At 71.4% G+C, this 52,763-nt stretch carries 59 protein-coding genes and 1 riboswitch (2 of these 60 running past the window's edge); of the genes, 22 read left to right on the top strand and 37 right to left on the bottom strand.

Going from position 1 to position 52,763, the window contains the following annotated elements:
• The 3 genes from ychF to ACK4TT_RS09420 all read left to right on the top strand — a co-directional run.
• Positions 1-106 carry the final stretch of a redox-regulated ATPase YchF gene (gene ychF / locus ACK4TT_RS09430; RefSeq protein WP_410212889.1) on the top strand. It extends 992 nt beyond the left edge of the window, so 106 of the gene's 1,098 nt are visible here — the last part of the coding sequence; its start codon lies beyond the left edge, outside the window; the stop codon is at positions 104-106.
• A gap of 70 nt (positions 107-176) precedes the next feature.
• On the top strand, positions 177-848 hold the full coding sequence (locus ACK4TT_RS09425; protein WP_409635471.1) for a dienelactone hydrolase family protein: 672 nt from the start codon (positions 177-179) through the stop codon (positions 846-848).
• A gap of 14 nt (positions 849-862) precedes the next feature.
• On the top strand, positions 863-1,543 hold the full coding sequence (locus ACK4TT_RS09420; RefSeq protein ID WP_409635474.1) for a dienelactone hydrolase family protein: 681 nt from the start codon (positions 863-865) through the stop codon (positions 1,541-1,543).
• A 45-nt stretch (positions 1,544-1,588) separates the two neighbouring features.
• On the opposite strand, the gene ACK4TT_RS09415 is transcribed toward ACK4TT_RS09420, so the two are convergent.
• Positions 1,589-2,056 carry a hypothetical protein gene (locus tag ACK4TT_RS09415; protein WP_409635477.1) on the bottom strand — a complete coding sequence of 156 codons (468 nt, stop codon included), beginning with the start codon at positions 2,054-2,056 and terminating at the stop codon, positions 1,589-1,591.
• 69 nt (positions 2,057-2,125) lie between these two features.
• On the opposite strand from ACK4TT_RS09415, the gene ACK4TT_RS09410 reads away from it, so the two are divergent.
• Positions 2,126-2,944, top strand: a complete 819-nt coding sequence (locus ACK4TT_RS09410; RefSeq protein WP_410212899.1) for an aspartyl protease family protein — start codon at positions 2,126-2,128, stop codon at positions 2,942-2,944.
• On the opposite strand, the gene ACK4TT_RS09405 is transcribed toward ACK4TT_RS09410, so the two are convergent.
• From ACK4TT_RS09405 to petA, 4 genes are all read right to left on the bottom strand, one after another.
• On the bottom strand, positions 2,922-3,845 hold the full coding sequence (locus ACK4TT_RS09405; RefSeq protein WP_410212888.1) for a CPBP family intramembrane glutamic endopeptidase: 924 nt from the start codon (positions 3,843-3,845) through the stop codon (positions 2,922-2,924). The two genes, ACK4TT_RS09410 and ACK4TT_RS09405, sit on opposite strands and share 23 nt — an antisense overlap.
• Positions 3,846-3,999: 154 nt before the next feature.
• Positions 4,000-4,845, bottom strand: a complete 846-nt coding sequence (locus ACK4TT_RS09400) for a cytochrome c1 (protein ID WP_410212887.1) — start codon at positions 4,843-4,845, stop codon at positions 4,000-4,002.
• 8 nt (positions 4,846-4,853) lie between these two features.
• A complete protein-coding gene (locus ACK4TT_RS09395) occupies positions 4,854-6,137 on the bottom strand; it encodes a cytochrome b (RefSeq protein WP_409635489.1) in 1,284 nt (427 codons plus the stop codon).
• A 5-nt stretch (positions 6,138-6,142) separates the two neighbouring features.
• A complete protein-coding gene (gene petA / locus ACK4TT_RS09390) occupies positions 6,143-6,697 on the bottom strand; it encodes a ubiquinol-cytochrome c reductase iron-sulfur subunit (protein ID WP_409635492.1) in 555 nt (184 codons plus the stop codon).
• A gap of 206 nt (positions 6,698-6,903) precedes the next feature.
• Between petA and ACK4TT_RS09385 the strand changes: the two genes are divergently transcribed.
• Positions 6,904-7,368, top strand: a complete 465-nt coding sequence (locus ACK4TT_RS09385) for a tRNA (cytidine(34)-2'-O)-methyltransferase (protein WP_409635495.1) — start codon at positions 6,904-6,906, stop codon at positions 7,366-7,368.
• Positions 7,369-7,378: 10 nt separating this feature from the next.
• Complete coding sequence (gene hemF, locus ACK4TT_RS09380) at positions 7,379-8,266, top strand: oxygen-dependent coproporphyrinogen oxidase (protein WP_409635498.1); 888 nt, start codon at positions 7,379-7,381, stop codon at positions 8,264-8,266.
• A gap of 164 nt (positions 8,267-8,430) precedes the next feature.
• Here hemF and ACK4TT_RS09375 read toward each other — a convergent pair whose 3' ends face one another.
• From ACK4TT_RS09375 to ACK4TT_RS09350, 6 genes are read right to left on the bottom strand one after another with little or no spacing between them, the layout of a single operon-like run.
• Entirely contained in the window at positions 8,431-9,138 is a 708-nt protein-coding gene (locus ACK4TT_RS09375) for a glutamine amidotransferase-related protein (RefSeq protein ID WP_410212886.1), read from the bottom strand.
• Positions 9,135-10,385, bottom strand: a complete 1,251-nt coding sequence (locus ACK4TT_RS09370) for a CCA tRNA nucleotidyltransferase (RefSeq protein ID WP_410212885.1) — start codon at positions 10,383-10,385, stop codon at positions 9,135-9,137. The genes ACK4TT_RS09375 and ACK4TT_RS09370 overlap by 4 nt, the downstream gene beginning before the upstream one ends.
• The gene (locus ACK4TT_RS09365; protein WP_409635507.1) at positions 10,382-10,612 is read right to left on the bottom strand and encodes a hypothetical protein; all 231 of its coding nucleotides are present in this window, start codon (positions 10,610-10,612) and stop codon (positions 10,382-10,384) included. Before ACK4TT_RS09365 ends, ACK4TT_RS09370 begins: the two co-directional genes overlap by 4 nt.
• Before the next feature lie 25 nt (positions 10,613-10,637).
• A complete protein-coding gene (locus ACK4TT_RS09360) occupies positions 10,638-11,288 on the bottom strand; it encodes a CoA pyrophosphatase (RefSeq protein WP_409635555.1) in 651 nt (216 codons plus the stop codon).
• Positions 11,289-11,293: 5 nt separating this feature from the next.
• The gene (locus ACK4TT_RS09355) at positions 11,294-11,878 is read right to left on the bottom strand and encodes a DUF1285 domain-containing protein (RefSeq protein ID WP_409635510.1); all 585 of its coding nucleotides are present in this window, start codon (positions 11,876-11,878) and stop codon (positions 11,294-11,296) included.
• Positions 11,879-11,909: 31 nt separating this feature from the next.
• Positions 11,910-12,419 (bottom strand): GNAT family N-acetyltransferase, encoded by a 510-nt coding sequence (locus tag ACK4TT_RS09350; RefSeq protein WP_409635513.1) that lies wholly within the window; start codon positions 12,417-12,419, stop codon positions 11,910-11,912.
• Positions 12,420-12,638: 219 nt separating this feature from the next.
• Here ACK4TT_RS09350 and ACK4TT_RS09345 point away from each other — a divergent pair, with 219 nt between their 5' ends.
• Entirely contained in the window at positions 12,639-13,892 is a 1,254-nt protein-coding gene (locus tag ACK4TT_RS09345) for an MFS transporter (RefSeq protein WP_410212884.1), read from the top strand.
• A gap of 2 nt (positions 13,893-13,894) precedes the next feature.
• Here ACK4TT_RS09345 and ACK4TT_RS09340 read toward each other — a convergent pair whose 3' ends face one another.
• From ACK4TT_RS09340 to ACK4TT_RS09320, 5 genes are all read right to left on the bottom strand, one after another.
• On the bottom strand, positions 13,895-14,509 hold the full coding sequence (locus ACK4TT_RS09340; RefSeq protein WP_409635519.1) for a GNAT family N-acetyltransferase: 615 nt from the start codon (positions 14,507-14,509) through the stop codon (positions 13,895-13,897).
• Positions 14,506-14,988 (bottom strand): N-acetyltransferase family protein, encoded by a 483-nt coding sequence (locus tag ACK4TT_RS09335; protein WP_409635522.1) that lies wholly within the window; start codon positions 14,986-14,988, stop codon positions 14,506-14,508. Before ACK4TT_RS09335 ends, ACK4TT_RS09340 begins: the two co-directional genes overlap by 4 nt.
• Positions 14,985-15,869, bottom strand: coding sequence for an SDR family oxidoreductase (locus ACK4TT_RS09330; protein ID WP_409635525.1), 885 nt, complete (start codon positions 15,867-15,869; stop codon positions 14,985-14,987). Before ACK4TT_RS09330 ends, ACK4TT_RS09335 begins: the two co-directional genes overlap by 4 nt.
• 27 nt (positions 15,870-15,896) lie before the next feature.
• On the bottom strand, positions 15,897-16,964 hold the full coding sequence (locus ACK4TT_RS09325; RefSeq protein WP_410212883.1) for an MBL fold metallo-hydrolase: 1,068 nt from the start codon (positions 16,962-16,964) through the stop codon (positions 15,897-15,899).
• Between the two features lie 78 nt (positions 16,965-17,042).
• Positions 17,043-17,489, bottom strand: coding sequence for a MarR family winged helix-turn-helix transcriptional regulator (locus tag ACK4TT_RS09320; protein ID WP_409635531.1), 447 nt, complete (start codon positions 17,487-17,489; stop codon positions 17,043-17,045).
• A gap of 89 nt (positions 17,490-17,578) precedes the next feature.
• Here ACK4TT_RS09320 and ACK4TT_RS09315 point away from each other — a divergent pair, with 89 nt between their 5' ends.
• Positions 17,579-17,710 (top strand): hypothetical protein, encoded by a 132-nt coding sequence (locus ACK4TT_RS09315; protein WP_410212882.1) that lies wholly within the window; start codon positions 17,579-17,581, stop codon positions 17,708-17,710.
• Position 17,711: 1 nt separating this feature from the next.
• Here the strand turns inward: ACK4TT_RS09315 and cydX are convergent, their stop codons facing one another.
• Genes cydX through ACK4TT_RS09300 form a run of 3 tightly spaced genes read right to left on the bottom strand, consistent with a single transcriptional unit; the run spans position 17,712 to position 20,573 of the window.
• Complete coding sequence (gene cydX / locus ACK4TT_RS09310) at positions 17,712-17,831, bottom strand: cytochrome bd-I oxidase subunit CydX (protein ID WP_409635534.1); 120 nt, start codon at positions 17,829-17,831, stop codon at positions 17,712-17,714.
• Between the two features lie 15 nt (positions 17,832-17,846).
• Entirely contained in the window at positions 17,847-18,995 is a 1,149-nt protein-coding gene (gene cydB / locus ACK4TT_RS09305; protein WP_409635537.1) for a cytochrome d ubiquinol oxidase subunit II, read from the bottom strand.
• A 12-nt stretch (positions 18,996-19,007) separates the two neighbouring features.
• Positions 19,008-20,573 (bottom strand): cytochrome ubiquinol oxidase subunit I, encoded by a 1,566-nt coding sequence (locus ACK4TT_RS09300; protein WP_410212881.1) that lies wholly within the window; start codon positions 20,571-20,573, stop codon positions 19,008-19,010.
• 95 nt (positions 20,574-20,668) lie between these two features.
• Here ACK4TT_RS09300 and ACK4TT_RS09295 point away from each other — a divergent pair, with 95 nt between their 5' ends.
• A complete protein-coding gene (locus tag ACK4TT_RS09295; RefSeq protein WP_409635543.1) occupies positions 20,669-22,294 on the top strand; it encodes an ATP-binding cassette domain-containing protein in 1,626 nt (541 codons plus the stop codon).
• On the top strand, positions 22,291-23,877 hold the full coding sequence (locus tag ACK4TT_RS09290) for an ATP-binding cassette domain-containing protein (protein ID WP_410212880.1): 1,587 nt from the start codon (positions 22,291-22,293) through the stop codon (positions 23,875-23,877). Before ACK4TT_RS09295 ends, ACK4TT_RS09290 begins: the two co-directional genes overlap by 4 nt.
• Here ACK4TT_RS09290 and ACK4TT_RS09285 read toward each other — a convergent pair.
• The 3 genes from ACK4TT_RS09285 to thrB all read right to left on the bottom strand — a co-directional run bounded on the left by ACK4TT_RS09285 (position 23,874) and on the right by thrB (position 27,220).
• Complete coding sequence (locus ACK4TT_RS09285) at positions 23,874-25,706, bottom strand: DUF885 domain-containing protein (RefSeq protein WP_410212879.1); 1,833 nt, start codon at positions 25,704-25,706, stop codon at positions 23,874-23,876. The two genes, ACK4TT_RS09290 and ACK4TT_RS09285, sit on opposite strands and share 4 nt — an antisense overlap.
• A 99-nt stretch (positions 25,707-25,805) precedes the next feature.
• A complete protein-coding gene (gene rnhA / locus ACK4TT_RS09280; RefSeq protein WP_409639410.1) occupies positions 25,806-26,258 on the bottom strand; it encodes a ribonuclease HI in 453 nt (150 codons plus the stop codon).
• The gene (thrB, locus tag ACK4TT_RS09275) at positions 26,255-27,220 is read right to left on the bottom strand and encodes a homoserine kinase (RefSeq protein ID WP_409639611.1); all 966 of its coding nucleotides are present in this window, start codon (positions 27,218-27,220) and stop codon (positions 26,255-26,257) included. Before thrB ends, rnhA begins: the two co-directional genes overlap by 4 nt.
• A 94-nt stretch (positions 27,221-27,314) precedes the next feature.
• Here thrB and ACK4TT_RS09270 point away from each other — a divergent pair, with 94 nt between their 5' ends.
• Positions 27,315-27,536, top strand: a complete 222-nt coding sequence (locus ACK4TT_RS09270; RefSeq protein WP_409639412.1) for a hypothetical protein — start codon at positions 27,315-27,317, stop codon at positions 27,534-27,536.
• Positions 27,537-27,878: 342 nt separating this feature from the next.
• Positions 27,879-29,174 carry a cation:proton antiporter gene (locus tag ACK4TT_RS09265; protein ID WP_409639415.1) on the top strand — a complete coding sequence of 432 codons (1,296 nt, stop codon included), beginning with the start codon at positions 27,879-27,881 and terminating at the stop codon, positions 29,172-29,174.
• A 4-nt stretch (positions 29,175-29,178) separates the two neighbouring features.
• Here the strand turns inward: ACK4TT_RS09265 and argS are convergent, their stop codons facing one another.
• Positions 29,179-30,972: an arginine--tRNA ligase gene (gene argS, locus ACK4TT_RS09260; RefSeq protein ID WP_410212878.1), complete on the bottom strand. Its 1,794-nt coding sequence runs from the start codon at positions 30,970-30,972 to the stop codon at positions 29,179-29,181.
• Complete coding sequence (locus ACK4TT_RS09255; RefSeq protein WP_409639422.1) at positions 30,969-31,661, bottom strand: Tat pathway signal sequence domain protein; 693 nt, start codon at positions 31,659-31,661, stop codon at positions 30,969-30,971. Before ACK4TT_RS09255 ends, argS begins: the two co-directional genes overlap by 4 nt.
• Before the next feature lie 351 nt (positions 31,662-32,012).
• Here ACK4TT_RS09255 and ispH point away from each other — a divergent pair, with 351 nt between their 5' ends.
• Positions 32,013-32,960, top strand: a complete 948-nt coding sequence (gene ispH, locus ACK4TT_RS09250) for a 4-hydroxy-3-methylbut-2-enyl diphosphate reductase (RefSeq protein WP_409639425.1) — start codon at positions 32,013-32,015, stop codon at positions 32,958-32,960.
• A 102-nt stretch (positions 32,961-33,062) separates the two neighbouring features.
• Here ispH and ACK4TT_RS09245 read toward each other — a convergent pair whose 3' ends face one another.
• Both ACK4TT_RS09245 and ACK4TT_RS09240 read right to left on the bottom strand, forming a co-directional pair.
• The gene (locus ACK4TT_RS09245; RefSeq protein ID WP_409639428.1) at positions 33,063-33,845 is read right to left on the bottom strand and encodes a hypothetical protein; all 783 of its coding nucleotides are present in this window, start codon (positions 33,843-33,845) and stop codon (positions 33,063-33,065) included.
• A gap of 318 nt (positions 33,846-34,163) precedes the next feature.
• Positions 34,164-34,385: a BrnA antitoxin family protein gene (locus ACK4TT_RS09240; RefSeq protein WP_409639431.1), complete on the bottom strand. Its 222-nt coding sequence runs from the start codon at positions 34,383-34,385 to the stop codon at positions 34,164-34,166.
• Between the two features lie 206 nt (positions 34,386-34,591).
• On the opposite strand from ACK4TT_RS09240, the gene ACK4TT_RS09235 reads away from it, so the two are divergent.
• From ACK4TT_RS09235 to ACK4TT_RS09225, 3 genes are read left to right on the top strand one after another with little or no spacing between them, the layout of a single operon-like run.
• Complete coding sequence (locus ACK4TT_RS09235) at positions 34,592-35,338, top strand: DUF5131 family protein (protein ID WP_409639434.1); 747 nt, start codon at positions 34,592-34,594, stop codon at positions 35,336-35,338.
• Positions 35,335-36,252, top strand: a complete 918-nt coding sequence (tcmP, locus tag ACK4TT_RS09230; RefSeq protein ID WP_410212877.1) for a three-Cys-motif partner protein TcmP — start codon at positions 35,335-35,337, stop codon at positions 36,250-36,252. Before ACK4TT_RS09235 ends, tcmP begins: the two co-directional genes overlap by 4 nt.
• Positions 36,253-36,263: 11 nt before the next feature.
• Positions 36,264-36,761: a hypothetical protein gene (locus ACK4TT_RS09225; protein ID WP_409639440.1), complete on the top strand. Its 498-nt coding sequence runs from the start codon at positions 36,264-36,266 to the stop codon at positions 36,759-36,761.
• Here ACK4TT_RS09225 and ACK4TT_RS09220 read toward each other — a convergent pair.
• Complete coding sequence (locus ACK4TT_RS09220) at positions 36,695-37,042, bottom strand: DUF2200 domain-containing protein (protein ID WP_409639443.1); 348 nt, start codon at positions 37,040-37,042, stop codon at positions 36,695-36,697. The two genes, ACK4TT_RS09225 and ACK4TT_RS09220, sit on opposite strands and share 67 nt — an antisense overlap.
• Positions 37,043-37,275: 233 nt before the next feature.
• Positions 37,276-37,367: riboswitch (glycine riboswitch) on the top strand.
• Between the two features lie 173 nt (positions 37,368-37,540).
• Here ACK4TT_RS09220 and gcvT point away from each other — a divergent pair.
• The 5 genes from gcvT to ACK4TT_RS09195 all read left to right on the top strand — a co-directional run bounded on the left by gcvT (position 37,541) and on the right by ACK4TT_RS09195 (position 42,768).
• Positions 37,541-38,692 (top strand): glycine cleavage system aminomethyltransferase GcvT, encoded by a 1,152-nt coding sequence (gene gcvT, locus ACK4TT_RS09215; protein ID WP_409639446.1) that lies wholly within the window; start codon positions 37,541-37,543, stop codon positions 38,690-38,692.
• A 156-nt stretch (positions 38,693-38,848) separates the two neighbouring features.
• Positions 38,849-39,214: a glycine cleavage system protein GcvH gene (gene gcvH, locus ACK4TT_RS09210; protein WP_409639449.1), complete on the top strand. Its 366-nt coding sequence runs from the start codon at positions 38,849-38,851 to the stop codon at positions 39,212-39,214.
• 134 nt (positions 39,215-39,348) lie between these two features.
• Entirely contained in the window at positions 39,349-40,692 is a 1,344-nt protein-coding gene (gcvPA, locus tag ACK4TT_RS09205) for an aminomethyl-transferring glycine dehydrogenase subunit GcvPA (RefSeq protein WP_409639452.1), read from the top strand.
• Positions 40,689-42,239: an aminomethyl-transferring glycine dehydrogenase subunit GcvPB gene (gene gcvPB / locus ACK4TT_RS09200; protein ID WP_410212876.1), complete on the top strand. Its 1,551-nt coding sequence runs from the start codon at positions 40,689-40,691 to the stop codon at positions 42,237-42,239. The genes gcvPA and gcvPB overlap by 4 nt, the downstream gene beginning before the upstream one ends.
• Before the next feature lie 121 nt (positions 42,240-42,360).
• Positions 42,361-42,768 (top strand): PGPGW domain-containing protein, encoded by a 408-nt coding sequence (locus tag ACK4TT_RS09195; RefSeq protein WP_409639614.1) that lies wholly within the window; start codon positions 42,361-42,363, stop codon positions 42,766-42,768.
• A 7-nt stretch (positions 42,769-42,775) separates the two neighbouring features.
• On the opposite strand, the gene ACK4TT_RS09190 is transcribed toward ACK4TT_RS09195, so the two are convergent.
• From ACK4TT_RS09190 to ACK4TT_RS09150, 9 genes are all read right to left on the bottom strand, one after another.
• Entirely contained in the window at positions 42,776-43,291 is a 516-nt protein-coding gene (locus tag ACK4TT_RS09190; protein ID WP_409639459.1) for an ATP F0F1 synthase subunit B, read from the bottom strand.
• A gap of 3 nt (positions 43,292-43,294) precedes the next feature.
• Positions 43,295-43,894, bottom strand: coding sequence for a hypothetical protein (locus tag ACK4TT_RS09185; RefSeq protein ID WP_410212875.1), 600 nt, complete (start codon positions 43,892-43,894; stop codon positions 43,295-43,297).
• Positions 43,895-43,971: 77 nt separating this feature from the next.
• Entirely contained in the window at positions 43,972-44,196 is a 225-nt protein-coding gene (locus ACK4TT_RS09180) for a F0F1 ATP synthase subunit C (RefSeq protein WP_395670649.1), read from the bottom strand.
• A 38-nt stretch (positions 44,197-44,234) separates the two neighbouring features.
• Complete coding sequence (locus tag ACK4TT_RS09175) at positions 44,235-45,020, bottom strand: F0F1 ATP synthase subunit A (protein ID WP_410212874.1); 786 nt, start codon at positions 45,018-45,020, stop codon at positions 44,235-44,237.
• 5 nt (positions 45,021-45,025) lie between these two features.
• Positions 45,026-45,385, bottom strand: coding sequence for an AtpZ/AtpI family protein (locus ACK4TT_RS09170; RefSeq protein WP_410212873.1), 360 nt, complete (start codon positions 45,383-45,385; stop codon positions 45,026-45,028).
• A 182-nt stretch (positions 45,386-45,567) separates the two neighbouring features.
• Positions 45,568-49,011 carry an AAA family ATPase gene (locus ACK4TT_RS09165; RefSeq protein WP_410212872.1) on the bottom strand — a complete coding sequence of 1,148 codons (3,444 nt, stop codon included), beginning with the start codon at positions 49,009-49,011 and terminating at the stop codon, positions 45,568-45,570.
• A 5-nt stretch (positions 49,012-49,016) separates the two neighbouring features.
• The gene (locus tag ACK4TT_RS09160) at positions 49,017-49,637 is read right to left on the bottom strand and encodes a DsbA family protein (protein WP_409639474.1); all 621 of its coding nucleotides are present in this window, start codon (positions 49,635-49,637) and stop codon (positions 49,017-49,019) included.
• Between the two features lie 2 nt (positions 49,638-49,639).
• The gene (locus tag ACK4TT_RS09155; RefSeq protein ID WP_409639477.1) at positions 49,640-50,260 is read right to left on the bottom strand and encodes a DsbA family protein; all 621 of its coding nucleotides are present in this window, start codon (positions 50,258-50,260) and stop codon (positions 49,640-49,642) included.
• 118 nt (positions 50,261-50,378) lie between these two features.
• The gene (locus ACK4TT_RS09150) at positions 50,379-50,924 is read right to left on the bottom strand and encodes a DUF721 domain-containing protein (protein ID WP_409639480.1); all 546 of its coding nucleotides are present in this window, start codon (positions 50,922-50,924) and stop codon (positions 50,379-50,381) included.
• 46 nt (positions 50,925-50,970) lie between these two features.
• Here ACK4TT_RS09150 and mutY point away from each other — a divergent pair, with 46 nt between their 5' ends.
• Positions 50,971-52,008: an A/G-specific adenine glycosylase gene (mutY, locus tag ACK4TT_RS09145; RefSeq protein ID WP_410212871.1), complete on the top strand. Its 1,038-nt coding sequence runs from the start codon at positions 50,971-50,973 to the stop codon at positions 52,006-52,008.
• Here the strand turns inward: mutY and ACK4TT_RS09140 are convergent.
• Positions 52,005-52,763, bottom strand: partial view of a site-specific DNA-methyltransferase gene (locus ACK4TT_RS09140; RefSeq protein WP_409639486.1) — the 3' portion only. It continues 321 nt past the right edge of the window; only the last 759 of its 1,080 coding nucleotides appear in the window; the start codon falls outside the window, past its right edge; the stop codon is at positions 52,005-52,007. The genes mutY and ACK4TT_RS09140 overlap by 4 nt on opposite strands.

Here is a 52,763-nt window from a genome sequence, read left to right as displayed (position 1 = left end):
TCTGGGCGGCGAGGCCGGCGCGCGCGACGCCGGCAAGCTACGCTCGGAAGGCAAGGATTATGTCGTCAGGGACGGCGACGTGATGAACTTCCGGTTCAACGTCTAGCGAGCCCGTAGGCGAAAGTGCGAACGGTTTCGCCGCTCGACGGGCTAGCCAAATAGGGAAAGAGGCGAAGATGGCCGAGACGATCACGCTTACGGGCGCCGACGGGTTCGCGTTCACCGCCTACCACGAGCCGGCCTTCACCCCCCGCAAGGGCGGGGTCATCGTCCTGCAGGAGATTTTCGGCATCGACCGGCACGTCCGGGCCGACGTCGAGCGCTGGGCCAAGATGGGCTACGAGGCGATCGCGCCCGCCCTCTTCGACCGGCTGCAGCGCGACTTCCACGCCGAGCACGACGAGGCGGGCATCCAGGCGGGGCTGGAGAAGGCCCGCGCCACGCCGCTCCCCCAGGCCCTGGCCGACATCGCCGCGGCCCGGGACTTCCTGAAGCAGCATGGCGAGAAGGTCTGCGTGGTGGGCTACTGCTACGGCGGCTCGCTGGCCTGGCTGGCCGCCGCCCGCCTCGACGGCCTCTCGGCCGCCTCCAGCTACTACGGCAGCCTGGTGAAGCAGTTCGCCGCCGAGCCGCTGAAGTGCCCGACCATCGTCCACCTGGGCCGCACCGACCCCGGCATCCCCGCCGACGAGGTCGAGGCCGCCGTCCGCGCCCACCACCCGGACGTCCCCGTCCACATCTACGAAGGCGCCGGCCACGGCTTCAACAATGAGAGCCCCGAGCGCTACAACGCCGAGGCCGCCGACCTCGCCCGCCACCGCACGCTGGAACTCTTCGACCGGGTCTGAGGGAGCGCCTGGGCATGGGCGGGACGATCACCCTGAAGAGCCGCTTCGACGGCTTCGAGCTCTCCGCCTACCGCGCGACGCCGGACGACGCCCGGCGCGGCGGCCTCCTGCTGATCCAGGAGATCTTCGGGGTCACCGAGCACATCCGCGAGCTCTGTGACGGCTTCGCCGCCGACGGCTACGAGGTGATCGCGCCCAGCTTCTACGACCGGCTCGAGCCGGGCTTCCAGGCCGACTACAGCCAGGAGGCCATCCAGAAGGGCGTGCGGTACTCGCAGGCGACACCCTGGGACCAGGTGGCCGGCGACGCCCAGGCGGCCCTGGACGCCCTGGAAGGCCCGCGCTTCGTCGCCGGCTACTGCTGGGGCGGGGCGGCGACCTGGCTCGTGGCCTGCCGCTGCGAAGGCGTGGCCGCCGCGTCGGCCTTCTACGGCCGACGGATCAGCGAGCTGGTGGACGAGACGCCGCGCTGTCCCATCATCCTGCACTTCGGCAAGACCGACGCCTCGATCCCGATGGAGAAGGTGGAAGAGATCCGCCAGGCCCACCCGGACCTGCCGATCTATCTCTACGACGCCGGCCACGGCTTCGTGTCGGACCGCCGGGCCGACTATCACGCCGACTCCGCGCGCCTGGCCCGCCTGCGCACCCTCCAGCTCTTCGCCCGCAACGGCGGCGGCAAGGGCGAGGTCTGAGCCACCTCCCCCGCGGAGCTGCGGTAGGGGGAGGCGCGATCGAGCCTACAGCTCGATCTCGCGCCTGACCTCCGGGTGGCGCTCCAGCACCCGCACCAGGGCCGCCTGGGCGGCCAGGATGCCGATGCCGGCCGCATACCCCGAGAACACCCCGGCCGGATAGCGGCCCCCGTGGGCCGCGCCGGCGACCTGCCAGTACATGAAGAGCGCCGCGCCCAGCAGCAGGGCCACGCCCCCGACCACCGATCCCGCCGTCTGGCCGAAGCCCGCCCTGAAGCTCATCCAGACATAGCGCGCCAGCGGCCGCCGGACCGGCCCCGCCAGCAGCGGCAGGCCCAGGGACAGCAGGAAGAAGATTCCCGGCCACACGAGCGTCCGCTGGGCGATCAGCTCGCGGCCGCCCGGCAGCCGGTCGAAGGCGTGCAGCACCGCGCCCGCGTAGATCAGCAGCGCGGCCGCCACGGTCATGTCCTGCATGCGCCGGAAGTTGCGCCAGGCGGGGGTGTGAGCCATCGCCGGACTCTAGGCGGCCTTCCGCGGCGCGCGTAGGGCGTACCGACCCGCAAGGCGCTATGGTTGGCCGTGGCGCGAACGAGACTCACCTTCCTGGCGGCCCTCGCGGCCTTCCTGACGGCGAGCGGGCCCGCGCGCGCGGGCGAGGCCCGCTGCTGGTTCGAGGGCGGCGTGGTGGTCGTCCCGGCCGAGGTGGCGGGGATCGCCGGGGACTTCATCCTGGACACCGGCGCGCCCCGCACCCTGCTGCACGAGACCAGGGCCCAGGCCGAGGGGATCGAGGCGGCCGAGCTCTCGGGCGCCGTCCGCCTCGCCGGCCTCGCCCTGCCCGGCCGGCCCCTGGGCGTCGCCGACCTGGACGTGCGCACCTGGAACCTGCCCACGGCGGTCGTGGGGGTGATCGGGGCCGATGTCCTGCGCGACTTCGTGGTGGACGTGGGCTTCCGCCCCTGCCGCGTGCGGCTGTCGCGGCCGGGGGAAGCGCCCCGCTTCCGCGCCGCCCGCGTCCTGCCGCTGGCCTGGGACGGCGGGCGGCCAACGGCGCAGGCCAAGGTCTCCGACGGCCAACGAACCCTCAGCGGCGCCTTCGTGATCGCGACCGGAGCCAACGTCGCCGTGCGCCTGGCCGACGACCTGGCCTCGGTCCCGACGCCCCGGCCCCTCCAGGGGTCCGGTGCGGACGAGCTCTATCCGAACGGCCGGTGGCTGGCGGAACTCGGCAGCCTGCGCTTCGCCGGCCGCACCGAGCGGCGCCTGGGCGCCGGCCTCATGCCGCCCGAGGGCGATGCGGCCGGCGTCATCGGCGGCCCGGCGCTGGCGCGCTTCCGCCTGCGCTTCGACTTCCCTGCCGGGCGCCTCGACGTCGCTAGCGCGCCCAGGTCCCGATGAACTCGGGCAGGTTGGGCAGGATGTCCACGGTCGCGTGCAGCAACACGACCAGGAGCAGGCTGCGCGTGCGGGCCCAGAGCGTTCCGAACAGCAGGGCGATGGGCGACAGGCTGGCCACGGTGAAGGCCGCCACCTGGAGCGGATCGGTGGAATAGCCATCCGTCCCCGGCTCGCCGCGCAGGAACAGGCCCGGCGCGTGGGCCAGGGCGAAGATCAGGGCCCCGATCACCACCGCGCCCGCCTCGCTGCGCAGCACGGCCGAGAGCCGCGTCTGCAGGACGGCCCGGTACAGGAACTCCTCGCAGAGCCCGGCTTCCAGGGCCAGCCAGACGAAGGCCGCCGGCGCCGCCCAGGCGAGCAGGCCCGCCGTCGGATGCAGGGCGGAGAGCTCCTTCAGGGAGGGGCTCACCACGGCCAGCAGGCCCAGCAGGATCACGCCCAGCGCGATGAGCGGCGGCCAGAAGCCCGCCCGGCCGGCGTGGGCCGCGAACAGCGGCCGCACCGGCGCCCTGAGCGCCAGCAGCAGCAGGACGGGCAGGCCCACGTGGACGGCGAGCTTGAGGCCCAGGACAAGGCTTTCCTGGCCGGGCCCGGCCGGCAGCGCCTGACGCGCCCAGCCCATGCCATAGCCCAGGAAGCCCACGGCGTAGACCGCCAGGAAGCCGAGCACCGCCCAGAACTCGAGGACCGGACGCGGCACGGGGACCGGCGGCGGCTTGGCCCGCCGGGTCAGCAGCACGGCGAGGCCCGACAGGGCCAGGCCGAACACCCCCATGGAAATCAGCGGGAAGCTCCAGTCGGCGCCCTTGACCGCGAGATAGGCGGTCGCGGCCGCCCAGCAGGCGGCGTAGGCGGCGATGAGCGCGGCGGTGCGGCCGCGCGGAACGGTGATGGTCGGCATGTGTCCCCCCAGGACGTGTGCGCGGGAGGGTTAGGCGCGGGACGCCGGGCGGCCAACTTAAGTCTGTGTCATGACCAAGATGTCATCCGGACCAAACGAAAAGGCCCCGGATCGCTCCGGGGCCTTTCCTGGTCTTCGCGGTCGCCTCGGGCCCTCAGTGGGCCACGTTGCGCCAGATCCGGCGGTAGCTGAACCACAGCAGGATCGAGAACAGGAACAGGTAGATCATGGCGCCGAAGCCGAACTGCTTGCGCTCCATCATCTTGGGCTCGGAAGCCCACGTCAGGAACGCCACCACGTCCTTGGCCTGCTGGTCGATCGTCGACTTCGTGCCGTCGTCGAAGGTCACCTTGTCGGGCGCCAGCGGCGGCGGCATGGCCAGGGTGCCGCCCTGCGGCACGCTGTGGTGGTCCCCGCTCCAGTAGGCGGTCAGGTCGCCCGGGAAATAGGGGTTGTAGTAGGCGCCGGCCGGGACGGTGAGACCCGCGGGCGGGTTCACGTAGCCGGTCAGCAGCGAATAGATGTACCGCGGCCCGCCTTCGCGCGCCTTGGTGATCACCGACAGGTCCGGCGGCAGGGCGCCGCCGTTCGAGCCCCGGGCCGCCGCCTCGTTCGGGAACGGCGAGGGGAACTTGTCGGCCGGGATGGCCGGACGCTGGATGGCGTCGCCCGTCTCGGAATCGATGTCCGGCACCTGGATGTCGGCGGCCAGGGCCTTAACGTACGGGTTGTCGTTCGGGTTCGGGTACTTCGGGTCGTAGAACGGACCGCCCTTCTCGCCCAGCGTACGGAGGTACACGAGGTTCATCGAGTGGCAGGCCGCGCAGACCTCCCGGTAGACCTTGTAGCCCCGCTGGAGCTGGGCCTGGTCGAACTTGCCGAACGGCCCCTCGAAACCCCAGGTGATCGCCTTGGGCTCCTTGGGGTGAGTGGCCGAGAGGGCCGGGCCTGCGATGAAGGCGAGCCCCAGCGCCGCGAGCGAGATACCTTTGCGCAGCATCTTCAGGCTCAGTCCTTCTTCTCGTGCGACAGGACCGGCGCGGAGATCGATTCCGGCACCGGAAGCGGCTTCTCGGTCAGCCCCAGGAGCGGCAGCACGACCAGGAAGTAGGCGAAGTAGTAGAGCGCGGCCACGCGGCTCAGCCACACGAACGAGTTCAGGTCCGCGTCCAGCAGCTTGAAGGTCGAGCCGATCGGGATCACCGGATCGTCGGGGAGCCGGCCGCCGCAGACGCCCAGCACCAGGCAGGCCAGCACGAAGATGAAGAAGTAGAGCCGCGCCGTCGGACGGTAGCGCATGGAGCGCACCTTCGAGGTGTCGAGCCAGGGCAGCACGAACAGCACGCCGATGGCGCCGAACATGGCCAGCACGCCGCCCAGCTTGTCCGGGACCGCCCGCAGGATCGCGTAGAACGGCAGGAAGTACCATTCGGGCACGATGTGGGCCGGGGTCACCAGCGGGTTGGCCGGGATGTAGTTGTCGGCGTGGCCCAGGATGTTCGGGTTGTAGAACACGAAGCTGGCGAACAGCAGCAGGAAGACGCTGATCGCGAAGCCGTCCTTCACCGTGTAGTACGGGTGGAAGGGAACGGTGTCCTCCGCCGACTTCACGTTGACGCCGGTCGGGTTGTTGTTGCCCGGGACGTGCAGCGCCCAGATGTGCAGGCCCACGAGGCCGGCGATCACGAAGGGCAGCAGGTAGTGCAGCGAGAAGAAGCGGTTCAGCGTCGGGTTGTCGACGGCGAAGCCGCCCCACAGCCAGGTGGTGATGCTCTCGCCCACGACCGGCAGCGCGCCGAGGAGGTTGGTGATCACCACCGCGCCGTGGAAGCTCATCTGGCCCCAGGGCAGCACGTAGCCCATGAAGGCCGTGGCCATCATGACGAGGTAGATCAGGCAGCCGATGATCCACAGCACCTCGCGGGGCGCCTTGTAGGACCCGTAGTAGAGGTTGCGGAGCATGTGGATGTAGACGGCCACGAAGAACATCGAGGCGCCGTTGGCGTGCATGTAGCGGATCAGCCAACCGTAGTTGACGTCGCGCATGATGCGCTCGACCGAGGCGAAGGCGTGGTCGACGTGGGGCACGTAGTGCATCACCAGCACGATGCCGGTGACGAGCTGGATGCCCAGCATCAGCGCCAGGATGCCGCCGAAGGTCCACCAGTAGTTCAGGTTCTTCGGGGTCGGGAAGGCGACCACGCTGTCGTAGGCCAGCCGGATGATCGGCAGGCGCATGTCCATCCAGCGCTCGAAGCCGGTTTTCGGCTCGTAAGTGGAGTGTCCGCTCATCGATATCAGCCGATCTTGACCTTGGTGTCGGAAAGGAAGGCCCAATCCGGAACGACGAGGTTCTTCGGCGCGGGACCCTTACGGATGCGGCCGGAGGTGTCGTAGTGGGAGCCGTGGCAGGGGCAGAACCAGCCGCCGTAGTCGCCGCCGCCGAAGGTGGGCACGCAGCCCAGGTGCGTGCAGGTGCCGATCAGCACGAGCCACTGGGGCTTGCCGGGCTTGTGCCGCTCCTCGTCCTTCTGCGGGTCGCGCAGGGCGGCGTTGTCGTCCTTGATCGCCGCGGCGATCTCGGCCGGCGTCCGGTTGCGCACGAAGAGCGGCTTGCCGCGCCACTTCAGCACCACCTGCTGGCCCTCGGCGACCTTGGTCAGGTCGAACTCGATGGAGGCCAGGGCCAGGGTGTCGCCGGACGGGTTCATCTGGTCGATCAGCGGCCAGGCGAGAGCGCCGGCCGCGCCCACGGCGGCCGCGCCGGCCGCGATGTGAATGAAGTCGCGACGGTTCGGGTCTTCACCCGAGGCGTGCGGATCGGGATTTGCGCCCACGACGGTGTCGGCCACCTTTAAGCTACCCTTCCATGGAGGCCCCCCGAGGATGCTGGAGGACCTGAAGCTTTCGGACCCGGCCAGACGCCTGGCTTGGGGCCGGTCTCGGAACAGGTCGCGGGCAGGACCTACGCCACGGGGAGCTTTGCGATCGCCGCGAAGGTCCGTCCGTGATTCGTGTCTTGGCGCCCCGACCAATCCCGATGGCGGATCGCCTTAGAATGCGTTTGGCCCTTTTTCAACCGGACATTCCGCAAAACCTCGGCGCGGCCATCCGCCTGGGAGCCTGCCTGGGCGTGCCTCTGGACGTGATCGAGCCCTGCGGCTTCCCCCTGGACGACCGCTCGATCCGCCGCGCGGCCATGGACTACGCCGCCCGCGCCGAGGTGCGCCGGCACGCCGGATGGGGCGGATTCCTCTCGCAAAACCGCGGCCGGATCGTGCTCTTCACCACCCGCGGCGCGGCGCCGTTCCTGGACTTCGCCTTCCGCCCCGACGACGTGCTGCTGTTCGGCCGCGAGAGCGCGGGCGTCCCCGACGAGGTCCACGACGCCGCAGGCGCCCGTCTGTACATTCCCCTTGCGGAAGGCGCCCGCTCGCTGAACGTCGTGGTCGCCGCCGCCATGGCGCTGACCGAGGCGCTCCGGCGGACGAACGGCTTTCCAACCCCGCCCGGAAGCGGGTAGCAGACCGGTCATGGCCGAGACATCCACCCTTCCGCCCGAGATCCTCATCCGCCGCGACCGCGCAAAGGCCTGGTTCGAGAGCCTGCAGACGCGCATCTGCGCCGAGCTGGAGCGCCTGGAGGACGAGGCGCCGGCCGAGCTCTACCCCGACGCGCCCGGCCGCTTCGACATGCGCCCCTGGACGCGGGAGACCGGCGTCGGCGGCGGGATCGGCGGCCACCTGAAGGGGCGGCTGTTCGAGAAGGCGGGCATCCACACCTCGGCCGCCACCGCCCGCTTCTCTCCCGAGATGGCGGCTCAGATGCCCGGCGCCGACCAGGACCCGTCCTACGTCTCGGCCAGCATCAGCCTGATCGTCCATCCGGTGAGCCCGCGCGTGCCCACCGTGCACATGAACACCCGCTTCCTCTCGACCGCCGAGAGCTGGTTCGGCGGCGGCGCCGACCTGACCCCCATGCTGGACGAGCAGCGCAGCCAGGACGCCGATGACGCGAAGCTGTTCCACGCCGCCATGCAGGCCGCCTGCGACGCCTTCGATCCCGAGTGGCATCCCCGCTACAAGGCCTGGTGCGACGAGTACTTCTTCCTGCCGCACCGGGGCGAGCCGCGCGGCGTCGGCGGCATCTTCTACGACCGCCACAACACCGGCGACTTCGAGAAGGACTTCGCTTTCACCCAGGCCGTCGGCGAAGCGTTCCTGGACGTCTATCCCAAGATCGTCCGCCACCGGATGAACGAGCCCTGGACCGAGGCCGACCGGACGGAGCAGCTCGTCCGCCGCGGCCGCTACGTCGAGTTCAACCTGCTCTACGACCGGGGCACCATGTTCGGCCTCAAGGCCGGCGGCAACGTCGAGACCATCCTGTCCTCCATGCCGCCCCTGGTCGCCTGGCCGTGACGCCTTCCCTCCCTTGATGGGGAGGGACAGGCCGCGTCAGCGGCCAGGGTGGGGAAGTCGCGACCGGGCGCAGCGTTCAGGGACTGGCGGGCCATCTTTGGCTCATCGCCCCATGAGTTGCTTCCCCACCCTCGCTCGCCTCGCGGCGAGCGTTTCCCTCCCCATCAAGGGAGGGAAGACCCCTTCAGGAACGCCCCGATCCACCGGCCGACCCGCGCCCGGTCATCCGGCCCGCCATAGGTGGCGATCGCCGCGTCGGCCTGTTCGTCGGTGTAGCGGCTGCCCCGGCGGGCCTCGATCAGCGCCTTGGCGTAGTCCGGCTCGAACTCGGGGTGGAGCTGGATCGAGATGGCCGGCTGGTCCCGGTAGGCCAGCGCGCCGAACGGCGTGAAGTCGCTGGCCGCGATCACCTCGGCGCCGGGCGGCAGGGCGACGACCTGGTCCTGGTGCGAGGCCGGCAGGCGGATGGCCGAAGCGCCGTCCATCCACGGCTCGCGGGACAGCACCCGGTAGTCGTGCTCGCCGATCCCCCAGCCCTTGTCCGACTTCACCACCTGGCCGCCGAACGCCTGGGCCATGGCCTGGTGGCCGAAGCAGACGCCGACCAGCTTCGCCCGGCCCCTGGCCGCCCGCAGGAACGCCATCAGGTCGGCGATCCACGGCTCCGGATCATAGACCCCGCGGGCCGAGCCGGTGACGACGTAGGCGTCGCACGCCTCGGGGCTCTCGGGCCATTCGCCCTCGTCGGCCGCATAGACGGCCCAGTCGTAGGCGTCGGCGCCCAGCAGCGCCTTGAACATGTCGGGATAGGTTCCGAACCGCTCGATCGCCGGCATCGGCGGCCGGCCGGTCTTGAGCACCCCGAGTTTCAATAGGCCAGCCCCTGGACCACGGCCTTCAGCTTCTCGATGGCGCTGAGCTTGTCGTCGAGGAAGTCGTGGTCGATCCACCAGTCCTCCACCTCGCGCAGCACCTGGCCGACCATCGGCCCCTTGGGCGCGCCGGCCTTGATGACGTCGTCGCCGCTCAGCGGGAAGGCCGGCGGACTCCAGCCCTCGGCGAGCGCGATCAGCCCCCGCCACTGGGCCGCCGTGGCGCCTTCCGGCGCGCGGGCCCATGCGAGCTTGGCCCGGTCGCGCACCACCGCCTGGCCGGCGCGATAGACCGCCCGGCGGATCTCGCGGGGGCTCATCCAGCTCTTCAGCACGGGCGTGGGCGCCAGCGCCGCGCAGATGCGGGCCCGGTCGGCGTTGGACAGCCTCAGCCGTTCCGCCAGCTTGGCCGCGGCGACCTGGTCGTCGGGCAACAGGGCCGCCAGACGCAGCACCGCGTCGGTCTCGAAGAGCTGCTCGCTCTCGATGGCCACCAGGCCCGCGAACCGCGCCAGGTCCGGCGCCGTCCCCAGGATAAGGGGCAGCACGCCGGTCCGCGCCATCAGCGTCACGGACGCTCGCGGGTCGTCCGCCGCCAGCAGCTTCAGGAGCTCCTTCGAGATCCGTTCGGCGGCCAGGCTCTCGATATTGTCCTTCAGAGCCGCGCAGGCGGCGACGGCGGCGGCGTCCGGCTCACCCTTCCCGTACCAGGCCTGGAAGCGGAAGAACCGCAGGATGCGCAGATAGTCCTCGCGCAGCCGCTGTTCCGGCTCGCCCACGAAGACGATGCGGCCCGCCCTCGCGTCGGCCACGCCGTGGCCGGTGGGGTCGAAGATCGAGCCGTCGCGCCGGGCGTAGAGCGAATTGAGGGTGAAGTCCCGCCGCTCGGCGTCCTCGCGCCAGTCGGTGGTGAAGGCCACGGTGGCGCGCCGCCCGTCCGTCGTCACGTCCTGCCGCAGGGTGGTGATCTCGTAGGGCCGATGGTTGGCCACCGCCGTGACCGTGCCGTGGTCGATGCCCGTGGGCACGGCCTTGATCCCCGCCGCCCGCAGGGCCTCGGTCACCTGGTCGGGCTTGAGCACGGTGGCGATGTCCACATCGTCGACGGGAACCCCGATCAGGGTGTTGCGCACGCAGCCGCCGACGTAGCGGGCGCAGTCCGGCCCGCCGGCCGCCTCCAGGGCGTCCATCACCGCCACCGCCTCGGGCGCGGTCATCCATGGCCTTTGTCCGATGGTCTCGCTCATTTCGTCTCGTAGCGGCTCTGGCCCACCCGGCCGTCGGGGCCGACCTCGCCGGGCACATAGGTCATGTCGCGGGTGTCCTTATGGAACGCCGCCGTGGCCATCAGCGACAGGCCGAGCAGCAGGCCCGCCGCCCCGATCAGCCAGGCCCACGGCGTGTCGCCGGGCTCGCGCCCGCTGCGCCGGGCCCAGGCCCGCCAGAGGAACCAGAGCGCGAAGGGCAGGGCCATGAGCGCCGCCCGAAGGAGCAGCACCCTAAGCAACGGCCGCCCCGTAGAGCCGGTCGTAGAGCGCCCGCAGCATCCCCGCCGTCGCGCCCCAGATGAACCGGTCGGCGTGGGTCATGGCGTAGAACCGCCGGGTCTCCCCGGTCGGCGTGACCCGCTCCTGCTCCTCGTAGTTCCGGGGGTCCATGAAGAAGCCGAACGGCGTCTCGAAGATGTCGGCCACCTCGGCCGGGTTGGGCGTCAGGGTGAAGCCGGGCCGGATGAAGCCCACCACCGGGGTCACCAGGTAGCCCGTGCCGGTGCGGTAGCGCGTCGAGAGCCCGGCCAGCGAGACGTAGCGGGCCTCCAGCCCGATCTCCTCGTGCGCCTCGCGCAGCGCCGTCTGCCAGGGCGCCTCGCCGGGGTCCTGCCGCCCGCCCGGGAAGGCCACCTGGCCCGTGTGCCGGCGCAGGGTGTCCGAGCGGCGGGTGAGCAGGACGGTGTAGCCCTCCTCCCGCTCCACCAGGCCCACCAGCACGGCGGCGGGCTTCAGCGGCTCGTCGGGCAGCGGCGCGTTCCAGCCCGCCGGCGACAGGTCGAAGTCCGAGCGCGGCGTCAGCCCCTCGACGCCGCAGTCCTCGTCGATGGGGTCCAGGTGGTCGGCGATCCACTGGCGCAGGTCCTCGCCGGGGCGGGTCATGGCGTTCACGGCCGCGCCTCCGCGGACCCGATCGGGAACCAGACGCCGCCGGACTCGACCCCCAGCATCGGGCCGTGGGGTGTCTCCCGCGCGTTGGCCATCTCGGCCAGCTCGTAGAACACCGGGCGGGTGATCAGCGCCTCCAGCCCCCGGCGGACGTGCAGGTAGGGCCGGGGCTCCCCGCCCTCGCCCGTCTCGACGCGGATGGCGTGCTCGGGCCCCGCCTCCACCTCGTCGCCGACGTTGGTGACGAAGCGCAGCGCCTCGCCCGCCCGGTCCACGCGGACCGCCGTGAAGGGCGCGTCCTCGACCGTGATCCTCAGCTTCTCGACCGGCGTGACCAGCCAGAAGCCGTCCGGGTCGCGCCGCAGGATGGTGGAGAACAGGCGCACCAGCGCCTCGCGGCCGATGACCGCGCCCTCGTGGACCCAGGCGCCGTCCTTGCGGATGACGATGTCGATCTCGCCGCTGTGAGCCGGGTTCCAGAGGTGGACGGGCGGCAGGCCCCGCTTGCGGGGCGCGTCCCCCGCGGCCGCTGTCGCGGCGGCGATCACGCCCGCCAGGCCGGGCTTCTGAACCGTCTCCGCCATGCCCGGAAGGTAGGCTTCCCGCTGCGCCGCCTCAAGCCGCGTGGCGCGGCGCGACCGGCCCTTGCGGCGCCTCGCCCGCGAAGGCGCGGTAGAGCACCCGGCGCGGGTCTGTGGGCCCCGGCATGACCACGCCCGGCGCGACGTCGAAGCCGAACTGGCTGAAGTAGGGATGGTCGCCCACCAGCAGGACGCCGGCCTCGCCCGAGGCCTTCGCCGCCTCGCAGGCGCGTTCGACCAGTTGGCGGCCCACGCCGCCGCTCTGCAGGTCGGGGTCGACGGCCAGCGGGCCCAGGAACAGCACGGGGCGGCCGCCCACGGCCACGCGCCACAGCCGCACCACGCCGGCCAGCCGCCCGGCGTCCCAGGCGCAGAACGACAGCTCGGGAGCGGACTCCGCGAATTCGCGCACCCGCTCGGACGACTTGGCCAGGCGGCCGGGCCCGAAGGCGCGGTCCAGCAGGGCTTCGATCAGCGGGGCGTCGGCGGGGGCCTCGGGGGCGAGGTCGAGCGCCGGGGCCGGCGCGCAGGGCTGTACGGACATTCGTGGAGGGATCTCGGGATGCGGGCTTGGACGACGGAGCGGCGGGCGGCTTCGATGCCGGGCCGCCGGAAGGTTCAGGCGCTGGCTCAGGCGCGCGGACGTCGTCGCATCTCGAGGGCCCTCCGGGCCGTGGACAGGAGCCGCGCACATAGGGCCGCCGCCCCCGCGCGTCAACGCCGTTGCGGCGCGGTGCGACGCAAGGCACCGTCCCGCCACGCCATGGCCGACACACCGCCCGAACCTCCGCCCTCCGCCCGCGAGCTCCTGAGGCAGCGGGACTACCTGTTCTTCTGGGGGTCGCGCTGGACCGGCAGCTTCGCCAGCCAGATCCAGAGCGTGGCCATGGGCTGGCACATGTACGTCCTGGCCCGCCAGACCCGCTCGGTGGAGGAAAGCGCCTTCCTGGTGGGCATGATCGGCCTGGCCGCCTTCCTGCCCGTCTTCCTGCTGACCCTGCCGGCCGGCGAGGCCGCCGACCGCTACGACCGGCGCAAGATCCTGCTCATGTGCCTGACGGGCGAGATCGTCAGCGTGCTGATCCTGGCCGTCGCCAGCATGAACGGCTGGGCCTCCCCGGCCCTGCTCCTCGTGGTGGCCGCCTTCTTCGGGGCCAGCCGGGCGTTCTTCGCCCCGGCCAACACGGCGCTGGGCCCCATGCTGGTGCCGCGCCGCCTCCTGCCGCGCTCGATCGCCTGGAATTCGCTGGCCTGGCAGAGCGCGGCCATCGCCGGCCCGGCGGCGGGCGGCCTCCTGATCGCCGCCTCGCCCCAGACCGCCTATTTCGCCGTCTTCGCCCTCTACGGCCTGGCGGTGTTCTTCGTGGCCTCCATCCGCAAGGACGCCACGCCCGACGTGAACCCGGGCTCGCGCTGGCAGCTCATGAAGGAGGGTCTGGCCTACGTCTGGCGCCAGAAGATCGTCTTCGGCGCCATCTCCCTCGACCTCTTCGCCGTGCTCCTGGGCGGGGCCACCGCCCTCCTCCCCGTCTTCGCCCGCGACGTCCTGCACGTGGGCTCGCAGGGCTTCGGCGTCCTGCGCGCGGCTCCGGCGGTCGGCGCGACGCTCGTGGGCCTGTGGCTCGCCGCCAAGCCCCTCCACGGCCGGGCCGGGCTGTTCATGTTCGGCGGCGTGGCGACCTTCGGCGCGGCCACCATCGTCTTCGGCCTGTCGCAGTCCATGTGGCTGTCGGTGGGCGCGCTCGCGGTTCTCGGCGGCGCCGACATGCTCAGCGTCTACGTCCGCCAGACCCTCGTCCAGCTCGTCACGCCCGACGCCATGCGCGGTCGCGTGGCCGCCGTCTCCTCGGTGTTCATCGGGGCCTCCAACGAACTCGGCGAGTTCGAGAGCGGCGTGGTGGCCCGCCTGTTGGGTCCCGTGGGCGCGGCGATCTTCGGCGGCGTGGGCGCCATGGTCGTCACCGGCCTCTGGGCCCGCCTCTTCCCCGACCTGCGCCGCGCCGACCGGCTGGAGTAGCGCTACAGCCTGTGTCGCGTCCGCCATTCGTCGGCGGTCATCTCCCAGTAGAGCGACGCCCGCGTGGACCCGTCCGGCCGCACCGCCTCGCGCTCGCCCATGGGCCGGAAGCCGGCCGCCTCGATCAGCTTGGCCGAGCGCACGTTGTCCAGCGCCGCCGTCAGGCACATCAGCCGCACGCCCAGCGCCGCGAAGATCCAGCCGAAGGTGTGGGCCGCGCCGCTCCCGCCCTGACCCTTGCCCTGCTGGCTGGCCCGCATGGCGCCCGCGAGCTCGGCCGACGACCGCTCGGGCCAGACGGTGATCTTCGAATAGCCCGCGACCTCGCCGGCCTCGTCCAGGGTGACGATCAGCAGGCCCTCGCCGGCCAGGGCCTGGGCCTGGGCCTCGGCCACCCAGCGGGTGACGCTGTCCTCCGTGATCGGGCGGGGCAGGTCGTAGATCGGGTCCGACACCGCCGGGTCGGCCAGCAACCGCACGAGCCCGGGAACGTGCTTCAGTTCCGCCCGCGCCCGCCCCGGTCCCAGCTCGGTCACGTCCGCCGTGCGCACCGCCTCGCGGATCGCCGCGGCCTCCGCCTCCGAGGCGTGGAGGACGGTCTTGGGCGGGGCGCTCACGAGGCCGCCAGCCGCGTCAGCGCCTCGCCGTCCAGGCGCCGCACCGTCCAGTCGGTCATCGCGCCGGCCCCCAGGCTGTCGTAGAAGGCGATCGAGGGCGCGTTCCAGTTCAGCACCGCCCACTCCAGGCGTCCCAGGTCCGCGTCCACGCACCGCTGGGCGAGCCTGCGGAGCAGCGCCTTGCCGGCCCCCAGGCCGCGCGCCTCGGGGCGCACGAACAGGTCCTCCAGGTAGATTCCCGCCCGGCCCCGGAACGTCGAGTAGTTGTAGAACCACAGCGCGAAGCCCACCGCCACGCCGTCGGCCTCGGCGATCTCGCAGAAGCAGCGCGGGTTCTCGCCGAACAGGTCGCGCCGGATGTCGGCCTCGGTCGCCTCCACCTCGTGCAGCAGGCGCTCGTACTCGGCCAGCTCCTTGATGAACGACAGGATCAGGGGGGCGTCGCCGACCGTGGCGACGCGGATGGTCACCTGGCTCATCGCGGCGCCAGGCTCCCGGCGCCGATCACCACCCCCGGCGGCGGCGGGATGTCGTCGGGCACGAAGAAGTCCGGCATCAGGGGGACGCTGGGGTCGACCCGGTACTTCTCGAAGTCGCGCACGCCCTCTCCGTGGAGGAAGGTGTCGTCGATCAGGAAGTTGCCGGTGAAGTCCCGCGCCGGCTTCGTGAATATGGCATGCGCCGCGTCGGCCATGATCTCCGGCGTGCGGCAGGCCCGCATCCCCTCGTCGCCGGCGAGCGCGAAGCGGATGGCCGCGGTGGCGATGCCGGTGCGGGGCCAGAGCGCGTTGAAGGCGATCCCGTCGGCCCGGAACTCCTCGGCCATGCCCAGCACGCACATGCTCATGCCGAACTTGGCCATGGTGTAGGCCACGTGCGGGCCGAACCATCGGGGGCTCATGTCCAGCGGCGGCGACAGCATCAGCACGTGCGGGTTGGCGCTGCGCTTCAGGTGCGGGATGCAGGCCCTGGAGGTCACGAACGTGCCGCGCGTGTTGATCTGGTGCATCAGGTCGTAGCGCTTCATGTCGGTGCCCAGCGTGCCGGTGAGCTGGATGGCCGAGGCGTTGTTGACGCAGATGTCGAGGCCGCCGAAGCGCTGGACCGTCTGCTCGACGGCGTCGGCGACGTTGTCCTCGTCGCGCACGTCGACGATCAGCGGCAGGGCCTGGCCGCCGGCCTTCTCGATCTCCTCGGCCGCCGAATAGATGGTGCCCGGCAGGTGCTTGTGCGGCTCGGCGGTCTTGGCCGCCACGGCCACGTTCGCCCCGTCCCTCGCCGCGCGGAGCGCGATGGCCAGGCCGATGCCCCGGCTCGCGCCGGTGATGAACAGGGTCTTGCCCTTCAGCGTCTGCGTCATTCGTTCAAAGCTCCCGTCGCGGCGAGCTTAGGCCGTGGCCCGGTACCAGTCGACGCCCTGGGCGTCCCGCTCGCGCGTCGCCAGTCCCCGGCCGCGCAGGCAGTTCAGGTGCGCCAGGCTCTCGCCGGTGGCCAGGCCCAGCAGGTTTTCGTCGATCCGCCGGCGGAACAGCACGCTGAACACGTCCGTCACCCGCTTGGGCTCGGCCAGCGCCTCGGCCAGGCGCGAAAGCCCCCGCTCGTGGCCGCCGATCAGGTGGTCCAGGCGCGCGTGCAGGCCGCGGAAGGGCTCGTTGTGGGCGGGCAGCACCAGCACGTCGTCCGGGACCCGGTCCTTGATGTGGGCGAGCGACGTCAGCCAGTCGGTCAGGGGGTCGGCCTCGGGCTCCGTCGGGAACAGCGAGACGTTCGACGAGATCTTCGGCAGCACCTGGTCGCCCGAGATCATCAGCTTCAGGTCCCGGCAATAGAGCGAGGCGTGCTCGGGGCTGTGGCCCGATCCCACGACGACCTCCCACTCGTGGTCGCCGATGCGGATGCGGTCGCCGTCGTTCAGCCGGTGGAAGCTGTCGGGCAGCACGTGGATGCCGCGCCCGAAGCCGCCGAACTTGGCCTTGTACTGGTCCAGCGCGTCCTCGTCCCAGCCCGCCGCCTTGTAGAAGCGGATGGCCACCGCCGGCGCCTCGCGGCCGGTGTCCAGCGCGAGCGACCGGCAGGTCACGAACTCGAGCCGGGTGATCCAGAGCTGGCAATCGAACTTGCGCGTCAGCCAGCCGGCCATGCCGATGTGGTCGGGGTGCATGTGGGTGACGAACACCCGGGTCACCGGCTTGCCCTCAAGGGGCCCGGCGAACGCCGCCCGCCAGCCGTCGCGGGTCTCGACGCCGCTGAGGCCGGTGTCGACGATGGCCCACCCGTCCCCTTCGCGGATCGCCCAGACGTTGATCGATCCCAGCGGCCCGCCCAGCGGCATGCGCAGCCACTTCACGCCGGGCGCCACATCCACGGCCTCGCCGGTCTGCGGCGCGTGCTCGAAAGGGTAGGTCAGCTTAGGCCTGGCCGTCTCAGCCGTCTTGTCCTCGATCCCGTCGCGCACGCCAGCTACTCCCCTGCTCGGGCCCAGTCTCGCCGCCTTCCCCTGCGGACATCAACCGCCGGGGCTCACGCCCGGCCCTCAGGCCTGTTCGATCATCCAGGTCCGCAGCGCGCGCAGGAACGGCAGGGCCTCGCGGAACTCCTTCTGGGTGAAGGCCTCCCGCAGCTTCTCCATCTTGGGCCGGATCGCCGCCATCGAGCGGCCGTAGGCCTCCCGGCCGGCCGCCGTCATCCGCACCCGCTTCTTGCGCCGGTCGGCCTCGCACGGCTCGATGGCCACCAGCCCCATGGCCTCCAGGCGCTGCAGGGTGTTGGTGATCGCCCCGGCGGTCATCTGGACCGCCGTGGCGATGCGCGCGGGCGTCAGCTCCTCGCCGCGCCGGGCGATCAGGTTCAGCACCTCGAACTGGGGATAGCTCAGGCCCACCGGCAGGCAGCCGCCGATCACCATGCGCATCCCGTGCTCGATCATGCCGATCTCGTCGAACACCTGGACCTCCGGGTGTTCCTCGACCGTCGCAGCCATGGCTCGAATCCTCCGCAGGCGGATGACCAAGCTATATGTGCTTCAATGCTGAAGCTTCAAGGTTGAATGTTCAGGCGAAGAGCGCCGTCATGAGGCCTTCCAGTCGCCGGGACAGCGCGGCGCGGCGGGCCGACGTGCTGCTGGTGCTGGGCAGCGCCAACTCGTCCAACTCGGTGCGCCTGGCCGAGGTCGCGAGGTTGAGGGCCGCCTACCTCGACTGAGCTAGGCTTCGTCGCGGCCGTCGTCCCCGGCGTCCATCAGGTGGAATTCGTGCCAGAGGCCGTTGAGGATCGCGAAGGCGACCGCCAGCCCCAGGCCGAGGATCCAGGCGAAGTACCACATGCTCGCGGCTCCTGATCAGTAGAGGTCGGGGTTGACGGTGAGCTCGCCCACGCTGGCGCGGCCCCACATCACCTTGAAGGCCCAGGCCGTGTAGGCCAGCACGATCGGCAGGAAGACCACCGTCACCACCAGCATGATGAACAGGGTCATGTGGCTGGACGAGGAGTTCCACACGGTCAGGCTGGACTTCGGGTCGATGTTGCTGGGCAGGATGAAGGGGAACATGGCGAGCCCCACCGTCGAGATGATGCCCAGGGTCGAAACCGACGAGCCCAGGAAGGCGGGGGCCTCGCGACCGGCGCGGATGCCCAGGAACGCGGCCAGGGCGCCCAGGAAGCCGAGCGCCGGGGCGGTCCACATCCAGGGATGGGCGGCGAAGTTGTCCATCCAGGCGCCGGGCGCGGCCACGGCGCCGGCCCTGAGCGGGTTCGACGGCCCGGCCATGTCGACCGCGCCCTCGACGCGGAAGCCCAGGCCCCCGAACGCGGCGAAGGCGTAGCCGCCGGCGAACAGGACGATCGCCGCCAGCGCCGCGACCTGCCCGATCGCCCGGGCGCGGTCGCGCACCGGTCCGATCTCGGCCTTCATGGTGAGCCAAGCCGCGCCGTGGGTGACCAGCATGGCCGCCGACAGCAGGCCGCACAGCAGGCTGAAGGGGGTGAAGAGGCCCAGGAAGGTCCCTTCGTAGACCGCCCGCATGTCGGCATCGAGCCGGAATGGGACGCCCTGCAGCACGTTGCCGACCGCCACGCCGAACACCAGGGCCGGGGCGAAGCCGCCCACGAACAGGGCCCAGTCCCAGCCCGAACGCCAGGCGCGCGAGGGCCGCTTCGAGCGGTACTTGAACCCCACGGGCCGCAGGATCAGGGCGGCGAGCACGGCGAACATGGCGAGGTAGAAGCCCGAGAAGCTCACCGCGTAGACGAACGGCCAGGCCGCGAAGATCGCCCCGCCGCCCAGGATGAACCACACCTGGTTCCCTTCCCAGGTGGGCGCGATGGTGTTGATCACCATCCGCCGCTCGCCGTCGCCGCGGGCCACGAACGGCAGCAGCGAGGCCACGCCCAGGTCGAAACCGTCGGTGATGGCGAAGCCGATCAGCAGCACGCCCATCAGCCCCCACCAGATGACCCGGAGGGTCGGGTAGTCGAGAGGAAGGTCCATGACGCTCGGGTCCTATTCCGCCGGGATGGCGACAACGTCTTCAGGGGTGTGGGCGGGGCCCTCGTGGCGGGCGTAGGGCCCGCGCCGGATGGTGCGCACGATCAGGCCGACCTCGATCACCGCGAGCGTCCCGTAGAGCAGGGTGAAGCCCACGATGGTGGTCCAAAGCTGCGCGACCGTCAGGCTCGACACGCCCAGGAAGGTGGGCAGCACGCCCTCCACGGCCCAGGGCTGGCGGCCGATCTCGGCCAGCACCCAGCCCGATTCCGCCGCGATCCAGGGCAGCGGCATGATCGCCACCGCCGTCCACAGGAGCCACTTGGCGTCGCAGCGGCGCAGGGAGGCCATCACGAAGGCCACGGCGAAGACCGCGACCTGCAGGAAGCCGATGCCGGCCATGATGCGGAAGATCCAGAACATCACCGGCACGTTGGGCACCGTGTCCCAGGCCGCCTTCTGGATGGTGGCCGCGTCCGCCGTGCGCGGGTCGTCCACGTACTTCTTGAGCAGCAGGCCGTAGCCCAGGTCGCGCTTGGCGAGCTCGAAGTCGGCGCGGGCGGCCGCGTCGGCCGGCTGGACCTTCAGCCGCTCCAGGGCGTCGTAGGCCTTCACCCCGTTCTCGATGCGGGTCTCGGCCACGGCCACCAGCTCGAAGATGCCGCTGACGGGCTTGTCGATGCTGCGGGTGGCGATCAGGCCCAGGACATAGGGGATCTTGATCTCGCCGTGGGTCTTGCGGTCCGCCAGGCTCGGGAAGCCGATGGCGGTCAGGCCGGCCGGGGCGGGCTCGGTCTCCCACATGGCCTCCAGGGCGGCCAGCTTCATCTTCTGGTTGTCGGTGAGCGCATAGCCGCTCTCGTCGCCCAGCACCACCACCGACAGCGCCGAGGCCAGGCCGAACGAGGCGGCCACCGCGAACGACCGCTTGGCCACGCCCGGCCACTTGCCCCTGAGCAGCATGATCGCCGAGACGCCCAGCACGAACACCGCCGCCGTCACGTAGCCGGCGCTCACGGTGTGCACGAACTTGGCCTGGGCGACGGGGTTGAACAGCACCTCGCGGAAGCTCGTCACCTCCATGCGCATGGTGTCGGGGTTGAAGACGGCGCCGACCGGGTTCTGCATCCAGCCGTTGGCCACCAGGATCCACAGCGCCGAGAGGTTCGAGCCCAGCGCCACCATGAAGGTGACGAACAGGTGGCCCACCTTCGACAGGCGTTCCCAGCCGAAGAACATCAGGCCGACGAACGTCGCCTCCAGGAAGAAGGCCATCAGGCCCTCGATGGCCAGCGGCGCGCCGAAGATGTCGCCCACGTAGTGCGAGTAGTAGGACCAGTTGGTCCCGAACTCGAACTCCATGGTAAGGCCGGTGGCGACGCCGAGGACGAAGTTGATCCCGAAGATCGTCGCCCAGAAGCGCGTGATGGTCCGCCAGATCGGGCGGTTCGTCATCACGTAGATGCTCTCCATGATGACCAGGAGGAAGGACAGTCCGAGCGTGAGCGGCACGAACAGGAAGTGGTACATCGCCGTCAGGGCGAACTGCAGCCGTGACAGCTCGACGACGCTCAGGTCCATGACCGGGTCCTTTGGCTTGCCTGGCGGGCCGTGGGCGCCCGCGGGGCCGGGATATCCCTATATGCGTACATTCGCAAATAACGTTGCGTAACCCGATGACCGTGGCAGACGCGAGGGAGGTGCAGGGTCTGCTGAGGGCCTGGGGACGGGCGGCTTATGCGCCGCGCGGGGCGCTCCTCGCCTTGACCCTGATCAACGCGGCCGCCGCCGGGGGCTTCGCAGCGGCCCTCGTCGCCCTCCTGACCGGCGCGCTTGCGCCGGGTCTCGCCGGCCTCGCCTTCGCCCTGGCCGTCCGGACCGCCGCCGGCTTCGCGGCCGCCCGCCTCTGCGCCCGCCACGCCCGCCGGGTGACGGCCGACGTCCGCCGCCGCGTCGTGACCGCCGCCCTCGCCCGGGGCCGCGGCGATCCCCGTTCGCTGGGGGAAGCCCTGGGCGCGGCCGTCGACGAGGTGGAGGCCCTCGAGGGCTTCTACGGCCGCTACCGCCCCGCCGAGCTGGAGGCCCGGATCGCCCCCCTGGCGATCGCCGCGGCCGTCGCGGTCGCCAGCCCGGTGGCCGCCGCCATCCTGATCGCCACACTCGTCCCCTTCGTCGCCGTCATGGCGCTCGCCGGCGGGGCGGCGGCCCTGCAGTCACGGCGCCAGTTCCAGGCCCTGGCCCGCCTCTCGGGCCTGTTCGTCGACCGGGTCCGCGCCCTGCCGGTCATCCTCGCCTTCCAGGCCGAGGGCCGCGAGGCCGTCCGCGTTTCCGAGGCCGCCCACGACGTCAGCCGCCGCACCCTGGCCGTGCTCCGGATCGCCTTCGTCTCCTCGGCGGGCCTGGAGTTCTTCGCCGCCCTGGCCGTGGCCCTGGTGGCGGTCTACTGCGGCTTCTCGCTGCTGGGCCTGCTGCCCTTCCCGGCGCCCGAGACCCTCGACTTCCGCCGGGCCTTCTTCGCCCTCGCCCTCGCGCCCGAGTTCTATGCGCCTCTGCGCAGGCTCGCCGCCGCCTACCACGAGCGCCAGGTCGCCCAGGCCGCCGCAGCCCGCCTCGCGCCCGTGCTCGGCGACGCCCCGGAGATCGCCGACGCGCCGCCCGGCCCGGCCACGGCCTCCCCGCCCGAGATCGTCCTCGCCGGCCTGCGCCTCGAACTGGGCGACGCCGTCGTGGGGCCGCTGGATGCCGTGGCCCCGCCCCGCGCCGTCACCGCCATCCTGGGTCCCACCGGCTCGGGCAAGTCCTCGGTTCTGGCCGCCATCCTGAGCCTCGCGCACGTGGCCGGGGGCGAGGTGCGGGTGGACGGCGTCCCGGCCGCCCGGGCCCCGCCGCCCGAGCGCCTCGCCGCCTGGGCCGGACAGGCGCCCGCCTTCCTGCCGGGGACCATCGCCGAGACCCTCTCCGCCGGCCGTCCGGACGCCGCCCGCGCCGACCTCCTCGCCATGGCCGAGCAGGTGGGATTGCGTCCCGCCCTCGACGCCCGGCCGCTCGGTCTCGACACGCCGCTGGACGAGCGCGGCTCGGGCCTGTCGGGCGGCGAGCGCCGGCGCCTGGCGCTGGCCCGCGCCCTGCTGAAGCCCGCCCCGCTCCTGATCCTCGACGAGCCCACCGCCGGTCTCGACGCCGCCGCCGAGGCCGAGATGATCGCGCTCATTCGCGAGGCCGCCCGCACCCGCACCGTCATCGTCGCCACCCATTCCGAGCGGCTGGCCGGGGCCGCCGACCGCATCGTGAGGCTGGCATGAGCCGAAGCTCTCCCGTGCGCCGCTTCCTGGCCGGGCAGGTCGCCCGCCGCCGGGGCGACCTCGCCGTCGCCGCCGCCTCGGCCGCCGTGGCCGCCGCCGCCGCGACCCTGCTGCTCGGCCTCTCGGGCTGGTTCCTGGCCGGGGCGGCGATGGCGGGCGCCGCGGGCCCCGCCGCGGTTCAGGCGTTCAACTACCTGCTGCCCAGCGCGGGCATGCGGGGCCTGGCCATCCTGCGCACCCTCGGCCGCTACGGCGAGCGGCTGGCCGGGCACCGCGCCGCCTTCCACGCGCTGGCCGCCCTGCGCCCGGCCCTGTTCGCCGGCCTCGCGGCCGCGCCCGCCGCCAAGGCGCTCGGCCTCTCCTCGGGTGAGGCCTCGGCCCGCCTCGTACAGGACGTGGACGCCGTCGAGACCCACTTCGTTCGCCGTTCGGCGCCCTGGAGCGCCGCGGCCGCCGCCGGGGCCGCGGGCGCCGTCATCGCGCTCGCCTCGCCGCTCGCCGCGCTCGCCTTCCTGGCCGGCCTCGCGGTCCAGCTCGTGGCCGTCCGGGCGCTGGCCGAACGCACCCTGCGCGGGCCCGGCGGCCAGCATCTCCAGGCCGCCGGCGCCCTCAAGGACGCGCTCGGCGCCTACCTGCCCGCCGCCGCCGAGCTGCGCTGCTTCGGCCTCACCGGCCGCGCCGTGGACGCGCTCATGGCCCGCGACGCCGAGCTGTCCGCCGCCGCGCTGCGCCGCCGCGACGCCGAGGCCCGCCTGTCGCTCGTCGAGACCGCCGTGGCCGGCGCGAGCGTCCTCGCCGTCGCCGCCCTGTCCGGCGGCGCCGGCCTGCCCCTGGCGGCGCTCGCGGTGCTGGCCGCGCTGGCCGGGATGGAGGGCGCGGCCGGCCTGCTGCGCGCCGCCGAGCAGGCGGGCGCCCACGAAGCCGCCGTCGACCGCCTCGACGCCGTGCTGGCCGGGGGCCGCAAGGCCGCAACGCCCCCGCCCGCGACCGCTCGCCTCCGGATCGCCGGCCAGGACCTCGCGCCCGGCGAGCGTCTCGCCCTCGTCGGGCCGTCAGGCGCCGGCAAGACCACCCTGCTGGAAGCCTTGCTGGGCCTGCGCGCGCCCCCGCCCGGCCGCCTGGCGGTCGACGGCCGCGCGCTGGAATCCGCCCCCGAAGGCTGGGCCCGGCCCCTCTTCGCCTACGCGCCCCAGGACGCCCGCCTGCTGACGGGCACGGTGGCCGAGAACCTGCGCCTGGGCGCCCCCGAGGCCGACGAGGCCGCCCTGTGGGCCGCGCTGGCCGACGCCCGGCTGGACGCCCGCGTGCGCCGCCTGCCCCAGGGCCTGGACACCTGGCTGGGCGACGGCGGCGAGATCCTGTCCGGCGGGGAGCGGCGGCGCCTGTCCCTGGCCCGCGCGCTGCTCCGGCCCGCGCCCTGGCTGCTGCTGGACGAGCCCACCGAGGGCCTCGACGCGGAAACCGAGGCCGCCGTCGTGGCGGCGCTCGCCGCCCGCCTGGAGCGCGCCGGGCAGGGGCTGGTCCTGGTCAGCCACCGTCCCGCCCCGCTCGCCCTCTGCGCGCGGCGCCTCGAACTCGGCTAAGCCGCCATCCGCCGCTGGGCGGTCCAGCGGCGCACGCGGGCCTCCAGCACCGGCAGCGGGACCGAGCCCGCGCCCAGCACCACGTCGTGGAACCCCTTGAGGTCGAAGCGCGGCCCCAACGCCGTCCTGGCCTCCTCGCGCAGCGCCAGGATCTTCACCATGCCCACCTTGTACGAGGTGGCCTGGCCCGGCATCACGAAGTAGCGCCGGATCTCCGAGCGGATCTTCCCCAGCGGCTGCGGCGAGTTGGCGGTGTAGAAGGCCAGCGCCTGTTCCTCGCTCCAGCCCTTGGCGTGGATGCCGGTGTCCACCACCAGCCGGATGGCCCGCCAGATCTCCCGGCCGAGGCGGCCGAAGTCGCTGTAGGGGTCGGTGTAGAAGCCCGCCTCCTTGGCCAGCAGCTCCACGTAGAGCCCCCAGCCCTCGATGTAGGCGCCGTAGCCGTACTGGCCCCGGAACGCCGGCAGGCCGGTCATCTCCTGGGCAAGCATGATCTGCATGTGATGCCCCGGCCAGCCTTCGTGGTAGGCCGTGCCCTCGATCTCGTAGGTCGGCGTCGCCGCGGTGTCGGCCAGGTGGACGTAGAAGATGCCCGGCCGGGAATTGTCGGGCGCGCCGGAATTGTAGTGCGCCGCCCCGCCCGGCTCCTCGCGGAAGGACTCCACCCGCTTGACGATCAGGTCGGTCTTGGGGATGCGCCCGAAGTAGTTCGGCAGCGCCGCCTTCATGCCCGCCAGATACCCCTCGGCCAGCTTCAGGTAGGCGGCCCGGCCGGCGTCGTCGTTGGCCACGTAGAACCGCTTGTCGGTCCGCATGAAGACGAAGAACTCCTCCAAGGTCCCGGAGAAGCCGATCCTGGCCTTCAGCGCCTCCATCTCGCCGCGGATGCGCTTCACCTCCGACAGGCCCAGGGCGTGGATCTGTTCGGCGGTCAGGTCGGTGGTCGTCTGCTGGCGCAGCATGGCGTCGTAGAACGCCGCCCCGTCGGGCAGCGCGCCCACGCCCTTCGGCTCGGGCGAGGCGTTCGCTGCGTCGGCCGCCAGCCACGCCGCCACCCGGTCGTAGGCCGGCTTCATGGTCCCGGTCATGGCCTCGGCCAGGGCGCGGGTGAGCCGGTCGGCCTGCGCCTGGTCGACCTTGCCCGCCGCCTTCAGCTCGGCGACCTTCTCCTTGCCGTCGGCGAACAGGGCCGAATCCCCGCCCCCATCGAAGGGGGCGCCCGTCGTCAGCCGCTTCACCTCGACCAGCGACTGCTCATAGGAGAAGCGCGGCGCCCGCACGCCCATGGCCGCCGAGGCCTTGGCGCGTTCGAGCTGCACGTCCAGGGCCGGGCCGATCTGGGCCACGCGGGCGACATAGGCCTCCATGTCGGCCGGCGTGTCCACCCGGTGCTCGTTGATCATGAAGTTGGGCAGGCGGGTGTGCGGCCCGTTGCGGTCGAAGATGTAGTTGTGGGTTCGCCAGCGGTAGGCGGTCTCGGCCCGGTCCAGCTCCAGGGCCCACATCTCGAACGAGGTGCGGGCGTCCTCCGACAGCTTGGCCGGATCGAATCGCCGCTTCATCTCGGCCACGCTGGCGCGCCGCCACTCCAGGTCGCGGGCGAGGGCCGCCTCGCTGCGGTCGGTCAGCTTGTCGTACTGTTCCTTGCGGCCCAGGCTCGTCAGGGCCTGCGGGTCGAGCGCCAGCTCCTTCTCGAATTCAGCGTCGAGATAGGCCGTGAGCGCGCGGTCCGCCTCCGAGCCTGGGGCGCCTTGGGCCCGCGCGGTGGAGCCGAGCAGCGCCGCCGTCGCCGCCATGCCGAAGCCGAAATCACGTCGCGAAAGCCGCATGTCGAACACCCCCACGGGAAGGAACAAGGCGGCGAAGCTAGCGGGGCCTGCGCCCGCGTCACGCTAATATCTCGTCATGTTGGCGGACGCGGCGGCGTCCTAGCGCCCGGCCGCGTCCAGGGCGTCCTTCAGGCCCATCCGCGCCAGCTCGTCGGCCCGCTCGTTCAGCTCGTGGCCCGCGTGGCCCTTCACCCAGCGCCAGGCGACCTGGTGGCGCATCCGGGCCTCGTCCAGCCGCCGCCACAGGTCGTCGTTCTTCACCGGCTTCTTGTCGGCCGTCAGCCAGCCGCGCTTCTTCCAGCCGTGGATCCACTCGTGGATGCCCTTCTGGACGTACTGGCTGTCGGTGTGCAGCTCCACCTTGCACGGCCGCTTCAGGGCCTCCAGCGCCTGGATGGCGGCCATCAGCTCCATGCGGTTGTTGGTGGTGGCGAGCTCCCCGCCGCGCAGCTCCTTGCGGCGCTCGCCGTGCAGCAGGATCGCGCCCCAGCCGCCAGGTCCCGGATTCCCCGAGCAGGCGCCGTCCGTGTAGATCACCACCTCGGGGCTCACGCGGGCGTCCCGAACAGCACCAGGTCGGGCGAGCTGCGATGCACGGCCAGCTTGCGCTCGTACTCCAGCGGATCCTTGGGCCTCACCAGCGCCCCCTCGGGCGTCGCGCCCCAGTCCTGCAACCGCGTCAGGAAGAACCGCAGCGCCGCGCCGTGGGCCAGCACCGGCAGGGCGTGGCGTTCGGCGTCCGACAGCGGCCGCGCCGCCTCGTAACCGGCCACCAGGGCGCGCGCCGCGGTGATGTTGAAGCTGCCGTCCGTCTCGAAGCACCAGGCGTTCAAGGCGACCGCGACGTCGTAGGCCCGCATGTCCGTGCAGGCGAAATAGAAGTCGATGGCGCCGGCGAACCTGCCGTTCCGGAAGAACACGTTGTCGGGGAAGTAGTCGGCGTGGATCACGCCTTCCGGCAGATCCTTGGGCCAGGCGGCGGCCAGGTGGGCGATGTCGCCGTCGATGGTCTTCGACAGACCGGGCTTCAGCCGCTCGGCGTCGTCCTTCAGGCCGGCGAACATCGGCGCCCAGGCGGGCTGGCCCAGGTCGTTGGCGCGGCGCATGGGGAAGCCGTCGGCGGCGTTATGCAGGGCCGCCAGCCCCGCGCCCGCCTCGCGGCAGTGGGCCACCGTCGGGCGGCGCACCGATAGCCCGGGCAGGAAGCTCACGATGGCGCAGGGCTTGCCGCGCACCCGCTTCAGCATCTCGCCGTTCCGGTCGGCCATGGGCTGGCCGCTGGCGAAGCCGTGCTCCGACAGCCAGCGCATCAGCGCGAGGAAGAACGGCAGGTCCGCCTCGTCCACCCGCTGCTCGTAGACGGTCAGGATGAACCGCCCGCCCTCGGTCTCCAGCAGGAAGTTGGAGTTCGAGACGCCCTCGGCGATGCCCTTGAACGAAAGGGGCGCGCCCAGGTCGAAGTCGGCCAGCAGGGCGGCCAGCTCGTCGTCGGTGATGTCGGTGTAGACCGCCATGGGCGCCCGCATGGGGCACGCCGCGGGGCCGGTCAAGCGCCCGCGTCGCGCGTTCCTGTGCTAGACTGGGCCTTGTTCTCCCTGGAGGAGCCCGATGATTGCGCTGAAGGTCGAGAAGATCGGCGACCGCGTGGCGGTCGTCCTCACGGAAGAAGCCCTGGCGGCCCTGAACCTGGCCCCCGGCGACACCCTCCATGTCGAGCCGTCCCCGGGCGGCGCCATCCGGCAGGTCACCCGCGAGACCTGGATCGAGGACCCCCACGCCCGCGGGCGCGCGTTCCTGCGGCGCTACAACAGGTCCTTCGAGCGGATGTAGCGGCAGGCCTCGCCCGGTCTCGCCGCTCAGACGTCCATTTCCAGATCCGCATGACTGTTCTGCGGAAATGCGCGGATGCGCCGGCCGGCGCGGGCGCCCACATCGGAGGCTCGATGCCGAGGGACCACCCATGAACATCCTGCCCGCCGCCCTGTCGCTGATGAGCGTCACCTTCGCCCTGGTGATGGGCATTCCCCTGATCGGGCCCCACCTCTTCTAGCCACCGAAGGTTCGACAGCGCTGTCATCGGCGCTTTCCCACGCCCCAGGGCCGTGTTAGCGATAACACGACTATCCTGGCCGCCAAGCGATCCACGAGAGCCGGGAAGCGCGGGAGGGCGTCATGGCGCCGGCGGACCTGAGCCTGGTCTTCTTCCTCGAGCTGGCCGTCATCGTGGCGGCGGCGCGGGGCGTGGGATGGCTGGGACGCCGGTTCCTGGGCCAGCCGCAGGCGATGGGCGAGATGGTGGCCGGCGTGCTGCTGGGTCCTTCCCTGCTGGGCCTGATCGCCCCCGGCCTCCAGGCCTGGCTGTTCCCGGCCGAGGCGCGCGGCGCCCTGCACGTGGCCGGCCAGCTCGGCGTCGGCCTCTACATGTTCCTGGTGGGCCTGGAGTTCGACCGCGTGCGCGGCCAGGCGGCGACGGCGGGCGCGGTGTCGCTGGCCGGGATGGCCGCGCCGTTCGCGGCGGCCGCCCTGCTGACCCCGTGGCTGATGGGCAAGCCCGGCCTCTTCGCCGGCGGCCTGTCCCAGGCCGAGGCCAGCCTCTTCCTGGGCGCCTGCATCTCGATCACGGCCTTCCCAATGCTGGCGCGCATCCTGGACGAGCGGGGCCTGGCGAAGTCGCCGCTGGGATCGCTGTCGCTGTCGGCCGGGGCCATCGGCGACGCGGCCGCCTGGGTGATCCTGGCCCTGGTCCTGGCGACCGCCGGGGGCAGTGCGGGCGTGGCGGTGAAGGCGATCGCGGGCGGCCTGGCCTTCACCGTCCTGACCTTGGGCCTGGGACCCCGGCTGCTCGCGCCCCTGGGGGTTGCGGCAGAGCGGGCGCGGGGCGTGGGCCCCGGGCTGCTGGCGACCGTGCTCATGCTGTTCCTGGGCGCCGCGGCGGTCACCGACTGGGCCGGGCTGCACGCGGTGTTCGGCGGCTTCCTGCTGGGGACCGTGATGCCGCGCGGACGGCTGGCCGACGGGCTGAAGGCCAGGCTGGAGCCGTTCACCGTGGTCCTGCTGGTCCCCTTGTTCTTCGCCTCGTCGGGGCTGAACACCCAGCTCTTCCTGGCCGCCGACCCGGCGCTGCTGCCGGCGGCGCTCGCGGTCCTGGGCGCCTCCATCCTGGCCAAGGGCGGGGCCTGCTGGGCGGCGGCGCGCCTGACCGGCCAGGACAACGCCACGGCCATGGGGGTCGGCGCGCTGATGAACGCGCGCGGGCTCATGGAGCTGATCATGATCAACACCGGCCTGCAGCGCGGGCTGATCGGGCCGGGGATGTTCTCGATCCTGGTGCTGATGGCGGTGGTCACGACCCTGATGGCCACGCCGCTGTTCGAGCGGGTCTATGGCCGCCGGGCGCGGGGCGAGCTGGGGGCCTTGCGCGACGAGCCGGAGACGGTCGACGCCGCGCCGGAACGGCCGCTGGCCTGAGGCCCTACATCCGCTCCGGCACGTCGATCCCGAGGATATCCAGCGCCAGTTCGAGCTGCTTCAGCGTGGCGGCGGCCAGCGTCAGGCGCGAGGCCCGCACCGGCGGCGGCGCGATCAGGATCGGGCAGGCGGCGTAGAACTTCGAGAACGCCTGCGACAGCCGGTAGGCGTGCTCGGCCACCGCGTTGGGGGCCTTCTTGTCGTAGGCCTCGGCGAGCGCCGCCTCGAAGGCGTCGAGGGTCAGCACGAGGTCGCGCTCGGCCGGCTCGGTCACCGCGACGGGGCCCTGGAGGGGGCCGGCGGCGGCGCCCTCCTCGGCGGCCTTGCGCAGCAGGGATTTCACCCGCACCGCCTGGTAGAGCAGGTAGGGCCCGGTCTTGCCCTCGAAGCTGGTGAAGCGGTCGAGGTCGAAGACGTAGGAGGTGCCGCGGAAGTTCGAGAGGTCGGCGAACTTCAGCGCCGCCACGGCCACCTTGCCGGCGATGTCCTCGAACTCCTCGGCCGGCAGGTTCTCGCCCAGGCCCGCCTCGTGCAGCCGCTCGCGGGCCTTGGCGCGGGTCATCTCGATCAGGTCGGCCAGCTTCAGCACGCCGCCCTCGCGGGTCTTGAAGGGCTTGCCGTCGGTCCCGTTCATGGTGCCGAAGCCGATGTGCTCCAGCCGGCCTTCCTCGGCGTAGCCGGCCAGGTAGGCGGCCCGGAAGACGATCTCGAAGTGGTCGGCCTGGCGCTGGTCGACGCAGTAGATGACGAGCTCGGGGTCGAAGGCCTGCCTGCGGTCCAGGATGGTGGCGAGGTCGGTCGTGCCGTACATCGCCGAGCCCTCGGACGAGACCACCAGCAGCGGCGGCAGCTCGCGCTTGTCGCCCTCGCGGGCCACGCGGACGATCCGGGCGCCCTGGTCGTCCACCAGCAGGCCCTTGGCGTCCAGCTCGGCCACCATGTCGGGGATCAGGTGGTCGACGTCGCTCTCGCCCTTCCACCAGTCGAAGTCGACGCCCAGGGCGTGGAAGTCGCGCTCGAGGGCGACCTGGGTCACGTCCCGGAACCTGCGCCACAGCAGGTAGCAGCCGGGCTTGTGGGCCTGGAGGTCGGCGGTGAGCTTGCGGGCCCGGTCGCGGTAGGCGGGGTCTTCCTTCCCCCTGGCCGCGGCCAGGGGATAGAGCCGGTCGAGGTCGGCGAGCGTCACCCGCTCGAAGGCGGCCGGAATCGGACCGTTCGGATCGCCCGAGGCGTTGAGCTGCTCGACCAGCGCCCTGATCTCGGCGTCCTCGTCGCAGACCGCGCCGATCAGCAGGCCCATCTGGTAGCCCCAGTCGCCGAAGTGGGCGTCGCCGATCACCGTATCGCCCCGGAACCGGTAGAGCCGCTTGATGCTCTCGCCGATGATCGAGGCCCGCAGGTGGCCCACGTGCATGGGCTTGGCGACGTTGGGGCCGCCGTAGTCGACGATCACCCGGCGGGGCTGCGGAACCGTCTCGGCGCCGGCCCGCGGGTCGGCGGCGATCGCGTCGGCGCGGGCGGCCAGCGTCGCGTCGGCGACCTTGAGGTTCAGGAAGCCCGGCCCCGCGATCTCGACGGCCGCCAGCCGCGGATCGCCCGCCAGCCGCGCGGCCACGGCCGCGGCGATCTCGCGCGGGTTCCTGCCCACGCGCTTGGCGGCGGCCAGCGCGCCGTTCGACTGGAAGTCGGCCAGGTCCGGCCGGTCCGAGGGGGTCACCCGCGCCAGCTCGGCCGGCACGCCTTCGGCGGCGAAGGCGGCTTCCACCGCTTCGCCAAGGGCCGTCTTCAGGTCGCTCATTGCTGGGGCGGGTTGGTCGGGTTGGGCTGGGGGGACGCCTGGCCGACGTTGAGGCGGAAGCGCTTGCCGTCGCGGTTGAAGGCCGCCATCTGCGGCGTCACGTCGAAGCCGATCAGCACCTCGAAGTTCGAGCCCGAGGTGGTCATCTCGGCGCGCGGGATGACGATGCGGTTCAGGTTCTCGCGGACGTAGACGCGGTCCTCGCCCTCGGGGAAGGTGACCGGCAGGTCGAAGTATTCCTTGGCCAGCACGTCGCGGTTCCGGTCGGTGACGGCCACCCAGTAGCGGTAGGTCTTGGACCGGCCCTCGGCCTGGGGCCCGCGGCCCAGCTCGAAGAGGACCTCCATGGCCACCTCGATGGGGTCGCTGTCCTTGTACTGGCAGCCGGCCGAGATGCCCTGGATCTCACCCGAATAGGCGACCGAGCCCGAGGCCTCGCGGCCGTCCTTGAACTCGATGTAGCGGGCCGCGTCGTAGAGCGTCTTCACGAACGGGCAGGGACCGGCGTTGCGCAGCGCCGGCAGCGGGGCGCGCGAATTGCCCCATTCGGCGTCGCGCTTCTTCTTCTTGGCCGCGTCCTCTTCCTGCTGGCGCTGCTGGTCCTGCCCTCCGCGGCCTTGCGCGTGGGCGGTGAGCGGGGCGGAGACGGCCACGGCGAGGGCGGCGGCGCAGAGCAGCAGGCGGCGCATGAAGGCGTCCAGGATAGAGGGGCGCGGGAAGGCCGCGCGGGTCGGGGCCTAGTTACAGCCTCACGATTGCGGCGGCAACGCGGCTCACCGAAGCGGGGGCCTGGCAGAGGGGAACCACGGAAACCGGGAACCACGGAAAACGCGGAAGGCGCGCCCGGAGAAGAAGGGACGCGCCTGCACGGAAAGGAAGAAGCGCTGGGCAGTATTTGGCAGGCGGCTTCGCCGCCAACGACCTCCCCCGCCAGGGCGGCGCGGCGGGAGCGCCTTCTGCGTCCTTCTGTGTTTTCCGTGGTTCGAATCTTTCGGCGCCTCCGCTGGCGCGCAGGCGGTCGGCGCACTAGGTTCCGGCCCATGCCGACGCGTCCCGCCCTCACCGTCCTGCTGGCCAGCCCGCGCGGCTTCTGCGCGGGAGTGGACCGGGCCATCCAGATCGTCGAGCGGGCCATCGAGAAGTACGGCGCGCCGGTCTATGTGCGCCACGAGATCGTCCACAACCGCCACGTGGTCGAGCGGCTGAAGGCCCTGGGCGCGGTGTTCGTCGAGGAGCTCGACCAGGCCCCCGACGACCGGCCGGTGGTGTTCTCGGCCCACGGGGTGCCCAAGTCGGTGCCGGCCGCGGCCCGGGCGCGGAACATGCTCTACCTCGACGCCACCTGCCCGCTGGTCTCCAAGGTCCACGTCGAGGCCGAGCGTCACCACCAGGCCGGCCGCGAGATCGTGCTGATCGGCCATGCCGGCCACCCCGAGGTGGTGGGCACCATGGGCCAGCTCCCCGAGGGCGCCGTCGTGCTGATCGAGACTGTGGAGGACGCCCTGGCCTTCACGCCCAAGGACCCGGCCAACGTCGCCTTCGTCACCCAGACCACCCTGTCGGTGGACGACACCGCCGGGATCGTCGAGGCCCTGCGCCGCCGCTTCCCGGCCATCGCCGCGCCGCACAAGGAAGACATCTGCTACGCCACCACCAACCGCCAGGAGGCGGTGAAGGCCATCGCCGGGCGGGCCGACGTGCTGCTGGTGCTGGGCAGCGCCAACTCGTCCAACTCGGTGCGCCTGGCCGAGGTCGGCCGCCGCGCCGGGGCGCGGGCCTATCTGATCGACGATGCCGCCAAGCTCGACTTCGCCTGGCTGGAGGGCGCCCGCACGGCGGGCGTCACCGCCGGCGCCTCGGCGCCCGAGGTGCTGGTCCAGGGCCTGCTCGACCGCCTGGCCGAGCGCTTCGAGGTGACCGTCCAGGAGGCCGAGGTCGCCCGCGAGACGGTCACCTTCAAGCTCCCCCGCGCGCTCGCCCCCTCCTGATCCTCACAGGCCCAGTCCTCCGAGGCCCAGTCCTCCGAGGCCCAGTCCTCCGAATACCCAGTCCTCCGATACCCAGGCCTCCGATACCCAGGCCTCCGGGGCCTAATCCTCCCAGCCCGGCTCGGGCGGCAGGATGCCGCCGCCCGGCAGGGGATGGTGGTCGGGCCCGGGACGCCAGCGCGTGCGCCCCTCGCGCTCGATCTCGCCGGTCTCGGGGTTGGGGCAGTAGGCGACCACCACCTGCTTGCCGCTCTCGGGGTCGGTCTCGATCTTGAAGCGGCGGAACAGCAGGTCCACCACCCGGGTGGGCTCTTCCGGCTCCACCGGCTTCAGCCGGAAGACCTTGGGCGCCAGCACCCCGGCCTGCCAGCGGAGCTGGTTCAGCCGCACGTGGGTGAGATACGCCGTCTCGGGCGTCGCCTCGCTGGCCAGCTCCCAGCCCTTGTCGCAGAACATCTCGGCCTGGATGCGCTTGCCCATCCTGACCGCCTCCTCGAACTCGGGGATGCGCCGGCGCCAGTAGAAGATGGTCGACAGCGACGGCATGGTCGGGTCGGCCCCGATCTTCGTCAGGCTCTCGCCCTCGCACAGCCGCATGAAGATCTCGTCGCCCACTTCGCGGCAGTAGGTGAAGCCCGGCCCCCGCGCCCCCTCGGGCCTGCCGCCCGCCCGCCTCGCCGCCTTCAGCCGCTCGGCGAACTTCGGCTTCTGCAGGGTCCACTTCTTCACCGCCTCGGGCGTCGGCATCCCGGGCTCGCGGCAGACGCGGTACAGCATCTCGCCCGCCTCCAGCCGCGCGCACAGCCGGTCCGCCAGCGCCTCCGAATAGCGCACATAGGCGCGCCGCCGCGCGGGCGTGCGCCCGCCGTCGCTTCCGTCGTCCATCGCCATGTCCTTTAGAAAAAGCGCCTTCCTCCCCATTGATGGGGGAGGTGGCCCGAAGGGCCGGAGGGGGTGCGGCCGCCCCTTCCCTTTCCCCTTCCCCTTCCCCTTCTACGGGTGGTGGGGGGTGGCGGCCCAACGGGCCGGAAGGGGCTCCGCCGCCGCGCCCCTAACCCCGGGGCGCAATCCTCAACGCTGGCACAAAAATCCCAGAAACGCGTGGCGTTGTCAAGAACAAAAGAAGAACACTCTTTCCTCCCCCTTCATGGGGGAGGGGGACCGCGAAGCGGTGGAGGGGGTTGAAGCCGCGAGCGCCGCGCCCTAGCTCCCCACCGCCTTCTTCAGGATCTCGTTCACCCGGCTCTGCCAGCCGGGGCCCGACGCCCTCAGCCGGTCGATCACGTCGCTGTCCAGCCGGATCGTCACCTGACGCTTGGGCTTCTCCAGCCTCGGCCGCCCGCGCCGCGTCAGCGTCCCGTCCGCCGGGCGCAGCACCTCGTCGCCCTTCTTCAGCGCCGCGCGCTCGAAGAAGTCGTCGGTCAACTCCGGCGCGTCATCCGTGTCTTTCCAGCCGCGCCCCGTATCTTTCACGTTCCCGGTCATTGCACTTCTCAGCGGAGAGAATACAGCCGTTCAAGGCAGTAGACCCTTAGAGTGGGCGGTCATCGCCCCTTAAGCAAATCAGCCACTCCTGATGTTGCGCTTGGCGGCAATCGCCTATATGTTCCTGTTTTGTTCGGATGATGACCATGGCTGACAGCAGCGCCATCGAGTGGACGGACGCGACGTGGAACCCCGTTACCGGGTGCACCAAGATCACGGCGGGTTGCGACAACTGTTATGCCGAGCGCTTCTCCGAGCGTTTCCGGGGGGTCCCGGGCCATCCGTTCGAGAACGGCTTCGACCTCACCCTTCGCCCCGCGCGGCTGAAACAGCCCCTCGAATGGCGGCGCCCGCGCATGATCTTCGTGAACTCGATGAGCGACCTGTTCCACAAACAGGTACCCACGTCCTTCATCGACCAGGTCTTCGACACCATGGAGGAGGCGGACTGGCACGTCTTCCAGGTGCTTACGAAGCGCAGCTCGATCATGCGCGACTACCTCAAGCGCCGCTACGGCGGCGCCGTGGCCCCGGCCCACATCTGGCTCGGAGTCTCCGTCGAGGACGGCCAGAACAGGGCGCGCATCCGTCACCTTCAGCAAGCCCCGGCGACGGTGCGCTTCCTCTCCATCGAGCCCCTCATCGGCCCCATGGGCGAGTTCGACCTGGATGGCATCCACTGGGTCATCGTCGGCGGCGAAAGCGGGCCCGGCGCCCGGCCCGTGCATGTCGAATGGGTCCGCGAAGTCCGCGACCAATGCCGAGACGCCGGCGTCTCGTTCTTCTTCAAACAGTGGGGCGGCATCCGCCCGAAGTCGGGCGGCCGCTCGCTGGATGGCCGGGAGTGGAGCGAGTACCCGCGAATGAGTTCGGCGATCATAGCAGCCGAATGATGTCCGATTTCCCACAAGAGGCCGAAGTCGGCCCTTGGGCCAAGCAAAAGCTCGACGCACTTGAGCGGTATCTCGACTATTACACGACGCGTCTCAAAAACCAGAGACAATGGCGCACAATATATGTCGATGCTTTCGCGGGCGGCGGCATTGCGCGCGTACGCCAGAACAAGAGAGTGCGGAGTGAACAGTTCGACTTCTTCGAAGGGCTTCTTGGGCCTCAGGACCCTGAACAGGCGCAGTTTGTTCTCGGCAGCCCCCGGCGCAGTCTCGATCTACCTAACCCTTTCGATTCTTACATCTTCATCGATGCGGACTCTGCCCGCATCGCGATGCTGAACGCCCTCAAGGCCGAATACGCCGGCACGAGAAGGATCACAGTAAGACGAGGTTCCGCCGCCACTGAAATTGACTGGATCATCTCAAAGCGGCCAGATCCGGCCAAACATCGCGGGGTCGCGTTTCTGGATCCGTTTGGCGCACACCTCGAGTGGCGCTCCGTTCGAGCTCTCGCCGACACACGTGTTTTCGAGGTTCTAATCAACTTCCCCCTCGACATGGCCATCAACCGGCTGATCAAGGTCGATGGCCAAATCCCGGCAAGTTGGAGAGACCAGTTGAACGCGTTCTTCCCGGCTGGCTGGTGGGATCACGCCTACTCGACCGATCCTGGACTGTTGGCAGGCTTGGTTGATGAAGGGTCGATCCTAGAGAAGCGGCGCGACGCGCGCGCACGGCTCCTGGGGTTCTATTGTCAAAGTCTGCGCGAGGCCTTTGGGCATGTTTCGCAGCCGAAGCTCATCCGAAACACGAAGGGGCATCCTCTCTATTACCTCATCTGGGCAGGCCCCCATCCAGCGGGCCTCAAGGGCGCGAATTACGTGTTGAGTATGGGTGAGAAGGCCGCGTCGTAGCGATTGTCCCCATGAACCCGCGCCGCCTCCTCAAACCGCTGGCCGCCGTCGCCGTCCTTGGGCTCTATCTGGTCAGCCTCGCGGTGACCGGCCTGCTGTTCCTGCTGGCCAATCCCCTGACCGACAATCGCCTGCCGCTGCGCCCCTTCTTCGAAGCCTGGCCGTTCGTGATGCTGGTGGGCCTGGTCGCCCTGGTATGGCGTCATCGCGAGCCCGGCGTCTGGTGGCTGGCGGCGGCCATCGGCGCAGCGCCGCTGTTCGGCCTGGCGCTCATCATGTTCCGGGTGGTCGCCTGGGACGGCGCCGGCCCTCTCCCTACCCTCCCCCTCTCGCTTCGCCGGGGGGAGAGGAGACTCCCTTCTGTGCCTTCCGCGTTTTCTGCGGTTCCGCGCGAAGCGCGCCATCCGTGGAAATCCGTGAAATCCGTGGTTTCTCGGCCCCCTCACCTCCGCAGGATCTTCTCCATCGCCTTGCCCTTGGCGAGTTCGTCGACGAGCTTGTCCAGGTAGCGGATCTCCCGCATCAGCGGCTCGGCCACCGTCTCCACACGCACGCCGCAGACCACGCCGGTGATCAGCTCGCGCGCCGGGTTCAGGCGCGCCCCGGCGAAGAAGCCCTCGAAATCCGTCTTCGCCGCCAGGTGCGCGTCCAGCTCCGCCTGGCTGTAGCCGGTCAGCCAGCGGATGACCTCGTCCACCTCGGCCTTCGTCCGCCCCTTCTTCTCAGCCTTCGCCACATAGTGCGGATAGACGCTGGCGAAACTCATCCCATAGATGCGGTGTCCGGCCATCGCGATCTCCTATCCCGCGCGAAGCGAGGGGGAGAGGATAGAGCAGAGGGGCGCCTTTCGTGACCCTTCTGCGTTTTCTGTGGTTCCGCGCGCAGCGCGCCATCCGTGCAGATCCGTGAAATCCGTGGTTTCCCTCAGGACCGCCCCCCTGCCCAATCCCGCGCCATCGGCGGTTCCCCGCGTCGCACCGCCACTCCCCCGTTGACTCCCACCACCCGTTCGGCGACCTAGAGCCAACTCTCGCGGGAGAGGCCGGATTCTTGCGTCCGGCGCCGAAGGCGCAACCGCCCCGGAAACGCTCAGGCAAAAGGACCGCGCGGGCTGATGAACGCTGGAAAGCAGGGCGTCCGCTAGACGGGCGTGCTCGCCGAAGGAGCAGAGGGTCCCCCAACCACCGGGCGGCTCGAAATCTCTCAGGCCAAGGGACAGCGGGGGCGCGAACGATAAGGGCCGCTGAGCCCGGCCGTTCGCCGCATCGTCAGCCGGAGTCCCTCGCCCGTGTCCTCTCCCCCGAATCCTTCCGCCCCGCATCCTTCCGCGGAAGTCCTCAAGGCCACCCCGCTCACCGCCGCCCACGAGGCCCTGGGCGCGCGCATGGTGCCCTTCGCCGGCTATTCCATGCCGGTGCAGTACGCCGACGGCGTGCTCAAGGAGCACCTGTGGACCCGCGAGCACGCGGGGCTCTTCGACGTCTCCCACATGGGCCAGGCGCGCCTGCGCGGCGTCTCGCCGCTGTCGGCCTTCGAGGAGGTGGTCCCCGGCGACTTCATCGGCCTGAAGCCCGGCAAGCAGAAGTATTCGGTGCTGCTGAACAAGAAGGGCGGGATCATCGACGACCTGATGGCGGGCCGTCCGGATGACGACGGCCTGTTCGTGGTGGTCAACGGGGCCTGCAAGGAGAACGACTTCAAGGTCATCGACGACGAGCTGGCCGGCCAGGTGGACGTGGTGCGCCTGGAGGACCGGGCGCTGATGGCCCTCCAGGGGCCTAAGGCCGTCGAGGTCCTGAAGGCCCACGTGCCCGAGGTCGCCGGGATGGTGTTCATGGACATCCGCAGCCTTGAGGGCTTCGGGACCGACCTCATCGTCTCGCGCTCGGGCTACACCGGCGAGGACGGCTTCGAGATTTCCTGCCCGGCGTCCGAGGCGGTGCGGATCTGGAACCTGCTGCTGGCCGACGATCGCGTGCGCCCCATCGGCCTGGGCGCGCGCGACAGCCTGCGCCTGGAGGCGGGCCTGCCGCTCTACGGTCACGACCTGGACGAGACGGTCAGTCCCGTCGAGGCGGGCCTGACCTTCGCCATCAACAAGAACCGCCGCGAGCAGCGCGACTTCCCCGGCGCGGCCCGCATCGTCAAGGAACTGGCCGAGGGCCCGGCGCGCATCAAGGTCTGCCTGAAGGTGCTGGAAGGCGCCCCGGCCCGCGAGGGCGCCGAGGTCGCCGACGAGGCCGGGACCGTGGTCGGCGTCGTGACGTCCGGCGGCTATTCGCCCTGCCTGAAGGCCGGCGTCGCGCTCGCCTTCGCGCCCCCCGCCCTCCAGGCGCCCGGCACGAAGCTCAAGGTCATCGTCCGCGGCAGGCCCCAGGCCTGCGAGGTCGTCCCCTCCCCCTTCGTCCCCCACCGCTACGTCCGCAAGGCGCAGGCATGACCCGTCCCCGCGCGCCGAAGGCGCCCTCATTCAAACCACGGATTTCACCGATTTCACGGATTTCGCGCCGGACCTCCCCATCCGTGAAATCCGTGCAATCCGTGGTTCCAAAAGACAGCGGCTTCGCCGCCTATCGGCTCTAGGAGAGAAAGCCTCATGCGTTTCACCAAGGATCACGAGTGGGTCACGCTCGACGGCGACGTGGCCACCGTCGGCATCACGGCCCACGCCGCCGAACAGCTCGGCGACGTGGTGTTCGTCGAGGTCCCCGAGGTGGGCAAGACCGTGAAGGCCGGCGACGCCTTCGCCGTGGTCGAGAGCGTCAAGGCCGCCTCGGACGTCTATGCCCCCCTGTCGGGCGAGGTGGTCGCGGCCAACGACGCCCTGGCCGGCGCCCCCGAGACGGTCAACGCCGAGCCCGAGGCCGGCGGCTGGTTCGCCAAGCTGAAGATCGCCGACCCGGCCCAGTACGAGGCCCTGATGGACAGGGCCGCCTACGACGCCTTCTGCGCCGACCACTGACGCCCGCGCGAAGCGCAATCGAATGAACCACGGATTTCACCGATTTCACGGATGCCGGCGCCGGCCCAAATCCGTGCCATCCGTGAAATCCGTGGTTCGCCTCCACAGCGCCTCCGGCGCGCAGGACTGACCCGATGAGATACTTGCCCCTCACTCCCGCCGACCGGGCCCAGATGCTGGGCGTCATCGGCGCCCCCGACGTGGACGCGCTGTTCGAGGACGTGCCGGCCGCCGCGCGCAAGGCCGACCTCTTCGACCTGCCGCTGCACGCCGGCGAGCTGGAGGTGGAGCGGGAGCTCTCGGCCCTCGCGGCCATGAACCGCCCCGCCGGCGCGGGGCCGTTCTTCTGCGGCGCGGGCGCCTACCGCCACCACGTGCCGGCCACCGTGGACCACATCATCCAGCGGTCGGAGTTCCTGACCAGCTACACGCCCTACCAGCCCGAGATCGCCCAAGGGACCCTCCAGGTCCTCTTCGAGTTCCAGACCCAGGTCGCCCGCCTGACCGGCCTCGATGTGGCCAACGCCTCGATGTACGACGGGTCCACCGCCTGCGCCGAAGCGGTGATGATGGCCCAGCGCGTCACCCGCCGGGACAAGGCCATCCTGTCGGGCGGCCTGCATCCGCACTACGCCGCCGCCACCCAGACCATCGCCCACGCCGAGGGCATGGAGATCATCCGCCAGGCCGCCGCCATCGACGCCGAGGCCGCGGTCATCGACCTGATCGACGACGAAACCGCCTGCGTCGTCGTCCAGACGCCCAACGTCTTCGGCGTCGCCACCGACGTTTCCAGGATCGCCGAGGCCGCCCACGCCAAGGGCGCCCTGCTGGTCGTCGTGACCACCGAGGCGGTGTCCTACGGCCTCCTGAAGTCGCCGGGCGCCATGGGCGCCGACATCGCCGTGGCCGAGGGCCAGTCGATCGGCAACAGCCTGAACTTCGGCGGCCCCTACGTCGGCCTCTTCGCCGTCCGCGAGAAGCTGGTCCGCTCCATGCCGGGCCGCCTGTGCGGCGAGACGGTCGACGCCGAGGGCCGGCGCGGTTACGTGCTGACGCTCTCGACCCGCGAGCAGCACATCCGCCGCGAGAAGGCGACTTCGAACATCTGCACCAACTCGGGCCTCTGCGCGCTCGCCTTCTCGATCCACATGTCGCTGCTGGGCGGGACGGGCCTGAAGCAGCTCGCCGCCCTCAACCACGCCCGGGCGCGCGCCCTGAAGGCCGCCGTCGAGGCTGCGGGCCTCCAGGTCCTGACCCCGCGCTTCTTCAACGAGATCGCCGTCCGCACACCCGTTCCGGCCGCCGCCCTGGTGGACGACCTGCTGGCCGACGGGATCGTCGCGGGCGTGCCGTTCTCGCGGCTCGACCCCGCCGCCGGGATGGACGACGTCCTGCTGCTGGCCGCCACCGAAACCACCACCCCTGAAGACATCGCCGCCCTGAAGGCCGCGCTGGAGCGGAGGCTCGCCCGATGACCATGATGAACGTGGGCCGCCCCACCCGCCCCGAGGGCGACGTGACCGCCTCCGCGGCCTCGCTGACCGGCGGCCGAGGGCTGCTCCAGGACGAGGCGCTGATCTTCGAACTCGGCGGCTGGGACAAGACCGGCGTCGACCTGCCCGCGGCGGACGCCGACGCCTCGGACCTGGGCGGCCTCGTCCGCGACGACCTCGCCCTGCCCGGCCTCTCCGAGCCCGAGGCCGTGCGCCACTACGTGCGCCTGTCCCAGAAGAACCACGCCATCGACCTGGCGCTCTATCCGCTGGGCTCGTGCACCATGAAGCACAATCCCCGCCTGAACGAGAAGGCCGCGCGCCTGGCCGGCTTCGCCGACCTGCACCCGATGCAGCCCGAGGCCACCGTGCAGGGCGCGCTTCAGCTCATGGACCGCCTGGCCCACTGGCTGAAGACCCTGACCGGCATGCCCGCCGTCGCGCTGTCGCCCAAGGCCGGCGCCCACGGCGAGCTCTGCGGCCTGCTCTGCATCAAGGCCGCCCACGAGGCCGCCGGCCAGGGCCACCGCCGCACCGTGCTGGTCCCCACCTCGGCCCATGGCACCAACCCGGCCACCGCCGCCTTCGTCGGCTACTCCGTCGCCGAGATCGCCCAGACCCCGGACGGCCGCGTCGACCTCGCCGACCTCGAGGCCAAGCTCGGCCCGGACGTGGCCGCCATCATGGTCACCAATCCGAACACCTGCGGACTGTTCGAGCGGGACGTGATCGAGATCGCGCGCATATCGCACGCGCACGGGGCGTACTTCTACTGCGACGGCGCCAACTTCAACGCCATCGTCGGCCGGGTCCGCCCCGGCGACCTCGGCGTGGACGCCATGCACATCAACCTGCACAAGACCTTCTCCACGCCCCACGGCGGCGGCGGGCCGGGCGCGGGACCGGTGGTGCTGTCCCAGGCCCTGGCGCCCTTCGCCCCGGCCCCCTGGGTGGTCAGCGATGGCGAAGGCCTGCGCCTCCAGGAGCACGACATCGGCTTCGGCCGCATGAGCGCCTTCCACGGCCAGATGGGCATGTTCGTCCGCGCCTACGCCTACATGCTGAGCCACGGCGCCGACGGCCTGCGCCAGGTGGCCGAGGACGCGGTGCTTAACGCCAACTACGTAATGGCGCGGCTGTCGGGCGTGATGTCAGCGGCCTTCCCCGACGGCCCCTGCATGCACGAGGCCCTGTTCGACGACGCCTGGCTCGAGGGCACGGGCGTCACCACCCTCGATTTCGCCAAGGCGATGATCGACGAGGGCTTCCACCCGATGACCATGTACTTCCCGCTGGTCGTCCACGGCGCGATGCTGATCGAGCCCACCGAGACGGAGTCCAAGGCTGAGCTCGACCGGTTCTGCGAAGCGCTGCTGGCGCTGGCCGCCGCGGCCAAGGCCGGCGACGTCGAGCGGTTCAAGGGCGCCCCCTTCCTGGCCCCGATGCGTCGCCTGGACGAGACCCTGGCTGCCCGGAAGCCAAAGCTCGTGTGGCGTAATGACATAGAAGGTGTGGCGCCGGCGCCATGAGCGCGGGAATAGGGGCCCGTTAGGAAAATTTAACGCGCCGGCGGCTTTACGACTCCCGACGGTGTTCACATATCTGGAAGCGTGACGACGGAACCTCCCCCCGCCGTCCGCGCTCCCAGGTCTGAATCACGTGACTTTCGCCATGCCCTCTTTGCGCGTGTATCGCGCCACGGACGATCTCGCGCGTGAGGTCGTGAACCGCTTCGTGCGGTTTGGCCTCGTGCTGCTTGGTCTGGCGATCGTCTTGGCCGGCATCCTGATCGCGCCCCTGCCGGGCCCCGGCGGGATCCCGGTGATCGTGGTCGGCCTGATGATCGTGCTGCGCAATTCGTTCAAGGCGCGGCGGCAGTTCGTGAAACTCCAGCGCGCCCACCCGAAGATGGTCTTCCCCATCCGCCGGCTGCTGCGGCGCGAACCCGAGGTGTTTCCGGTCTTCTGGCAACAGTACCTGCGCGTCGAACGCGTGGTGCTTCCCAAGCGCGCCCGGTTCGCGGTGAGGACGCGGCGGCGTTTCAAGCGCCGCCGCTGATCGCTTCCTACTGAAGTTTGGCGGCCAGTTGGCCGATCGCGCGGTCGACGAGCGGATCGCTCTTCGCGCTGGCGAGGCGTTGCGCCAGCACCGTCTCGGTCGCGCGGGCCGCGAGGTCGATGGCGGCGCTCTTCACCTGGGCCGCGGCCTCGGCCTGGGCGGCCTCGATCTTGGCCTCGGCCATGCGGGTGCGCGTGGCGAGGTCTTCGGCGAGCTTGACCTTGGCTTCCTCGGCCAGCCGCTTGGCGTGAGCCTCGGCGGCCTCGATCATGGCCTTCGCCTGGGCGTCCGCCTCGGCGCGCTGGCGATTGATGTCGGCCAGCAGGGCCTCGGCCTCGGCGCGGATGCGCGCCGCCTCGTCCAGATCTTCCTTGATCTTACTGGCCTTCGCGTCGAGGCCGGCGGCGGCCATCTTGAAGGCGCCGGCCATCCACAGGATGGCCAGGAAGATCACCAGGCCCGCGCCGACCCACAGCTCGGGGTTGGCGAGGCTCCAGAACTCGGCTTCGAGGAAGGCGGGCATCGGTTATCCCTGGATCTTGACGGCGGCGGCGACGGCGTCGCGCGGCGCCTTGGCGCCCGTCAGCTTCTCGACCATGGCCTCGGCCGCGTCGGTGGCGACGACGGCGAGCTGCTGCATGGCGGCCTCGCGGGCGGCGCGGATGCGGGCCTCGGCCTCGGCTTGCTTGGCGGCAAGCTCGGCGTCCAGCTCGGCGCGGCGCGCGGCGGTCTCGGCCGACGCCTTGGCGGCGGCTTCGGCGGCCGTGCGCTGGGCGGCGGCGCGAGCCTCGGCCAGCGCGCGCTTGGCGGCCTCGGCCTGGGCGTCGGCTTCGGCCTGGACGGAGCGGGCGCTGCTCACCGCGCCCTGGATGGTGGCCGTCCGCTCGTCGAGGACCCGCCGCATGCGCGGAGCCCAGACCTTCGACATCAGGATGTACAGCGCGACGAACAGGATGAGCAGATAGGCGATCTGCCCGCCCCAGTGCTCGAACTGGAACTGCGGCAGGCCGGCGCTGTGCTCAGCCGTGGTGGTCGCGGCGTGCTCGCCCACGCTCGCCGCCGAAGCCTCGGCGGCGTTCTCGACCGAGTGGGTCGCAGCGGGGTCGGTCTCTACCTCAACGGCCATTACAGATGGGCTCCGGAATCAGAAGTTCGCGCGCGGGGCCCGACGCAAGGACGAGCCCGCGCTGGCGTCCAGGTGGATCAGCCGAACTTCAGCAGGATGCCCAGCACGAACGACAGGATGCCCAGGGCTTCGGCCAGGGCCGCGCCCACGAACAGGTTGCCGATCTGGCTGGCGGCGGCCGATGGGTTGCGCAGGGCGCCCGACAGGAAGTTGCCGAAGATGTTGCCGACGCCGATGCCGGCGCCGATCATGCCGAGCGTCGCGAGGCCGGCGCCGATTTGCTTAGCAGCTTCGAGTTCCATGGGATTGTTCTCGTCCTAGTGGTGGATCTGTAGGTGGATCAGTGGCCGTGGCCGAGGTTGACCACGTCATTGAGGTAGATGCAGGTCAGCACGGCGAAGACGAACGCCTGCAGGAAGGCCACCAGGCATTCCAGGGCCGTCAGCGCCACGACCATGCTGAGCGACAGGGCCGCGCCGGGGATGCCGAGCACGCCCAGGCCGCCGCCGGCCGCCAGCGCGCCCAGCGCCACGACGAAGCCGGCGAAGACCTTCAGCGCCACGTGGCCGCCCAGCATGTTGCCGAAGAGACGAAGGGCGAGGGTGACCGGCCGCAGCAGGAACGAGACGAACTCGATCACCACGATCACCGGCAGCAGCACCCACGGCACGCCCGAGGGCACGAACAGCTTGAAGAAGCCCAGGCCGTTCTTGGCGAAGCCCACGGCGAGGACCAGCAGGATGGTCATGATGCCGAAGGTGGCTGTGATCGCGAGCTGCGACGTCACCGTGAACGTCAGCAGCAGGCCCAGCACGTTCATCGCCAGGATGAACATGAAAAGGGTGAAGACGAACGGGAAGTACTTCCGGCCGTCGTGGCCAATGATCGACTCCGCCAGGTTGTCGATCATGCCGAACAGCGTTTCGCCCGCCGCCTGGAGGCGGCCGGGCACGACCTGCATCTTCGCGGTGACCAGCGACATGAACGCCACCACCGCCACGAAGGCGATGGTCATGGCCAGGTGCGAGTTGGTGAAGGCCAGCTCCGTGCGGCCGAACACCGGCAGGTTGACGGTCCCGAAGTCGACGAGCTTTTCGATCTGGAACTGATGGATCGGGTCGGCCATCGGCCCTAGGACTCCTCGTCGTCGTCATCGAACGGAACCGACGGGGGCGATTCCGCATCCTGCCTCGCCAGCGCCATCAGGCGGTTGGCCGTTCGCCGCGCCATCCAGAGCGAAAGGGCGAATCCGAGAAGGACACCCCCGATCAACCCCCACGGCGTGGTGTTGAGCACTCGGTCGACGATGAACCCCGCCGCCAACCCCACCAGCACCCCGCCGAGCAGTTCGGCGATGATGCGATAGGCCTGGCTGACGGCCTGCTCACCGGCGTGCGACGTCACCGGACGCTGGGTCCGGGCCCCCAGGGCGGCCGCTCGTTCGTCGAGGCGCTTCATCGCCTCTTCGCGTGCGTCGTCGGCAGGGGCCATGAACGTGCTTACGAGTTTCGGGAAGACAGATGCCCCCCCGGCTTGATCGCGGCGGAACCTATAGACGCGGCGTCGGCGCGTCAAGATGACGGCGAAAGTATGTAAGATACTGATCTAGCAATATAAATTGGGTCTGTGACAGAACGTCCGCCACCTTCCCGAACGGAAGGTCGAGCTGGCGGCTACTGCGCCGCCATGGCCTCGGCCTGCCGCAGGTCCACGGAAACCAGTTGGGAGACGCCGCGCTCGGCCATGGTGACCCCGAAAAGCCGGTCGGCGCGGGCCATGGTGACGGGGTTGTGGGTGATGACGATGAACCGGGTCTCGGTGCGCCGGCACATCTCGTCGATCATGTTGCAGAAGCGATCGACGTTGGCGTCGTCGAGCGGCGCGTCCACCTCGTCCAGCACGCAGATCGGGGCGGGCTGAGCGAGGAAGACGGCGAAGATCAGGGCCGCGGCGGTCAGGGCCTGCTCGCCCCCGCTCATCAGGCTCATGGTCGCGAGCCGCTTGCCGGGCGGGCAGGCATAGATCTCCAGGCCCGCTTCCAGGGGGTCGTCCGATTCGACCAGCCGCAGTTCGGCCTGGCCGCCCTGGAAGAGGGTCGAAAACAACGTCTTGAAATGCTCGTTGATGACGTCGAAGGCGGCCGTCAGGCGTTCGCGCCCCTCGCCGTTCAGTTCGTCGATTCCCTGGCGCAGCCGGGCGATGGCGCCGGTCAGGTCCGAGCGCTCGGTCTGCATCGTTTCGAGACGGATGGCGTACTCGGCCGCCTCCTCCTCGGCGCGGAGGTTCACCGGCCCGATGGCCTCGCGCTGGCGCTCGAGGTTGTAGAGGTGCGCCTCCATCCCCTCGGCGTCGGAGGGAATGGCCACGGCTTCGTCGGCGAGCCTGCGGGCCAGCTCCTCGGGCTCGATCTGGGCGGTCTCGCGGATCTGCGCCGTCACCTCGGCCAGACGCTGGACGGCGGCCTCGGCGTGGGCGGACAGGCTGGCGCGGACCTCGCGCGCCTCGCCGGCGGCGGCCTCGGCGGCGCGCAGGGCCCGATCGGCCTCGGCCCGCTCATGCTCGGCGGCGGCCAGCGCATCCGAGGTCTTGGCCCGACGCGCCTCGGCGGCGGCGAGCTCGTCCAGAAGGGTCGTCCGCCGGGCTTCCAGCGTGCTGGGCGCGGCCTTGGCGGCCTCCAGCGCCGCGTAGGCCTTCTCCCGGGCGGCGGCAAGCTGCTCCAGCCGCTTGGCGGCGGCGGCCGAGCGGCGGGTCCAGTCGTCGCGGTCGCGCGCCAGGGCCTCGAAGCGGCGGGTGCGTCCATCGCGTTCGCGGACCTCCATCTCGAAGGAGGAGCGGGCGGCGGCGGCGGCCTCGCGGGCGGCCATGGCGGCGGCGCGCGCGGCGGCGAGCCCTTCGGCCAGATCGCCCGCGCCGGCCTCGCCCGAGGCGGCCTCCCGGGCGGCGGCGAGCTGGCCCTCGTGCTCGGCGAGTTCGGCCTCGAACCGACTGATCAGGTCGTCGAGCGAGGAAGCGCGGGCCTCGTTGCGGGCGGCCTCCTGCTCGTAGCGCTGCAGGGCCTGGCGGGCCTGGGCGGCCTTCTGCTCCAGGGTGGGCGGCTCGCGGCGGGCGTTGCGAAGGGCCTCTTCCGCCTTGCGCACCCGCTCGGCGGCGGCGGCCTGGGCCTCGCGGGCGACCTTGGCCCTGGGCTCCAGCTTCTCGATCTCGGCCTCGACCTCGGCCAGCCGGGTCTTCTGCTCCAGGCGGACGGCGGCGGGCTTCGGCGCCTCGGCCCGCGCCGTGAAGCCGTCCCAGCGCCAGAGGTCGCCTTCCTTCGAGACCAGTCGGCCGCCGGGCGGCAGGAACTTCTGCAGTCGGTCGCCGTCGGCGCGATCCACGAGGGCGACATAGGCGAGGCGCGCGGCGAGCGCCGACGGGGCCTTCACCAGCGGCGCCAGCGGCGTCGCGCCCTCGGGCCAGGTCGGCGGCGACGCCTCACGCCCACCCCAGAACGCCGGGGCGGCGGGATCGAGGGCCGCGTCCAGGTCGTCGCCCACGGCCGCGGCCAGAGCCACTTCATAGCCGCGATCGGGCGCGACCGAGTCGAGGGCCGGCGCGAAGCCGCCCCGCTTGGCCTGGGCCACGAGGCCGGCGAGCGCACGGGCCTCGGCGGTGAGCCGGCCCAGTTGTTCGTCCAGCTTGCGGGCGGCCTCGCGGGCGGCGACCTCGGCCTCGGCGGCCTTGGCGCGCTCATCGTCGGCGGCGTCCAGGGCGGCGCGCGCGGCGGCGAGGGCGGCTTCGGCGGCGTCCAGGTCGGCCCGGGCCTGGGCGGCCTGCGGATTGACGGCGGAGCCCAGCGCCTGGCGTTCCTGCCTGGCCTGCTCCAGCGCCCGGCGGGTGCGGCCGACACGCGTCTCGGCCTCCTCCACCCGGCTGCGGGCGGCGCGGGCATCGGCCTCCCGGGCGGCGACCTCGGCGGCCAGCCGCTCGACCTCGGCGTCGGCTTGGGCGCGGGCCGTCTCGGCGGCGCGGGCGGCGGCCTCCAGCTCGGGTCCGCGCTCGGGGGCCGAGGCGATGTCGGCCTCGACGGCGGCGAGGTCCTCGGCCAGCCGTTTCAGGGCGATCTCGGCGTCCTCGACGATGTGGCTTTCGCGGGCGGCGTCGGCGTCGATCCGCTCCAGGTCCCCGGCCAGGCGGGCGAGTTCGGCGGCGTGGGCCTCCTCCTCCCGTTCCAGGCGATCCTTGTCGATGGCCAGCTTGTGCAGCACCGCCGCCGCGATCGTCTCGGCCTCGCGCAGGGGCTTCAGCGCCGCGTCCGCCTCGGCTGCGCGGGTGGCGGCGGCGCCGGCGGCGCGGGCGGTCTCCTCCACGGCGCGGACGGCGGCGGCGGCCTCGGCCCGCAGGCGCTCGGCAGCGGCCTTCGCCTCGGCGTAGCGGGCGTAGAGCACGGCGCCTTGCAGGGCGCGGATCTCGGCCGACAGCTTCTTGTAGCGTTCGGCCTGGCGGGCCTCACGCCTCAGCCGGGACAGGGTGGCCTCCAGCTCGCCCGTCACGTCGTCCAGCCGGGCCAGGTTCTGCTCGGCGGCCCGCAGGCGAAGCTCGGCCTCGTGGCGGCGGGAGTGCAGGCCCGAGACGCCGGCCGCCTCTTCCAGGATCAGGCGGCGGTTCTGCGGCTTGGCGGCGATCAGCTCGGAAATCTGCCCCTGGCGGACCAGGGCCGGGGAGTTCGAACCCGTCGAGGCGTCGGCGAACAGGAGCTGGACGTCGCGGGCGCGGACCTCGCGGCCGTTGATCCGGTAGGTCGAGCCCTCGCCCCGGTCGATGCGGCGGACCACCTCCAGCACCGGGTGGTCGTTGAACGCCGGCGGCGCCCGGTGGTCGGAGTTGTCGATGGTCAGCGAGACCTCGGCGTGGTTGCGCCCGGGCCGTCCGCCGCTGCCGGCGAATATCACGTCGTCCATGCCGCCGGCCCGCATGGCCTTGGCGGAGTTGGCGCCCATCACCCAGCGCAGGGCTTCCAGCAGGTTCGACTTGCCGCAGCCGTTCGGGCCGACGATGCCCGTGATCCCGCGCTCGATCCGAAACTCGGTCGGCTCGACGAAGGACTTGAACCCGGACAGGCGCAGCCGCTGGAAGTGCACTTAGGTCAGCGCCTCCCATCCTTGGCGGCCGCGCCGATGGCGGCCTCCATCTGCTCGAGCGTCGGCACGCTGTTCGGGGCGATGTTCTGGCCGTTGACGAAGAAGGTCGGCGTGCCGGTGACGCCGTCCTTGGACGCGAGCTTGAGCCGCTCCTCCAGGGCGTCCTGCCCCTTTTCGTCCGTCAGGCAGGCTTCGAACTGGGCCTCGGTCATGCCGTTGGCCTGGGCGATTTCCAGGAAGATCGGCTTGATGCTTCCGGCCTTCCACCGCGGCTGGCTGCGCAGGATGTCGTCCACGACCTTGGGGTATTTCGAGGGTCCGGCGCAGCGGGCCATCAGGAAGCCGGCGGCGGCCACCTGGCCGGGCGCGGTCAGCATCTCGCGAAAAGTCCAGCGCACCTTGCCGGTGTCGATGTACCTGGCCTTCAGGGTCGGGAAGACCTCTTCGTTGAAGTGCGCGCAGTGCGGGCAGGTGACGGAGAGGTACTCGACGACATGGACCTTGGCCTTCGGGCTGCCGATCGTGATGTCGCTGGGCGCCGGCTCGGCGGCCGCCAGCGCCGGCCCCCCGCCCAGGACAAGGCCCAGGGCGACGAAAACCGCGGCGCGGCGGCTGAGCGCCGTCATGGCTACTTCGAGGCCTCGGCGACGGCGGCGTCGAGCTGGGCCAGGGTGACCTCGCCTTCCGCCAGCTTCTTGCCGTTCACGACGAAGGTGGGCGTGGCCGACACGCCGTCCTGCCGGATCGCCTTCTCGACCCGGGCGTTCAGCGCCTTCAGCGCCGCCTCGTCCTGGATGCAGGCGTTGAACTGCGCCTCGGTCATGCCGGCCGACTGGGCCACGCGCAGCAGGCCGCCGCGCAGGTCGCCGCTCTGGAACATCTCCTGCTGCGAGCGGAAGAGGGCGTCGACGACGGTGAAGTACTTGTCCTTGCCGGCGCAGCGGGCGACCAGGAAGCCGGCGGCGGCCACCTGTTCCGGCGGGGTCAGGAACTCCTTCAGCGTGTAGTGCACCTTGCCGGTGTCGATGTACTTCGCCTTGAACTGCGGGAAGACCTCCTCGTTGAACTTGGCGCAGTGGCTGCAGGTCACCGAGGCGTATTCGACCAGCTTCACCTTGGCGTTGGGATCGCCCAGGCTCATGTCCTCGGCCGACGGCGCGCCTGCGCCCCCGCCCTTGTTGCAGCCCGCGAGCGCGAGGCTCGCGCCCACGGCGGCGACCAGGAGAAGGCGGCGGCTGAAAGTCTGCATTCGAGAAACCTTCCGGCAGTTCTGAACGAAGGATTAAAGCGCGATTCCCGCGCGAGCGCGCAAACGCGGCCCGAGCGGCCCGTACCTAGGCGATGGGACGAGGCTGACGCGGAGTCAACTAGCGCCGCTGGCGCAGGACGCCACGTCCCAGGGCCAGAAGCGCATCCCTGAGCTTGCCCTCGGGCGCGGGGGCCAGGCTCTCGACCAGGCGGGCCTCCTCGGCGGCGTCCAGCGGGACGGCCCGGCGGCGCGCTGGCGAGGGTGACGGCGCGGCCTCGGTCCGCCGCAGCGGCCCCTGCACGATCCGCAGCTTCTGGACCGCGTCGGGCCCCAGGAACAGGTTCACCCGGGCCAGGATCTCGTGGGCCTGGTGCTGGACGATGGCGGCCGAGGGACCGGCCACGCGGATCTCCAGCGACGAGGCGGCGCCGCCCCGGCCCTTGACCAGCTTCACCGGCTCGGTGCGCCGGGCGATGTCGGGACCCACCACCTCGCGCCAGCGGGCGGTCAGCGCGTTCGCGCCCTGGCCGAAGCGGGCGTCCAGCTCGCGCACGAAGCCGCCGAGCGCCTTGCCGGCCGGCGGCGGCGGACGGTGCGCCGGGCGCGTGCGCTTGCTCTTCAGGATCTCCAGCGCCTCGGCGGTGCTGGGCAGTCGGCGTCGCATGACGCCTACTTACCGCGATCGTGGAGATGAGGCTAAGGGTTGAATCATGTCCCTCCGCGCCCGCCTGCTCGCCTGGTACGACGAGAACGCCCGCGACCTGCCCTGGCGGGTGGGCCCGGCGGCGCGCGCGGCGGGCTTGCGCGCCGATCCCTACCGGGTGTGGCTCTCGGAGGTGATGCTGCAGCAGACCACGGTGCCCCACGCTGCGCCCTATTTCCTGAAGTTCACCGCTCGCTGGCCGACGGTCACGGACCTCGCGAGCGCCGCGGACGAGGACGTCATGGCCGCCTGGGCGGGGCTGGGCTACTACGCCCGCGCCCGCAACCTCCTGGCCTGCGCCCGGGCGGTGGCGAACGAGCACGGCGGCGTCTTCCCGGACACCGAGGAGGGCCTGCGGAGCCTGCCGGGGCTCGGCCCCTACACGGCCGCGGCGGTAGCGGCGATCGCCTTCGACCGGGCCGCGAACGTGGTCGACGGCAACGTCGAGCGGGTGATGGCGCGGCTGTTCGCCGTGGAGCAGCCCCTGCCGGACGCCAAGCCCGAGCTGAAGCGACTGGCCGCCGCGCTCGTGGCCGACGACCGCCCCGGCGACTGGGCCCAGGCGCTGATGGACCTGGGCGCCACCGTCTGCCGCCCCAAGGCGCCGCTCTGCGACCGTTGCCCGGTATCGGCCCACTGCGCGGCGCAGGCCGCGGGCGCACCGGAAACCTATCCACGGAAGATCGCCAAGGCGGCGCGACCGCACCGGCGCGGCGTGGCCTACATCCTGACCCGCGGCGAGGCGGTGGCCCTGGTGCGCCGCCCGCCCAAGGGCCTGCTGGGCGGCATGCTGGCCCTGCCGACCAGCGACTGGCGCCCAGAACCCTGGAGCGACGCCGAGGCGCTCGCCGCCGCGCCCGCCCAGGCGCCCTGGCGGAGCGTGGGCGAGGTGGAGCATGTCTTCACCCACTTCTCGCTGACGCTGCGGCTGCTGCGGGCGGAAGGCGACGCGGAGGGCGTGATCTGGAGCCCCCGGCGCGACCTCGACGCCCTGCCGAGCGTTTTCCTGAAGGCCGCCCGGGCCGGCCTGGCGAACCTGCTTTAGGCCGAGAGCTGCGAGCGGACCTTGGCGCGCAGCACGTCGATGGGGGCCAGCCCCTTGTCCGACTTGAAGTGCCAGTAGGTCCAGCCGTTGCAGGCCGGGGCCGACTGGACCATGGCGCCGACCTTGTGGATCGAGCCGGTCATCTCGCCCACCGCCAGGCTGCCGTCGGCGCGCACGCGCGCGGCGTTGCGGCCCTTGGGGCAGTAGAGCACGTCGCCGGGACGCAGCAGGCCGGCCTCGACGAGGGTGCCGAACGGAATGCGCGGCTCGGCCTTCTTCGAGCCGGTGACGGCCATCTCCTCGGCCGTGGCGGGCGTCACCTTGGCGATCCGCGCCTTGGCGATCCGGGCGTACTCGGCCTCGCGCTCGATGCCGACGAACTTCCGCCCCAGGCGCCGGGCGACGGCGCCCGTGGTGCCGGTGCCGAAGAAGGGGTCGAGGATCACGTCGCCCGGCTTGGTCGAGGCCAGGATCACCCGGTGCAGCAGGGCCTCGGGCTTCTGGGTCGGATGGGCCTTGGCGCCAGCCTCGTCCTTCAGGCGCTCGTCGCCGGTGCACAGCGGCAGCGTCCAGTCCGAGCGCATCTGCAGCTCGTCGTTGGCCATCTTCATGGCGTCGTAATTGAAGGTGTAGCGCCGGCCGCCCCGCGACTTGGCCGCCCAGATCAGGGTCTCGTGGGCGTTGGTGAACCGGGTGCCCTTGAAGTTCGGCATCGGGTTCGACTTGCGCCAGACGATGTCGTTCAGGATCCAGAA

The sequence above is a fragment of the Phenylobacterium sp. genome, from assembly GCF_046463815.1.
Taxonomy (GTDB): Bacteria; Pseudomonadota; Alphaproteobacteria; order Caulobacterales; family Caulobacteraceae; genus Phenylobacterium.
This window is presented reverse-complemented; position numbering and strand designations above follow the sequence as displayed.

What these genes read in the sequence shown, in the direction of transcription:
- ACK4TT_RS09425 (WP_409635471.1), top strand. Translation starts at nt 177, where the DNA reads ATGGCCGAGACGATCACGCTTACGGGCGCCGACGGGTTCGCGTTCACC.
- ACK4TT_RS09420 (WP_409635474.1), top strand. Translation starts at nt 863, where the DNA reads ATGGGCGGGACGATCACCCTGAAGAGCCGCTTCGACGGCTTCGAGCTC.
- ACK4TT_RS09415 (WP_409635477.1), bottom strand. Translation starts at nt 2,056, where the DNA reads ATGGCTCACACCCCCGCCTGGCGCAACTTCCGGCGCATGCAGGACATG.
- ACK4TT_RS09405 (WP_410212888.1), bottom strand. Translation starts at nt 3,845, where the DNA reads ATGCCGACCATCACCGTTCCGCGCGGCCGCACCGCCGCGCTCATCGCC.
- ACK4TT_RS09400 (WP_410212887.1), bottom strand. Translation starts at nt 4,845, where the DNA reads ATGCTGCGCAAAGGTATCTCGCTCGCGGCGCTGGGGCTCGCCTTCATC.
- ACK4TT_RS09395 (WP_409635489.1), bottom strand. Translation starts at nt 6,137, where the DNA reads ATGAGCGGACACTCCACTTACGAGCCGAAAACCGGCTTCGAGCGCTGG.
- ACK4TT_RS09385 (WP_409635495.1), top strand. Translation starts at nt 6,904, where the DNA reads ATGCGTTTGGCCCTTTTTCAACCGGACATTCCGCAAAACCTCGGCGCG.
- hemF (WP_409635498.1), top strand. Translation starts at nt 7,379, where the DNA reads ATGGCCGAGACATCCACCCTTCCGCCCGAGATCCTCATCCGCCGCGAC.
- ACK4TT_RS09370 (WP_410212885.1), bottom strand. Translation starts at nt 10,385, where the DNA reads ATGAGCGAGACCATCGGACAAAGGCCATGGATGACCGCGCCCGAGGCG.
- ACK4TT_RS09365 (WP_409635507.1), bottom strand. Translation starts at nt 10,612, where the DNA reads ATGGCCCTGCCCTTCGCGCTCTGGTTCCTCTGGCGGGCCTGGGCCCGG.
- ACK4TT_RS09360 (WP_409635555.1), bottom strand. Translation starts at nt 11,288, where the DNA reads ATGACCCGCCCCGGCGAGGACCTGCGCCAGTGGATCGCCGACCACCTG.
- ACK4TT_RS09355 (WP_409635510.1), bottom strand. Translation starts at nt 11,878, where the DNA reads ATGGCGGAGACGGTTCAGAAGCCCGGCCTGGCGGGCGTGATCGCCGCC.
- ACK4TT_RS09350 (WP_409635513.1), bottom strand. Translation starts at nt 12,419, where the DNA reads ATGTCCGTACAGCCCTGCGCGCCGGCCCCGGCGCTCGACCTCGCCCCC.
- ACK4TT_RS09345 (WP_410212884.1), top strand. Translation starts at nt 12,639, where the DNA reads ATGGCCGACACACCGCCCGAACCTCCGCCCTCCGCCCGCGAGCTCCTG.
- ACK4TT_RS09335 (WP_409635522.1), bottom strand. Translation starts at nt 14,988, where the DNA reads ATGAGCCAGGTGACCATCCGCGTCGCCACGGTCGGCGACGCCCCCCTG.
- ACK4TT_RS09330 (WP_409635525.1), bottom strand. Translation starts at nt 15,869, where the DNA reads ATGACGCAGACGCTGAAGGGCAAGACCCTGTTCATCACCGGCGCGAGC.
- ACK4TT_RS09320 (WP_409635531.1), bottom strand. Translation starts at nt 17,489, where the DNA reads ATGGCTGCGACGGTCGAGGAACACCCGGAGGTCCAGGTGTTCGACGAG.
- ACK4TT_RS09315 (WP_410212882.1), top strand. Translation starts at nt 17,579, where the DNA reads ATGAGGCCTTCCAGTCGCCGGGACAGCGCGGCGCGGCGGGCCGACGTG.
- cydX (WP_409635534.1), bottom strand. Translation starts at nt 17,831, where the DNA reads ATGTGGTACTTCGCCTGGATCCTCGGCCTGGGGCTGGCGGTCGCCTTC.
- cydB (WP_409635537.1), bottom strand. Translation starts at nt 18,995, where the DNA reads ATGGACCTTCCTCTCGACTACCCGACCCTCCGGGTCATCTGGTGGGGG.
- ACK4TT_RS09300 (WP_410212881.1), bottom strand. Translation starts at nt 20,573, where the DNA reads ATGGACCTGAGCGTCGTCGAGCTGTCACGGCTGCAGTTCGCCCTGACG.
- ACK4TT_RS09295 (WP_409635543.1), top strand. Translation starts at nt 20,669, where the DNA reads ATGACCGTGGCAGACGCGAGGGAGGTGCAGGGTCTGCTGAGGGCCTGG.
- ACK4TT_RS09290 (WP_410212880.1), top strand. Translation starts at nt 22,291, where the DNA reads ATGAGCCGAAGCTCTCCCGTGCGCCGCTTCCTGGCCGGGCAGGTCGCC.
- ACK4TT_RS09285 (WP_410212879.1), bottom strand. Translation starts at nt 25,706, where the DNA reads ATGCGGCTTTCGCGACGTGATTTCGGCTTCGGCATGGCGGCGACGGCG.
- thrB (WP_409639611.1), bottom strand. Translation starts at nt 27,220, where the DNA reads ATGGCGGTCTACACCGACATCACCGACGACGAGCTGGCCGCCCTGCTG.
- ACK4TT_RS09270 (WP_409639412.1), top strand. Translation starts at nt 27,315, where the DNA reads ATGATTGCGCTGAAGGTCGAGAAGATCGGCGACCGCGTGGCGGTCGTC.
- ACK4TT_RS09265 (WP_409639415.1), top strand. Translation starts at nt 27,879, where the DNA reads ATGGCGCCGGCGGACCTGAGCCTGGTCTTCTTCCTCGAGCTGGCCGTC.
- argS (WP_410212878.1), bottom strand. Translation starts at nt 30,972, where the DNA reads ATGAGCGACCTGAAGACGGCCCTTGGCGAAGCGGTGGAAGCCGCCTTC.
- ACK4TT_RS09255 (WP_409639422.1), bottom strand. Translation starts at nt 31,661, where the DNA reads ATGCGCCGCCTGCTGCTCTGCGCCGCCGCCCTCGCCGTGGCCGTCTCC.
- ispH (WP_409639425.1), top strand. Translation starts at nt 32,013, where the DNA reads ATGCCGACGCGTCCCGCCCTCACCGTCCTGCTGGCCAGCCCGCGCGGC.
- ACK4TT_RS09245 (WP_409639428.1), bottom strand. Translation starts at nt 33,845, where the DNA reads ATGGACGACGGAAGCGACGGCGGGCGCACGCCCGCGCGGCGGCGCGCC.
- ACK4TT_RS09235 (WP_409639434.1), top strand. Translation starts at nt 34,592, where the DNA reads ATGGCTGACAGCAGCGCCATCGAGTGGACGGACGCGACGTGGAACCCC.
- tcmP (WP_410212877.1), top strand. Translation starts at nt 35,335, where the DNA reads ATGATGTCCGATTTCCCACAAGAGGCCGAAGTCGGCCCTTGGGCCAAG.
- ACK4TT_RS09225 (WP_409639440.1), top strand. Translation starts at nt 36,264, where the DNA reads ATGAACCCGCGCCGCCTCCTCAAACCGCTGGCCGCCGTCGCCGTCCTT.
- ACK4TT_RS09220 (WP_409639443.1), bottom strand. Translation starts at nt 37,042, where the DNA reads ATGGCCGGACACCGCATCTATGGGATGAGTTTCGCCAGCGTCTATCCG.
- gcvH (WP_409639449.1), top strand. Translation starts at nt 38,849, where the DNA reads ATGCGTTTCACCAAGGATCACGAGTGGGTCACGCTCGACGGCGACGTG.
- gcvPA (WP_409639452.1), top strand. Translation starts at nt 39,349, where the DNA reads ATGAGATACTTGCCCCTCACTCCCGCCGACCGGGCCCAGATGCTGGGC.
- gcvPB (WP_410212876.1), top strand. Translation starts at nt 40,689, where the DNA reads ATGACCATGATGAACGTGGGCCGCCCCACCCGCCCCGAGGGCGACGTG.
- ACK4TT_RS09190 (WP_409639459.1), bottom strand. Translation starts at nt 43,291, where the DNA reads ATGCCCGCCTTCCTCGAAGCCGAGTTCTGGAGCCTCGCCAACCCCGAG.
- ACK4TT_RS09185 (WP_410212875.1), bottom strand. Translation starts at nt 43,894, where the DNA reads ATGGCCGTTGAGGTAGAGACCGACCCCGCTGCGACCCACTCGGTCGAG.
- ACK4TT_RS09180 (WP_395670649.1), bottom strand. Translation starts at nt 44,196, where the DNA reads ATGGAACTCGAAGCTGCTAAGCAAATCGGCGCCGGCCTCGCGACGCTC.
- ACK4TT_RS09175 (WP_410212874.1), bottom strand. Translation starts at nt 45,020, where the DNA reads ATGGCCGACCCGATCCATCAGTTCCAGATCGAAAAGCTCGTCGACTTC.
- ACK4TT_RS09170 (WP_410212873.1), bottom strand. Translation starts at nt 45,385, where the DNA reads ATGGCCCCTGCCGACGACGCACGCGAAGAGGCGATGAAGCGCCTCGAC.
- ACK4TT_RS09160 (WP_409639474.1), bottom strand. Translation starts at nt 49,637, where the DNA reads ATGACGGCGCTCAGCCGCCGCGCCGCGGTTTTCGTCGCCCTGGGCCTT.
- ACK4TT_RS09155 (WP_409639477.1), bottom strand. Translation starts at nt 50,260, where the DNA reads ATGCAGACTTTCAGCCGCCGCCTTCTCCTGGTCGCCGCCGTGGGCGCG.
- ACK4TT_RS09150 (WP_409639480.1), bottom strand. Translation starts at nt 50,924, where the DNA reads ATGCGACGCCGACTGCCCAGCACCGCCGAGGCGCTGGAGATCCTGAAG.
- mutY (WP_410212871.1), top strand. Translation starts at nt 50,971, where the DNA reads ATGTCCCTCCGCGCCCGCCTGCTCGCCTGGTACGACGAGAACGCCCGC.